Source organism: Pseudomonas hefeiensis (assembly GCF_030687835.1).
GTDB classification, from domain to species: domain Bacteria; phylum Pseudomonadota; class Gammaproteobacteria; order Pseudomonadales; family Pseudomonadaceae; genus Aquipseudomonas; species Aquipseudomonas hefeiensis.
The window spans coordinates 2,816,314-2,872,421 of sequence record NZ_CP117449.1; the positions used below are offsets into that span (position 1 = coordinate 2,816,314).

The following is a 56,108-nucleotide window of genomic DNA, read 5'->3' on the forward strand; positions in this document are numbered from 1 at the left end:
GCAGAGCTGCTACCAGTATTTCAAAGAGGCCTTGATCGTCTGGAATTACCAGCAGGCCCAACCCTGGTTCTTGCAGACCTCTGTGCGGATGAACTGCGTGGCGCCAGGCCCGGTGTTCACACCCATCCTCGGTGACTTCGTCAGCATGCTCGGTCAAGAGCGCGTCGAGGCTGACGCTCATCGTATGAAACGCCCGGCCTACGCCGACGAAGTGGCGGCGGCCATTGCCTTTCTGTGTGCCGACGAATCGCGCTGGATCAATGGCGTCAACCTGCCGGTCGATGGCGGCCTGGCATCCACCTACATCTGAACGAGGAGCCTTGGGTGAGTTACCGCCGGTCGTCTCCGGGCGAACGGCCAGTTCATAAAACATGCTTCCAACAACAAGAACAATGAGGAACATCATGCACAACTCTCGATGCTATCCAGGCTTCAAGCGTTCGGCCCTGGCACTCTCGGTTTGCCTGGCCGGCTGGACCTCCCAGCCCCAGGCTGCGCAAATAGACTTGGGCGACAGTCAATGGCGCCTGCGCTGGGATAACACCCTCAAGTACAGCCAGGCCTGGCGTCTGCAAGGTGCCGATGACAATCTGGTCAACGCGCCGACGGCGGGCGGTCTGTATCCCTCGATCCAGAGTCAGGGCGACAAGAATTTCAGCAGCGGGCTGGTCTCCAACCGTCTGGACCTGTTCAGTGAGATGGACCTGAGCCGGGAAAACTATGGCCTGCGCCTCAGCGGGGCCGCCTGGTACGACGACATCTACAACAAGAACACCGACAGCAGCGAGCAACGGCACTTTCTCGACGATACCCGCGAACTGCACGGACGCGACGCCGAACTGCTCGATGCTTTCGTGTTTGTGCGGGGTGATGTCGGCGAGGCGAGCCAGGGCACCGTGCGGCTGGGCCGGCATAGCCTGATTTATGGCGAAAGTCTGTTCTACGGGGGCAACGGCATCGCCAATGCCCAGGGGCCGAGCGATATCGTCAAGCTGCTCAGCGTCCCCGGCACCCAGTTCAAGGAAATCCTGCGTCCGGTCAATCAAGTGTCCGGGCAGTTGCAGATCAACCCGCAGTTGTCTGTGGGTGCCTACTATCAGTTCGAATGGGAGCGTTCCAATCTGCCGGGGGCGGGCAGCTACCTGAGTGACAACGATGGCATCGGCGAAGGTTCCGGCGACTGGACCCAGGTGTTTGGCAACACCACCGTGCATGCCTCCGATATCGAGGCCAGGAATTCCGGCCAAGGCGGTATGCAACTGCGCTACAAGCCCGAAGGCACTGAACTGGAGCTCGGCTTCTACGCCGCCAAGTATCACGACAAGGCGCCGAGCGCGCTCTATGCCTACCTGGACGGTGCAGCGGCTGCCGCCACCGGGCTGCCGATTCTGGGTTCCTACCGCCAGGTCTACGCCGAGGACATCAAAACCCTGGGCGCCAGCTTCTCCACCGCCTATGGCCCGTTCAATTTCGCCGGCGAAACCTCGGTGCGTTGGGATGCGCCGCTGGTGAGCAACCTGCAGGTGGTGACACCGGCCATGGCGGCGGATAACAACGGCGACGCGCTCTACGCCAAGGGCAAGACCGCCCACGTCAACCTCTCGACCATCTATCTGCTGTCGCCGGGCCCACTGTGGGATGGTGGTTCGGTGCTCGCCGAACTGGCCTGGAACCGCACCCTCAGCGTCACCGACAACCGCGCCGCATTGGACGCCAATACCACCCGGGACGCCACGGCGCTGCGGGTGCTGGCCGAACCGGCTTATTTCCAGGTGGCCGACGGCGTTGACCTGAGCGTACCGGTGGGTTTTGGCGTGGTCCTCGATGGGCGCTCCTCAGCGGTCAGCAAGGCCGGGTTCGGCAATACCCACGCCGGCGACTGGAGCGTCGGAGTCAAAGCCACTTACCTGCAGCGCTGGGACTTCGGCATCAACTACGTGAACTTCTTTGGCAAGAAGGAGGCGGGGCTGCGCGAGGACGGCAACTTCAGCTACGGGCAATCGCTGGCCGACCGTGACTTCGTCGCCATGTACGTGAAAACCACATTCTAATAAGAGGTTTCATTCGCTATGCACAGCAACCTTTCCTTGCGTATTTCGGCCTTGGCCATTGCCTTGCTCAGTGCCGGCCTGGTGCACGCGGCCGTTTCCCCGGAGCAGGCCGCACGGCTGAACTCGGACCTCACCCCCCTTGGCGCCGAGCGCGCCGGCAACAAAGACGGCAGCATTCCTGAATGGACAGGTGGCTACACCACGGCACCGGCTGGCTACAAGAACGGCGATAAACGCGCTGATCCGTTCGCCGCCGACAAGCCGCTGTACTCGGTCAATGCGTCCAACATGGCGCAGTACGCCGACCAACTGGCCGAGGGCACCAAAGCCCTGCTGCAGAAATATCCCGCGTACCGTCTGGACGTCTATCCCACCCGGCGCAGTGCCGCAGCGCCCCAGTGGGTGTACGACAACACCCTGAAAAACGCTACTCGAGCGAACCTTGAGGTAGCGACCGAAAAGGTCAGTGGCGCCTATGGCGGGATTCCTTTTCCATTGCCGCAGAACGGGGCCGAGGTGCTGTGGAACTACCGCCTGTCCTGGCAGGGGGGCGACACCTTCTATTCGCCTTTTGATACCTGGCTGATGACCGCAGGCGGCAAGAAAATCCAGGCCACCCGTGCGCGTTTTTGGTACCAGCAACCCTACTACTTCAAAGAGGGCAGCCTGGAGACCTTCGCAGGCAAATTTCTGATCGGCAAACTGGCCACGGAACAACCGTCCTCCAAGGCCGGCGAGGGCCTGATGACCCACTGGGACATGGACCCCGGCAAACGTGCCGCCTGGCAATACCTGGTCGGCCAGCGTCGGGTGCGTCGTGCGCCGAACGTCGCTTACGACACGCCGGACTTCGTCACCTCGGGCGTCGGGTTCTTCGACGAGGCCTTCATGATCTTCGGTCCGACCGACCGCCACGACCTCAAGCTGGTTGGCAAGAAAGAGTTGCTGGTGCCCTACAACAACAACCGCGCGGCAGCGGCGAGCAGCGACGAGTTGCTCAAGCCAGGTTTCCTCAACCCGGACCTGGTGCGGTGGGAGAAGCATCGGGTGTGGGTGGTGAGCGCCACACTCAAGGATGGCAAACGTCATGTGGTGCCCAAGCGCACCTATTACGTGGACGAAGACTCTTGGCAAGTGCTGCTGCTCGACGGCTATGACGCGCAAGGCAAGTTGGGGCGGCATAACTATTCGCTGACGCTGCTGGCGCCTGAAATGCCCGCGCTGACCGCGCAGATGATGTGGGGCAGCTACAACCTGGAGACCGGCGCCTACTTCCTGAACTCCTCGGCCAACGACCTGGATGTGCAGTACCAGAGCTATCCGCGTCCACCGTCCGCGTTCTTCACCCCTGACGCCATGGCCAGCGACAGCATGCGCTAAGCGATTGCGCAAGGCGCCGGGGCCCAGGCATCGGCGCGTTGTGCGATCAGCGTTTGAATAACTTTTATGCGGTGATTGGAGCGGACATGATCGGTCATTTTTCACTCATGCGGGCGCTGTCGATGTCACTGCTGCTGGCTGCGTTATCAGTGTCAGGCTGGGCGACGGCCAGCCCGGGGATTGCACTACTCAACCAGCCGGCCTTGCAGAGTGCCAAGGCACCGCGTGCGGTGCTGCTGGCGGTAACCCGGGCCGGTGAACGGCTGGTGGCGGTCGGTGAACGCGGCATCGTTCTGCTCTCTGACGACTCTGGCCAGAGCTGGCGTCAGGCCCGTGTGCCGGTCAGCGTCAGCCTGACGGCGGTGCAGTTCGTGGATACCGAGCAGGGCTGGGCTGTCGGTCATATGGGGGTGATTCTTCATAGCACCGACGGTGGCGAAACCTGGGCCAAGCAACTCGATGGCGTCGCAGCGGCGCACCTGGCGCTGGTTTCAGCTCAACAAGGCAACGACGCCAAGCGGCTCAAGGAGGCCGAGTGGCTGGTTGCCGATGGCCCGGACAAGCCCTTTCTCGATCTGTATTTCAGCGACCGTCGCAACGGCTATGTGGTCGGCGCCTATGGCCTGATTCTGCGCACCGCCGACGGTGGCGATAGCTGGCAGCCGTGGATGCAGCAGGTGGATAACCCCGAGGGCCTCAACCTGTACGGCATTCGCCCGGCGGGCGGCGCGCTGTTCATCGTTGGCGAACGCGGTCTGCTGCTGCGTTCGGCTGACAACGGGAGCACTTTCCAGGCGCTCGATTCACCCTATGACGGCAGTTTTTTCGGTGTGCAGGGCAGTGCCGCCGGAGAGCTGGTGGTCTTCGGTCTGCGCGGCAACGCTTATTGGTCCGGTGACCAGGGCGTCAACTGGCGGCGCATCGAAACCGGTCTGGAGGTGGCTTTGTCCGCCGGCACCCGTTCGCCCGATGGCGCGTTGATCCTGGCCAGCCAGGCCGGCGATCTGTTGCTCAGCCTCGATCACGGACGCAGCTTGCGGCATTTGAAAGGCCCGAGCGGCACCTCGATCGCCGGCCTGGTGGCCGCCCCAGATGGCAGCTTGATTGGTGTCGGCCTCAGTGGCGTGACCCGCCTCAAGCATGACCTTTACTCGGCGCAACGTTGAAACAACTTGCCAGAGCCCTATGCGGCCGTATTCGGAGTCCGATGTGAACGACCATAATCCCGCCCTCGAACAGCAAGTGGTAATCGCCCGACTGGAGGATTTCGATCCGCGTTCCGGAAACATGGGCGAGCGGGCGATCTTCAACCATCGCCCCTGGGTGATTCTGCTCTGCCTGCTGGCCACCCTGGTGCTCGGTTACCAGGCCAGCAAGATCGGCCTCAATGCCAGTTTCGAAAAGACCATTCCGACGTCGCACCCGTACGTCGCCAATTTTCTCGAGCGACGCAGCGAATTGAGCGGCCTGGGTAACTCAGTGCGCATTGCCGTGGCGGTCAAGGACGGCAGCATTTTCGACAAGGACTACCTCGACGTTCTCGCCAGGCTCAACGACGAGATCTATTTGCTGCCGGGCGTCGACAAGCCCTATATGAAGTCGCTCTGGACGCCGACCACGCGCTGGACCGCGGTGACGGAGGAGGGCCTTGATGGCGGCACGGTGATCCCGGACACCTATGACGGTTCTGCGGCCAGTCTGGAGCAGGTGCGCACCAACGTTGCCCGCTCCGGCGAGATCGGCCAACTGGTGGCGGGCAACTTCCAGTCCAGCGTGATATTCGTGCCGCTGCTGGAAATCAATCCGGTGACTGGCAAGGCGCTGGATGCCGGCGAGTTCTCCCGGCAACTGGAAGCGTTGCGCGACAAATACCAGAGCGATCGAATCCAGATTCACATCACCGGGTTCACCAAGATCATCGGCGATCTGATTGCCGGGCTGGTGCAGGTCATGCTGTTTTTCGTGGTGGCCGTGCTGGTGACGGTCGTGGTGCTCTACTGGTACACCCGTTGCGCCCGCAGCACCGCACTGGTGGTGCTCTGCTCGCTGGTGGCGGTGCTCTGGCAGGTCGGCCTGCTCGCCAGCCTCGGTTACGACCTGGATCCTTATTCGGCGCTGGTGCCTTTCCTGGTGTTCGCCATCGGCATGAGCCATGGCGCGCAGAAGATGAACGGCATCATGCAAGACATCGGCCGTGGTACGCACCGGGTCGTCGCCGCGCGCTATACCTTCCGCCGCTTGTTTGCCGCCGGCATGACCGCGTTGCTCTGTGATGCGGTGGGTTTCGCGGTGCTGATGGTGATCAAGATCCGCGTGATCCAGGACCTGGCGATTACCGCCAGCATCGGCGTGGCGGTGCTGATTTTCACCAACCTGATCCTGCTGCCGATTCTGCTCAGTTATATCGGTGTCGGCGCCAAGGCGGCCGAGCGCAGTTTGCGGGCCGAAACCGCCGAGTTGAAAGCAAACGTCAAGCATCCGCTCTGGCGTTTCCTCGACCTCTTCACACGGCGCTCCTGGGCTTATGGGGCCTGCCTGGTAGGCTTGGCTCTGGCGGTCGGCGGTTTCGCCGTCAGCCTGCACTTGAAAATCGGTGACCTGGACCCCGGCGCCCCGGAGCTGCGTCCAGACTCGCGCTACAACCGCGATGCGGCCTTCATGACGCAAAACTACGCGGCCAGTTCAGACATTTTTGTGGTCATGATCAAAACCCCGGAGGACCAGTGCACCCGTTATCCGACCCTGGCCGCGGTGGATGCCTTGGCCTGGCAACTGGAGCAGTTGCCAGGTGTCGAGTCGACCAACTCCATGGCCGCCCTGAGCAAGATCGCCGCCGCCGGGTATAACGAGGGCAACTTCAAGTGGTACGAGTTGATCCCCAATGACGGTGCCCTCGGCGCGGTACAGACTCGTGCGCCGCGTGAGCTGTTCAACCAGGGGTGCTCACTGCTCTCGCTTTACGTCTATCTGGCCGACCACAAGGCCGACACCCTGGAGCGGGTTGTGCAGACCAGCGAAGCCTTTATCGCCCAGCAGCAACTGCCGGACGTAAAATTCATGCTCGCCGCAGGGAGCGCCGGGATCGAGGCGGCCACCAACATTGTGGTGAAGAAGGCCATGCGCGAGATGCTGTTCTGGGTCTACGGCGCGGTGATCCTGCTCTGCTGGGTGACCTTCCGTTCCTGGCGTGCGGTGCTCGCCGCGGTGCTGCCGCTGATGCTCACCTCGATCCTCTGCGAAGCGTTGATGGTGGGCCTGGGCATGGGCGTGAAAGTGGCCACCTTGCCGGTGATCGCCCTCGGGGTGGGCATCGGTGTCGATTACGCGCTTTACGTGCTGAGTGTGATCCTGACCCACATGCGCGCCGGCACCTCGCTGTCCGAGGCCTATTACCGTGCGCTGCTGTTCACCGGCAAGGTGGTTCTGCTGACCGGCATCACCCTGGCTATCGCCGTGGCGACCTGGGCTTTCTCGCCGATCAAGTTCCAGGCCGACATGGGCATCCTGCTGGCCTTCATGTTCCTGGTGAATATGCTCGGTGCGTTGATTCTGCTGCCTGCACTGGCGTACTTCCTGTTGCCGCAACGGCTGTTCGCAAAAAAGCCTGAGGCTGCCGGCGTGTTGCAGCCGGTCGGGGAGGGCTGACTGACGGCGCGCTGGCGACCGAGCGGCCTGACCAGGTAAGCCAGTGCGGCTCCTGGTGTTTTTCGATGACGGACGAATAGTCGAAACCGGGCCGCCGTCACAGATATTTACCACGCCCAAAGAAGCCCGGAGACAACAGTTTTTACAGGCGGTTCTTCAATAGAGAGAACGGAGTCTTCTGCATGGGAGTTTGTCGGCCCTTCCGGTTCGACAATCCGCAGAACGACCGCACCAAGCTGTTCCTGAGCCAGATTCTGCATTGATCGGATCAAGGCAGATTCAGCAATATCAACGCGAAATATCGGGAACTAACGCTTTAACGGCACGATCCCTTTCCCTGAGCGTAGTCAATACGACCCTGATCGGCCGATCTATCCGTCATGAACATCGGTCCCGGGTCGCTGAACCATAAGGAGGCCCCATGACCGTTACTGCTCATCCCTACTACAGAGCCACGCCAGGCCCGCTTCACGCGATCTTGCTGGGCGGCGCCGTTGCGCTGTTTCTCGCAGCGTTACTGAGTGACATTGCCTACTACAAGACCTACCAGATCCAGTGGAGCAACTTCGCCTCCTGGTTGATTGCCGGTGGGCTGGTTTTCGGCGGGTTGGCGTTGCTGTTCGCCCTTATCAATCTGGTTCGGGCGGACCACAAGGCAGGACGTCCCCTGATGTATCTGCTGTTATTGCTGGTCACTTGGGTGTTAGGGCTGGTCAACGCCTTCGAGCATGCAAAGGACGCCTGGGCTGTGATGCCAATGGGGTTGGTGCTGTCTGTCATCGTGACCCTGCTGGCCAGTGCCACGGCGTGGACAGGGCTCACCCGTTTGCGTTCGGGAGGTGTGCAATGAGGCATTCAATCGCACTGACTGCCTTGAGCATGGCGCTGTTGCTCAGTGCCTGCGGAGGGGAGGGCGACGCCACTCAAGCACGCGGCCCGGACCCCAAACTGCCAGAGCCACAACGCGGGCTGTTGCCCAGCATGAAAATTGCCGAACCGGCACAGTGGGGCGAGCAGAAACCAACGGTGCCCCAGGGATACACCGTGACAGCGATCGCGACCGACTTGAAAATTCCGCGCCAGACCCTCGTTCTGCCCAACGGAGACATTCTTGTGGCCGAAGGCCGTGGGGGGAACGCAGCAAAGCTCAAGCCGAAGGACGTGATCGCCAGCATGATCAAGGCGCAGGGCAACACCCAGGTCAAGGGCGGGAATCGTCTGACCCTGCTGCGTGATGCCGATGGGGACGGCACCTACGAACTCAAGACCGTATTCGCCGAAAATCTCAATGCACCGTACGGCCTGGCTTTTGCCGATGGCACGCTATACGTGGCCAATCAGGATGCCTTGGTCCGCTTCGATTATGAAGAAGGCCAGACCAAGGCCGGTGGCCCGCCGACCAAGATCACCGACTTGCCTTCCGAGATCAACCACCATTGGACCAAGGCCCTGACGGTCAGTCCCGATGGGCGCTTCCTGTACGTCGGCATCGGTTCCAACAGCAACGTTACCGAGCGCGGCATGGAGGTCGAAATTGATCGGGCCATGGTGTGGCGGATCGACGCCGAAACGGGGGCCCACAAACCGTACGCAACCGGCCTGCGTAACCCGACGGCGTTAACGATTCAGCCTGAGACCGGGCAGCTGTGGGCGGTGGTGAACGAGCGTGATGAACTGGGGCCCGATTTGGTACCCGATTACCTCACTTCGGTGCGCGAGGGCGCGTTCTACGGCTGGCCCTATAGCTATTGGGGCCAGAACGTCGATTCGCGCGCGCAGCCGCAGAACCCGGACAAGGTGGCCGCCGCGGTCAAACCGGATTACAGCCTGGGGTCGCATGTGGCCGCGCTGGGTGTCGATTTCTCCCTGCCAGCGATGGGCGAGCAATACGCCGAAGGCGTCTTCGTTGGCGAGCACGGCAGTTGGAACCGTGACAATCCGGTGGGCTACAAAGTTATCTTCGTACCCTTCAGCAACGGTCGCCCGGTGGGTGAACCGGTTGACTTCGCTACAGGTTTTCGTGATTCAGACGGGAAAACACGTGGACGGCCTGTCGGTGTCACGGTCGACCCGCGCGGAGCCCTGATCATTGCCGACGATCTTGCAAATACGGTGTGGAGGGTGACGCGTAATCAATGAGCCCGTGCTTAGGGGCGCACAGTCGCCGGCGCCAGGGATGTCGCTGAGGACTTCAAGCGGTTTCTTTGGCGTCAAAACATAATTATTCACGCCGCATTTAGCCTTAGGTTAACTCGCCGATACCCTCAATAAGATCCGATCGATTGATGGGTTCACCGAGGGTACGTCATGTTTAATTCAACGCTGAAAAGTGAACTGACAGCTAGGACAGCTGAATTGGCAACGTACAAAGGATTGATTGGCGCTCTGGAGCGGTCGATGGCTGTTGTTGAGTTCAGCCCTGATGGCAAGGTACTGCGCGCCAATGAGAATTTCTTGCATACGATGGGGCATCGGGCAGATCAACTGGCCGGTATGTCTCATCGGGATTTCTGCACGCCCGCCTTGGTCAGCAGTGCCGAGTATCGTCAGTTCTGGGACCGGCTGCGGGCCGGTCAATTCGTGTCCGGCACTTTTCAGCGAGTCAATGGCAAGGGTGGGAATGTCTGGCTGGAAGCCAGCTATAACCCTGTGGTGGACGAGCAAGGCCGCGTTGTAAAAGTGGTCAAGTATGCACTCGACGTCACCGCGCGGGTGGCAAACGAGGCGCAAACCCAAGGCAAGCTGGCAGCACTCGATCGCGCTATGGCGGTGATCGAATTCGATCTGAACGGCAACATCCTGACCGCTAACGACAACTTCCTCAGCGTCATGAATTACTCGCTGGCGGAACTCAAAGGCAAGCACCACCGGCTGTTCTGCGAGCAGGAACTGGTGAGCAGCTCCGAATACAGCGATTTCTGGCGTCGCCTCAATAGCGGTGAATTTTTCAGCGGTCAATTCAAACGTTTGGGCAAGCACGGCAAGGTTGTCTGGTTGGAGGCCAGTTACAACCCGGTCTACGATGCCGAAGGCAAGCTGAGCAAGATCATCAAGTTCGCCAGTGACATCAGCGAACGAGTCGAGAAATTCGAAGAGGATTCGCGCGGCGCTTCCCGTGCCTACCACATCTCTGCCGAGACCGAGAAAGTCGCTGAACAGGGCTCGCAAGTGATTCAGCAGACGGCCAAGGAAATGCGCCAGATCGCTGACAATATCGGAGCCTCTGCACGATTGGTCGGGCAGTTGGGCGCTCGTTCAGAAGAGATCACGGCGATCGTCAATACCATTCGCGGCATCGCCGACCAGACCAATCTGCTTGCCCTTAATGCGGCCATCGAAGCGGCGCGGGCCGGCGATCAAGGGAGGGGTTTTGCGGTTGTCGCCGACGAGGTCCGGCAACTGGCCGGGCGCACCAGCCGGTCGACGGCCGAGATTGCCGAGATGATCGGCCTGATTCTTTCTGAAACCCGTGACGCCGTCGCCAGCATGACGGTGACCCAGGAGGGCGCCCTGCGTGGCGTAACCCTGGCTGACCAGGCGGGATCGGTTATCTTGCAGATCAGAACCGGCACCAGTGACGCACTCGAAGCGGTGAGCATGTTTGCTTCCAAGCTCGATGAGTCTGAGGTCATCCCCAAAACGGCGATCGGCTGGGTAGGTTGATGCACATTGCAGGTTGCCTCGCCGTTGGCCAGTGAAGTCGACTACAGTTCCTTGCGCGTGCAGGGGACGCCCCGTTAAGCAACGGAATACTGATCATGACCCAAGACTCTTCCGATCCAGCCTTCAAATCCCTCGGTTGCGCCGAATGTCGCAACCACGAGGCGCTGGGATTCGATTTCACAATGGCCCTTCCAACCCATCTTCAATGTGCGAACGCGCACTGCGTTCGCCTATGAGGCTTTGGTGCGGGGTATCAATGGTGAATCGGCAGGCTACATTCTTGGGCTGGTCAATGACGGTAACCGCTACCGGTTCGACCAGGCGTGCCGTGTGAAGGCGATTGAGGAAGCCGCCAGGCTGGGCATTCTGGATATTGCCGATTGCTTGCTCAGCATCAATTTTCTGCCCAATGCCGTGTACAGGCCCGAGACCTGTATACGGGCAACCCCTGGAAGCCGCGCGTAATACGAACTTCCCGCCAAGCCGGCTTATGTTCGAAGTGACGGAAGGCGAGAAGGTGGTAGATCCAGACCACCTCAAGTCGATTTTCGTGGAATACGAGCGCCAGGGTTTCACCACCGCCATTGACGATTTCGGTTCCGGCTACTCGGGGCTCAATCTGCTGGCCATGTTTCAGCCGCACGTGCTGAAGATTGATATGGCGTTGACCCGCACCATTGATCAAGACACCGTCAAACAGGCGATTGTCGAGGGCATCGTCCTGGTCGCCAAGCGCTTGGGTATTACCGTCATAGCCGAGGGTATTGAGACGCGTGGGGAACGCGCCACGCTTCTGGACCTGGGTATCGATCTGATGCAGGGCTACCTGTTCGCAAGACCTGAGGTCGGTCGCCTCCCGTCTGGCAGTTTTGACTAGCGGTCCTGGGCCTGCCGGTTGTGCGAATCCGGCAGTCTGTGCGATCGCATGCCGAAGGCTCGCATTATGACGGTCGATTAATCCGATGCCGGCTCATGACAGCAGACACACAGCTTGTTGCCGTCGAGGTCTCGAAAATAGGCACCGTAGTAGTCAGGATGGTAATGGGGCCTCAATCCAGGCGCTCCCTCACACGTTCCACCCAGGGCCAGCGCCATTGCATGGCTGCGTGCGACGACCTCTCGGTTGGGGGCCAGCAGCGCCACCATCTGACCGTTACCGGGCGCGCTCGGGTTGCCGTCAAAAGGTTTTCCAATCACGAAGATCGGTCGAGGCGAGCCCTCGCAAACCCAGCCGGCCCAGCCTTTAGTGGCGTCGCAGAACTTCAGCGTGAGGCCTAGCCCGGCCATTATCTTTGAATAGAAAACGAACGCGCGGTCGAAATCGGCTATGCCTAAAAAAACGTGAGAGATCATGCGGGCTATCCTTGCGGTCAGGGAATCGAATGAGTCTGGCGCGAAACGATGATCAGTGAAAGATGCATCACCGGGTGCGCTTGGCGATGTGCTCATTGTGTCGGACGCGGGCGATCGATTCGCTGGGTGTCAGGATGATACGAACGGCCACAACTACGCCGATAAGAACACCGGCAAGGCCAGAGATTTCCCAAAGTGTGGGCAGCCGCTGATGAAACGCCAGGCCCAGTACCGTCGCGAAGAGCGACTCCAGGGATATCAGTTGCCCGCTAAGGATCATGGGCAGGCGACTTGACGCGGCATTCCACGCCCAGGCGCCGACGACAGACGACATCAGCGCGATAAAGAACCCCCAGGCATACACATGTCCAGCCAGAGAAATACTGAAGCCCAGACTTGGCAGTTTCAGAAGATCAAGCGCCAGTACGGCGGGTAAGGCGATCAAGGTGCCCAGCCCGGCGCCTGCCATCATCAGGCCGGTCCAGGCCCCTGATGCGTTGACGGCAAGTTTTGCCACGGCCCTTTGATTCAACGCGGCGAATGCGAGCCATAGAACAACAGCACTGATTGAGAAGAACGGCCCCTTACGCCAGGAACTGTCGCCAGTTAGGGGGTGATTGAGACTGCCGACGTTCAACAGCAACAGCCCGCCTGTCATCAGTGCCAGTGGTATCGCGAGCTTGCGCCATTCGATGGTTTTGCTCGTGGCGTTGCCGAGCACGGCCTGCAGAAGCGGCACCATACCAATGAGCGCCGGGGTCAGTACCGGCCCCCCATAAATCACCCCGGCGGCAATGCAGGTGCTATATCCGAGGTATCCGATAACCCCCAGGCTTGCGCCAAGAAGCTGCTGCTCACGGCTTAGGCGTCGAAGCTCGGCTCGATAAAGCACCAAGACGCCCACACCCGCGGTGCCGGCGATCAGGAATCGGACGATCATCAGATCGTAGATCGAATAGGCACCGGTGACGTAGGGCGCAACGAAATTCAAGGCCCAACTCAGAGTGGCGACGACGGCAAGGGCCACGCCTGCGGTGGTGTTTGAGTCTCTCATGAGCATCGGTCTATTCGCGGGACATTCAGCTCATGTTGCACAGCGTCAGAGCTATGCTACAAACGAGTTCTCAGCCTCGGATGCATTACCGGTGATTATGAATACGCTTGGAAAGTCTCTACCACCACTTGCCAGTTTGTTGCCCTTTGAAGCGGCGGCCCGGCTGGAGAGTTTTTCCAGGGCCGCCGAGGAGCTGCACATTACCCAAGCGGCGGTCAGTCGGCAGATACGGGGACTGGAAGAGAGTCTTGGGCTCAAGCTCTTCAGTCGCCGCAACCGCGCAGTGTTTCTAACCCAGGAAGGACGCGAGCTCGGGCGAGTGGTGAGCACCGCCTTGCGAAGTATCAGTGATGTCGCCGACACCCTTCGTCAGACGCCTGGCAAGCACCGTGTCGTGCTCCTGTGCCAATTGTGCGAAGCGTTCTACTGGCTGATGCCGCGCCTTTCGTCATTCCATCAGCAACACCCTGAGATCGAAATCCAGGTGGCTACTTCAACCCGGCCGCTGACTGAGTTCAATGCGCATTTTGACGTGGCCTTACAGAGCACCGGGCGCGCCAGTGGTGCGCATGTTCTGGTTTTTACCGCGACCGATGAGGTGTTTCCGGTGTGCAGTCCTCACTACCTCAATGTCCGAGCGCCCATGCATGTCAGTGAGCTTGCCCGTCACACGCTTTTGCACCATCGCACCACGCCACCTCAATGGATGCAGTGGGAGAGTTGGCTAAAGGCGTTTGGACAGATACCGGAGGGTGATCTGCAAGGCACTGTATTTGACAGCTATCCCTTGATGCTTCAGGCCGCGGTAGAGGGGCACGGTATTGCACTGGGATGGCGCCGCACCGCCGCAAGGTTGATTGACCGTGGGGCTTTGGTGAGGCCTTGCGCGCAAAGTTTTCCCTTGCCTGAGGCGATCTCCGTTTTCAGAAGTTCGCAGGGTGGCGATCGGGTTGAGGTCAGAGCACTGATTGAGTGGCTTGAGGGTGAGTTGGAAAGTGAAGACTGACCGCTATAAAGCGCTATTGAGTCCCGCTGCAATGGAGTGACTACGGTTACGAGGCCCTGCCGTCCGCTGGCCGCCGCGCCTGCCGGGCTTCGGTGTGCACTACCATCCAGATACCGATTCCGGACACCGCCATGCCCGACACCATCAGCCACGAAAGTGGCTCGTTGAACATGGCCCAGGCCCACAGCATTGTAACGGGTGGGCTGAGGTACAGGACGCTGGCGACCCGGGTGGCTGTCGCGCGGCGCAGACACAGCCAGTAGAGCCCATATCCGCCAATCGTAGACAAGCCCGCGGTCCACAGGACACTCAGTGCAAAACCTGTGCTGGGTATCGGCGCAAGGCTGCCTTGTACGCCTTCGACGAAAGCGAAGGCAAAGCCCGAAACGCAGCATTGCAGCCATAGGTTGGGCAGTAGACCCAGGGACTGCGATGGCGGGAGATACTTTTGCCACAATGTCGCGACGGCGAGTGAAAGCATGCCAAGCAGCGGCAGGGCATAAGCCCACAAAGGTGCATCGCCCCAGGCTATCGCGCCATGTGTCACCAGCGCGGCCCCGGCCAGACCGATGATCAGACCTGCCCAAATCTGCCAGGCCAGTCGCTGGCCCAGGACGCCTGCGCCCAATAAAGCCAGCCCCATGGGCAGAAGGTCGGCGAACAGTGCAGCGAGCCCGGCCGGTACGCCCAAGGCAATACCTTGGGTGATACCCGCCAGATAACCGGCCATGGCCAGCAGGCCAATGCCGGCGTTTTTCAGAAGCACGGCGGGCGAGGTTCGCCTCAAGTTCCTGGCGACAAACGGGAGCAGAATGAGCGTGACCACCACGCAGCGCCAGAACACGACCAGTAACGGCGGTGCGTAATCAAGCGAGAAGCGCGCACCGATGAAGCCTGAACTCCAGGCCACTACCAGCGCTGCCTCGAGTAAGACAAGAGGTATCGCCTGGTGCCACGCAGGTTTGGATAGGGAAGGACATGAGATCGATCGGTACTGGTTCATGCCCCATAGGCTACGAAAGCAGGGTAATCTAATAAATCAAAATATAGTGCAGTAGTCGTTCACAAAGGTTGAATTATGCAGGCCATACTCGATATTGAACTGATACGGACTTTTCACGCGGTGGCGCGCATAGGGAAATTCAGTGCGGCGGCGGAGCAACTGCACAAAAGCCCGGCGGCGGTGAGCGTGCACATACAGCGGCTGGAAGCGGTCGCCGGCGGACGGTTGCTCAACCGTGACAATCAGGCGGTTTCCCTGACCGCACTGGGCAAGCGCTTGCTCCTGTCTACCACGGAGTTGCTGAGCACCCACGACCGGGTGCTGGCCGACCTGCATGGCACCCGCCTGGCAGGGCGCATCACCTTGGGGGTGCCGGATGAATATGCGGACCATGTCATCCGCGACATCCTCCCGACATTCGCCGCCGCCTGGCCGAACGTGGTACTGGAGCTCAGGACGGGGCCGAGCTATGCGCTACGTGACCAGGTTCAACGTGAAAAACTCCAGGCCGCGGTGATTGCCCGGCCGAAGGAGCAGCCTGGCACAGAGTCTCAGTTGTTAACCTCCACGACGCCTGTCTGGGTCGGCCCGATCAATAGCGTGATTGCTTCGACGCAACCGCTGCCGCTGGCCGTGCATGCAGCGCAGTGCCCTTACCGACAAGCCATGATGGACGCGCTGAAGCAATGCGCTCGCAAATCGCGCATTGTCCTGGAAAGCCCCTCCACTCAGGCCGTCAAGGCGTGTGTGGAGGCCGGCTTGGCGGTCAGTCTGATAGACCGCGCCCGAGTGACGGACAAGATGCAGATCCTTGACGATCTGCCCCGGGTGCCGGAGCACGAGGTGGTGTTCATCCGAGCGCAGGCGTCCCAGGCCAATGAGGCGGTGCGCCTGCTCTCCCAGGCCATGCAGCAATATTTCCGGCTTTGATGTAAGGGGGGGGCGCTCCCCGGGCCATGCTTGTTTTTACCGCCCGGCAACGGCGGCGTCCGCGCCGGGGTCAACCGTTTGGCCCCGTCAGTGCGTCTGAATTTGCGTTTGCAATTGTCCGCCGACAATCGAGATTTCTTTGAACTGGTCGGCGTCACGCAGGACGAACAAGGCGTCCATGCCGCGCTCCTGTGCCAGGCGAGGGCCCTCGGTTTCGCCCAATACCAGCAGCGCTGTGGCCCAGGCGTCGGCGAGCATGCAAGAACTGGCCACCACCGTGACGGCCACGAGCGAGTTGCACGCTGGAGCGCCGGTAGCGGGGTTCATAGTATGGGCGTAGGACTGCCCCTTCACATCGACCCAGTGTCGGTAATCCCCGGATGTGGCGATGGCAGCCTTACTGAGTTCCATGACGCCCATGACTTCGCGCACGCCCCGACAGGGTTTTTCGATGGCCACTTTCCAAGGTTGGGCGTCAGGTTTCAGGTCCCCGGCACGCATCTCGCCGTCAATACCAACCAGGTAGCACGTGATGCCAAAACCTTCCAGGCAGCGGGCCAGTTCATCGACGCCAAACCCCTTGGCGATCCCATTCAGGTTGAGATTCAGCGGTCCACGTTTACGCACTTGATTACGTTGCCGGTCCACCACCAGTCCTGCGCTGGCGGAGGGTCTGACATGGGGGGACAACGTACCGAGCGGCGGTTGCGTGACAGGTTTTTCGCCGCAACCAAATCCCCAAGCCTCTACCAGGTCACCGACGGCGATATCAAAAGCGCCGCCAGATTGCTCGCTGACACGCAGCGCAGCCGCTAGCACCGCAACCAGTTCTTTGGGCGCTGACACCCATTGGAGTTCGGGGGCGCTGTTGAGGCGGTTGAGATCGGAGTCGGGTTTCCAAATGGACATCTGCTGGTCCACCCGGGCGACAGCGCACGCCAGGCTGCGGCCAACCTCGTCGGTGTCCATCCCGGCTCCAGCATAGAACAGGGCCGTGTATCGGGTGCCCATGGTCTCGCCATTGAGGCTGTAGCGTTGCAGTTCAGTAGACATCTTCACGGTAGCGTCCTTGTACCTTGAGGGCCTGCACATTCAGGTTGAGCGGCGCGAGTATTTCATCCAATGCCTGCATCACGCCTTTGGCCATTTCACGGCCGCCACACACCAACACTTGAGCACCTTTCTCAATCAACTGGCGCAGGATTTGCGCATCGTTGATCAGCCGGTCTTGCACGTAACTGCGATCCATCACCTGGGAGAAGGCGGGGCGCAGGGCGGTGAGGCGGTGGTCGGCCAGGTAACCATTCAGCTCCGACTCGTAGAGGAAATCTGATGTCGGATTGCGCCCGCCCCAATACAGGTGCATGGGATGGTGGGCTGTGTTGTTACGGATAAAGCCGGCGAGGGGACCTATGCCAGTTCCGGCGCCGATCAGGATCACGGGGTGAGCGCCCGAGGCTGGACGAAATTGTGGGTTGGGCTGGATAAAGGCTTCGATCGACGCGCCAATGTCCAGGCCGTGAAGCATTTGCGAGCACTGGCCCCCTTTGTGTTTGCGTACACATATCTCCAACACGCCGTCCTGTGAACCACTGGCCAGCGAGTAGAAACGCGGGATCGCACTGCCCGGGGGCAGAATGCCGACCAGGTCACCGGCTTCAAAGTTTGGCAACCTTCCAGACGCCTTGAAACGCAGTACGTGGGTCGGTGCATCTACCTTTTCACCGTAGGCGATGCGCTCGGCCAGCACCAGTCTATGGGTAGGCGGTTGTTTTGCCGTGTGGACCAGCATCAGGTCGTCCCCCAACACCTCGCCCAATGCATGGCCCCAACGGGCAAACTCCTGAGGAGATTGGCGGTTGATGGTCTCCAGCCCCATCAGGGGTGAACCACCGGCCTGCACCAGGGCTTCCTGTACCTGCTGAGCGAACTGACAGAAACGTGGAAACTGCCGGTCACCAAAGCCCAGTACGGCAAATGGCTGACCAGGGCTTGAGACCGGCTTTGGCCAGCCGTGCCAGAAACTGCGCAGCCTGGACCGGTGCGTCGCCGTCGCCGTGGGTCGCCGTGAGGATGAACAGGCGTTGGGCATTGACGTAGTCATTGGAGTACTGATTCATCGCCGCGCTGTGGACGCGGTGGCCGGCCTTATGCAAAGCATCGTGCAAGGCGTTGGCGAACCCCCAGGTGGCGTTGTGTTCACTGCCCACCAGGATCACGCTGTCGGCGGTTTGCGCGGTGCTGTTATTGCGGATATTGGGTCCGGATCTGCGGCGGTCCCACCACATCAGGATGCCGGTGATGCTCATCAACGGCACGCAGAGCGCACCGAGGCCTAGCAACAGGCCGAGCCACCAGAGGCCCTCACCTGTGTGCAGTTGATAGATCATTTCGTAGGCGTTGTGCATGGCGTCGTGGGCTTGATAGGACAGCAGGGCGCCTGAGGCCTGGTCCACGTAGCCGTCACCCTGGGCGGTGCGTAAGGAGTACACGTCCTGCGGGTTACTGGGACTTGGATAGACCAGTTCGCGCAGGTCATTCAGGTCGGTGACCTGCAAGGCTGGCAGGTTCGCCACCGACAACGCCGGGCCGCTACTGACGTGGGTGGGGAAGGAGGGCTCACGCTGACTGCCGTCGGCAATCAAGTCGAAGGTCGTGGCGCACATATAAAGCCCGCTGAGTGCCGACAGGAGCAGCCCGGGCAAGACCAGGCGGCCGACTTCAGCGTGCCAGCGCTGGTTGAAATCGCCACGCAACGGCCGCAGAAGGTTGCGCCAGCCGCCCAACCGACGGACCAATAACAGCGCCCCGGAGACCGACAGTAGCAGCATGAACAGCGCGCCAACGCCCGCTATCCCATGACCTGGTGTGTCAAGGAACAGCGACCGGTGCAGCCCTTTCATCCAGCGCGAGAAGGCGGATGGTTCATAAGCTTCCAGGCCTCGCCCCGTCAGCGGGTCAACCTTTTCGGCTCCAGCCTGACCGTCCTGGTTGTAGTAGACGATGATCGTCCCTGACGCTGTGCGCTGGATCTGCTCCACGCCCGGAAAGTGCTTGGCTACGCGCCCGGCCAACTGACCGACGTTGACCTGCCCGATGGCGGTCGCCGTGGCGTGCAGGCGTTCCAGGGCCGGATTGACCGACAAAATCGCGCCGCTGATGGCCAACAACATGACCAACAGGGCGGCGATAAGGCCGGGCAGGGAATGAAACTGGCGAAGCATGTTCAGCCTCCGGAAATGGCAGGGGCTACAGATCGTAAGTAAAGGATTCGACGTAAGTACTGCCGGCTGCCGGCTTGCCTGCGCCCTCGGACGTCAGGGGCACACTGACATCGGCGCGGGCATCACGCTTGTCTTCAACGGCACTGTCGATCCGGATCTGATACCCGGCATCGATCAGGGTATCTGCAAGCTCGACGCTGACTTTGAGTGTGCGTCCACTGCCGACACTGGCGCCGCTGACCCCGTCGAACTCGCTGGGATTGAGCTTGCTTCCACGTGCCCAGTCGCCCAGGTGCTTGTAATATTTGGATTTTTTCCCCGCTACCCAGAGTGTCTTCTGGTATTGACCGTTGGCGTCAGTGAGATAAATAGCCAGATACGCCTCATTGCCGCTGTAGCGTTTGAGTTGGGTCGTCAGGGTGACTTCACGGGCCTGGGCCAGCCCCGGCAGGGCGATGCTGATGGCGCCGGCGATGCAGGTTGCAGCGATAAATTTTTTCATGGCCTTGTCCTTTCTTGAGCGTTGATGCAGAGCCTGGACCTGCTTGCTGACAGCAACCTGAAGGGCAGCAAAATCGTCATTTGATCAGCGGCTTTCCGAGGTATTCCCTGCCATCGCTGTCGGCCCGAAAGTGGATCTCCAGCTTGCGCAGGTGCAGCGATGCCGGTGAGTAGCGGGCTTCGACAACATTGCCTTGGCGGTCCAGTCCCTTGAGCTTGTAACAACCGTCGTCGACCTTGATGCGCTGCACACTCCAGCCGTATTGCCGCTCTACCTGCTGACGCAAGGTTTCGCGTGATTGCCAGTCGCTGACGGGGTCGCTGCAGTCTTCGTCGGCCACCGCGTATCCGTTGAACAGCACCACGCTCAATAACGCGGTACTGGCTATAAAAGCTGATTTCATGATCTATCTCCTGTCGAGGCGCCATCGTTGGCATACCCTACGGCGCAATCCTGACAATCACCTGAATCTTCAGATTGACCTCAGGTAAGGCGGTTAAGGTTCTGCACGACACCGAACACAGGAGCTGCCAGATGCGGGTTTTATTGGTTGAGGATGCGCCAGGTTTGGGGGAAGCGGTGCGCGAGCAGATAGCCGATGATGGCCATGCGGTCGATTGGGTCCAGTGCCTGGACCATGCGCGCAACAGCATGCGTACCACACCCTACGATCTGGTACTGCTTGACCTGATGCTTCCGGACGGTCGCGGACTTGATTTTTTGCGTCAGCAGCGTGGCGCCGGGGTCGCGACGCCGGTGATCATCCTGACCGCACAGGATCAGATATCCGACCGCATCGCGGGTCTTAATGCCGGGGCCGATGATTATCTGGTCAAACCTTTCGACCTGTTCGAGCTCTCGGCACGCGTGGCTGCAGTGGCGCGTCGTTACAGCGGTAACCCCAACCCGCAGATCAAAATTGGCGAACTGCAACTGGATATGAGTGCTCGTACGGTGCTGCGCGCAGGTGCCACAGTGGACCTCACGGCGCGGGAGTGGGCATTGTTCGAGGCCTTCGTGCAGCGCCCTGGTGCACTGTTGTCCAAGTCGCAGCTTGAAGAGCGCCTGTACGCCTTTGGCGCCGAAATCGAGAGCAACACTATCGAGGTGTACATCAGTCGGCTGCGCAAGAAGCTAGGTCGTGATTTCATTGAAACCGTGCGTGGCATGGGCTATCGGCTGATCTCTCCATGAGCGCTCCCGTCAGTTTGCAAAAACGTCTTGGCGTTGGATTGACGCTGGGCATGACCTTGCTTTGGCTGGCAGCGACCGTCGGCACATGGCGGGTGGTGCAACATGAGCTGGACGAAGTGTTCGACAGCGCCCTGGAGGAGACCGCGCAACGGATCCTGCCCCTGGCTGTTCTGGAGATCAGCAATCGCGAAGAGCCGCACAACGCGCAACTTGTAGCTACCTTGAAAATGCACAAGGAACATCTGACCTACCTGGTGCGCGATGCCAGGGGGCAAGATCCTGATGCAGTCTCACGACGCCAATCCGAAGATATTCCGCAAACAACCGGCTGAAGGTTTCTCCACAACTGAAAAATACCGCCTGTATGGCGCCAGTGCGCTACGCGAGTCGGTGTTCATTGAAGTCGCCGAGCCTCTTGACCATCGCCTTGAGGCCGCGCGGGAGGCCTTGCTGGCCTTGTTATTGCCTTTGTTGGCGCTGATTCCCATCAGCCTGGTGGGCACCTGGTTATTCGTACGTTTGAGTTTGCGCAGTGTCATGGCCTATCGGCGTGCCGTTGAGACCCGGGGAGTGGGTGACCTTTCGCCGATCAAGGTGTCGCGACTGCCGGCAGAGATCGATCCGCTGGCTGACGCGGTCAACCATCTGCTCAAGCGTTTGCGCAAAACCCTGGAGGCCGAGCGCAGCTTCACCGCCAACAGTGCCCATGAACTGCGTACACCACTGGCTGCGACGCTGGCGCAAGTCCAGCGACTGCGCCAAGAAGCGCCCGAAGGCCCCTTGCGGCTGCGTGCGGCAAAGATCGAAAAGTCGTTGCGCGAGCTGGCCCGGCTCTCGGAAAAGCTCATGCAGTTAGCCAAGGCAGAGGGCGGTGGGCTATTGGCGCAAATGCCTCAGGACCTCATTCCGTTGCTGGCCCATGTGGTCGATGAGTGGCGGCAGAGCAGCGGTCGCCAGATCGAACTCTTGCTTCCGGCTCAGGCCGGCGTCTACTCAACCATTGATCCAGACGCTTTTGGCATCCTTTTGCGTAACCTGATCGAAAATGCCTTGAAATACGGTGCGACGGAGCACCCCCTCGAAGTCAGCCTTTCTGACCAGGCGCAGTTGCGGGTGGTCAATGGCGGCCCGGTGGTGCCGCCGGCCAGATTGCAGGGACTGACTGAACGTTTTGTACGCGGTCAGAGCGACGCAAGGGGGTCAGGATTGGGGTTGGCGATCGCCAAAGCGATTGTGCTGGGGATCAACGGACAAATAACGCTGGCATCGCCGGCGACAGGCCGTCAGGACGGATTCGAAGTCAGCGTATGGTTACCGCTCGCCTCGGCGACCCAAGACTGAAAAGCATGTTTTGCATGCTCTGCAGCCTTGGGCCCGGTTTGGTTAGGGGAAGCAGGTGGGATAACCCCGCCACACTTATTGCTTGCGTCCGGACAACGGCGGCGTCCGGGGCGGGATCACTCGTTTGGAGCCCGTCGACTCAAACGCCGAAGCCAGGCGCAACAGGGTCGAATCGTCATAGGCCCGTCCGGCAAACGTCAGCCCCACGGGCATGCCGATGTCCGCCATCACGCCCATTGGTACAGTCACGGTGGGCACGCCCAGGTGCCGGATAGCAAGGTTGCCATTGGCGACCCAGACCCCGTTGCTCCAGGCGATATCGGCGGACGCCGGGTTTATATCAGCATCTGCGGGGCCAACGTCGGCGACTGTCGGGAATATCACCGCATCGAGCCCAAGCTGATCCATCCAGTCTTCAAGATCGATTCGACGTGTCTGTTCAAGACCCCGCAGTCCGTCCGCCAGGGTGGGGATCTGGTCCCACGGCGTAATGCCGCGCTCGGCCATCCTGACGTATTCATCCATGCCGGCGGCAAGGTCGTCCTCACGGTTGGGCAGGGTGCCCGGGTCGTGGGGGAATATTAGCGGCCCGTCGACATCGGCCAGGCGATTGAGTTTCGGATCGGCGTTGGCCCGCAGAAAATCATCGAACGCCCAGGCCGACAGGTCCCACAACTCATGGTGCAGGAACTCCTTGGACACCAGGCCCCGAGTAAACACGGTCGGCGCCCCCGGACGATCACCTTCACAATTGGACACCAACGGGAAATCGACCTCGATCACTTGCGCGCCACAGGCTTGGAGCGCCTTGCGGGCGTCTTCCCACAGGGCCATCACTGAGGCGCGGGTGTTGATTCGCTGCCCCGTCGGCCCGCCAATGCCGGGAGCCTCAGCCGTGCCCGCTTCGGGATCGGCGTTGATGTACATGCGCGGTACACCGAAGCGGATCCCCGCGAGTGCTTCCTTGTGGGCGGCAAGGCCTGGGTATGAGGCGGGGCGAACCGAGTCGACAGGCGCAAGGGGCACCCAGGGTTGCATGCGCCACAGGTCGCCCCGGGTGTCAGGATCATCCGCCACCACGACGTCGAGTACTTCGAGAAGATCCGCCATCGTCCTGGCGTAGGGCACGACAACGTCCATCGTTGGCGTCAACGGCCAATTGCCGCGTACCGAAATCACCCCGCGTGAAGGTGTATAGGCGCACAACCCGTTGTTCGAGGCCGGGCCTCGGCCGCTCGACCAGGTTTCTTCGGCAAGGCCGAACGCGGCGAAACTGGCTGCCGTTGCAGTGCCAGCACCGTTTGAGGAGCCCGATGCGAAAGGCGCGGTGAGGTAGTGCGCGTTATAGGGGCTTTCAGCCCGGCCATACACCCCGCGCTGCATGCCGCCGTTGGCCATCGGGGGCATATTGGTCTTGCCCAGGCAGATCGCCCCGGCGGCGCGAAGCCGTTCGATGGTGAACGCGTCGCGATAGGCGATCAGGTTCGCGAACGCCGGACTGCCAGACGCGGCTGTGAGCCCCTTCACCAGATAACTGTCCTTGGCGGTATAGGGAATGCCATCGAGCGGACCCAGGGTTTGCCCCTTGGCGCGACGGGCATCGGACGCCTGTGCTTCTTTCAGGGCATCGGGATTTCGCACGACCACAGCGTTGAGGGCGGTGGACGTGTCGGCGCCGTCGTAGGCATCGATCCTGGCAAGGTAAGCCTGGACGAGCTCGACCGCGGTCGTCTGACCGGCCTGGAGCGCTGCGCGCAGTTGTGCGATGGAGACTTCGGTGATTTCGATCATGCTGTTACCGTTGCGGCTGACGGGGGGCGTGACGCGCGGGGCCATTCAAACTGGATCTTGGACACTTCAGATATCTCAAAGTGGGTTCTCATGTCGGTGGCATGCACTTTACTACGGGATAACCGCCAGAGGGCCTAATTAGAAAACCGCCCACCCTCGGGCAGTACCTTTTGTATAGAATACGGCCCAAGGGTGTCACCGCAAACCGCGGCAGGGCAGGTTCAATCAAGCGCAGGTCGGGCCGCCAGCGCGGAGTCGCTGTGCCTATGAGCCCGGAACCGTTGCGCCTGAATAATAAAAGTGAGTCACCTTCCGCCATGGCTTTCCTCTCCCGTTTTTTCGCCGCTGAATCCGCCGGTGGCCTGATCCTGATGGCTTCCGCCCTGGCCGCGCTGATCGTGGCCAATTCACCCTGGTCAGAAGTGTACTTCTCCACGCTGCACATCAAAGCCCTGGGGCTTTCGGTGGGGCACTGGATCAATGATGGCCTGATGGCTCTGTTCTTTTTACTGGTCGGCCTTGAGATCAAGCGTGAAATGCTTGAAGGTCAATTGTCGAGCTGGGGTCAACGGGCCCTTCCTGGATTTGCGGCGCTGGGCGGCATGCTGCTGCCGGGCCTGATCTACGTGGCGATCAACTGGGGCAATGCGCAGACTTTGGGCGGCTGGGCGATTCCCACCGCGACTGACATCGCGTTTGCTTTGGGGGTCCTGTCGCTGCTCGGCAAGCGTGTGCCGATTTCCTTGAAAATCTTCCTCTCCGCGCTGGCGATTCTGGATGACCTTGGGGCCGTCCTCATCATCGCGATCTTCTACACCAGCGATTTGTCGGTGAATATGTTGCTGGCGTCCCTGGGCGTTACGGCACTGCTGGTGGTACTCAACCGTTGCGGCGTCAAACGGCTGTTTCCCTATGTGATAGCCGGTGCACTGCTCTGGTACTTCATGCTGCAATCGGGCATCCATGCGACGTTGGCCGGGGTCATTCTTGCCCTGTGTATTCCGCTTGGGGACTCCAACGAAGGAGGGTGGTCGCCGCTGCTCTACCTTGAAGAAAAAATGCATCCGTGGGTGGCTTATGCGGTCGTGCCGATCTTCGGCTTCGCCAACGCCGGCGTGTCCCTGGCCGGTATTTCGCTGAAGAACCTGATCGATCCGGTACCGATGGGCGTGGCGATGGGGCTGCTGTTGGGTAAACAGCTCGGGGTGTTCGGGCTGGCGGCGTTGGCCATTCGTTTCGGCCTGGCCAAACTGCCTGAAGGGGCCAGATGGTCGCAGATGTACGGCGTGGCGCTGTTGTGCGGGATCGGGTTCACCATGAGCCTGTTTATCGGTGCGCTGGCATTTCCCAATGCGCCGCACCTGGTCGATGAGGTCAAAGTCGGTGTGCTGCTGGGCTCGACCCTGTCAGCCATCATCGGGGTCATGTTGCTGATGAAGGTAGGCTCCAAGAAAAACTGATGTGAAACGCGGCAGGGGCATTTTCCATGCCGCGTTATCCGGATCATCTCGATTGGGTTAACCACAGTATTTCGCGTTGGCAGCGATGCTGTGGTTTATAGAGTGAGATCAACGGAGCAACAAGACCGGCACGGTGGCTGTTCGAAGCATTGTCGTGGTTGTGCTGCCTACCAGAAATTGCCTGATGCGTGAGTGTCCGTAGGCACCCATGACCAGCAGATCAATGCCGTGTTCCGCCTGATAAGCATGCAGGGCCGTCTCCACCTCGCCTTGGCGGATTTGCGCCTGGACGACGAAGCCTGAAGAAAGCAGCATGTCGTGTGCTTTCTCCAGCGCCTCTCGATTGCTTTCAGACTCCGCACCAACCATGACAAGGTGCAGCGGTAAACCTTCGCAAAGTGGGCTGGCTGCAAGCATTTGCACGGTTTTGTAGGCTGTGGGGCTGCCGTCAAAGGCAAGCATCACTTTTTCAGGTTCTTTATAGCCACTGGCGGTGATCAGGATGGGCCGGTGAAGGGTCCGTACTACCGCCTCGATTTGGCTGCCCAGGCTGTGTGCGTTGCGCGTGCTGTCTTCACCCACTTTGCCGATGACCAACAGCCGAATCTCGTCCTGAAGGTCGTTCAGACTTTCGACCAAATGTCCGTGACGCTGTTTCAGCTCAGGAATGGCGGCGCCGCCAATGACCGTTCGCTCCCTGGCCTTTTCAAGCATGTCCTGTCCCTGTTCCAGGGCCAGCCTGGCGCGCCGGGCATCCAGCGTAGCCAGTTCCTCCAGCAGGTGTTCTCGGCTGCCCAGGCCAATACTTCCACTCAGGTCTGCGCCTGCCGGGTACTTCTCTTCATCCAGTACATGCAGCAAGGTGAGAGGCGCATCAAGTCGTTGCGAGGCCCAAGCTGCGTAATCGCAGACCGCCACAGAGGATTGTGAGTTATCAATGCATGCCATTACGTGGGTCATTGTCGATCTCCTTAGTGGCTCATGAGTTTGTCGATGGCGTCAGGTTTGTCATGCACGCCAAAGCGGTCAACGATGGTGGCGCTGGCTTCATTCATACCCAGCACCTCGACCTCGGCCCCTTCACGACGGAACTTGATAACCACCTTGTCCAGGGCTGCAACGGCAGTGATGTCCCAGAAATGCGCCCGGGTCAGATCGATGGTGACTTTCCTGAGTGCTTCCTTGAAGTCGAAGACATCGGTGAATTTGTCCGCAGAGCTGAAGAACACCTGACCCACAACCCGGTAGGTGCGGTGCGAGTCTTGCTCTTCAAGACTGCTTTTGATGTCCAGGTAATGTCCGACTTTGTTGGCAAAAAACAGTGATGCCAGCAACACGCCTACCAGTACGCCGTAGGCCAGGTTATGCGTTGCCACGACCACCACGACAGTCGCAACCATGACGATGTTGGTCGACAAGGGATGTTCTTTGAGATTGCGCAGGGAGTCCCAGCTGAAGGTGCCGATGGACACCATGATCATCACCGCAACCAATGCCGCCATTGGGATTCTGGAAAGCGATTCCCCCAGGAACACCACCATCAGTAACAGGAAAATACCCGCACATAAGGTGGACAGACGGGTACGGCCACCGGACTTCACGTTGATGATCGACTGGCCAATCATGGCGCAGCCCGCCATGCCACCCAACATCCCGGCGGCGATGTTGGCAACACCTTGCCCCTTGCATTCGCGGTTTTTGTTGCTGCTGGTATCGGTCAAGTCATCCACGATGGTTGCGGTCATCATCGACTCGAGCAGGCCCACGACGGCAAGGGCAGCCGAGTACGGAAAGATGATGCGCAGGGTTTCCAGGTTCAGCGGCACCTCAGGCCACAGGAAAACCGGCAGTGTGTCCGGCAGTTGCCCCATATCCCCCACGGTGCGGATATCCAGCCCCAGGTAGATGGCAATGGCGGTCAGGGTCAGGATGCACACCAGCGGCGAGGGAATCAGCTTGCCGATTTTCGGTACATACGGAAACAGGTAGATAATTCCCAGACCGGCAGCGGTCATCGCGTAGACGTGCCAGGTGACGTTGGTGAGTTCAGGCAATTGCGCCATGAAAATCAGGATCGCCAACGCATTCACAAAACCGGTGACGACCGAGCGCGAAACAAAACGCATCAGTGAGCCGAGCTTAAGATAACCCGCGAGGATTTGCAGCACCCCGCAGAGGAGGGTGGCTGCCAGCAGGTATTGAAGTCCGTGTTCTTTAACCAGGGTGACCATCAGTAGCGCCATGGCACCGGTCGCCGCCGAGATCATGCCGGGGCGGCCACCCACGAAGGCAATGACGGCACAGATACAAAAGGAAGCATAGAGGCCGACCTTGGGGTCGACGCCGGCAATGATAGAAAAGGCAATGGCTTCCGGGACCAGCGCCAAAGCGACCACGAGACCTGCCAGCATGTCTGCACGGACGTTGGAAAACCATGTTTGTTTGAGTGATTGCAGCATCAGGATATCCAGGGCAATGCACCGCACGCACACCCATTGAAGGGCGAGCACGTCGATACGAATTCAAGTTGTATGGATTATTTTGCTGTGTGCTTAAGGTGTAGGAACCGGGCATGCAGCAGTGCGTATCCGCGAGCGAAACCGGCGGAAGCAAGGTGTTGCGAGGGGGCGTAGCGCTAAGGCGGCGTAGGCAGCCAGTTGGAGCGGGACAAGGTATTTCCTTCGATGGATCTTGAATTGAGGCCGTGATCATACCCGCCGGCGTCGCTCATGCACAACCGGCAGGGGGGCAGTATCCCTAGCATATGGAGCCGCTGCGCAGGAGGTTCAGTTTTGCGCTAAGAGTGGGCGAGCGGCATCCGGGTTGCGAAGATGGTCAAGCAAATGTGGCAGCAGGTGCCCGGCATCTGGCCCGACGCCTCTTAAGGTTGCAGAGGCAAAATTGCGTTGCTTGGGCAGGCCTACGAAGTACAAGCCGGGAATATGCATGGCGCGTCCGTTGCGCTGCGCCACATGACCTTTTTCGTCCAGCACTGGCAGACCTTCGAGAAACGGCAGGTTTGGACGAAATCCTGTGGCAAACACCAGGGTATCAACGGCTTCGTGCTGTCCATCGCTCCAGATAATGCCGGTTGGGGTGACCTGGGTGAACATGGCGGCCTGATTGAAATACCCGGCTTTCAACGCCTTGCGGTAAGTGCCGTCATCCAGTACCGGTGTACTTTGGTCGTTCAGCCAGCGGGTTTTTCCCAGACCTGTCCATTTCAACCAGGTATGAAAATCCGCCCCCAATATCCGTTGGGGCGCGAACCGAATGGCTTCGCGTGTAGCCAGCGTAACGCTGGCCACCTTGGCCAAATCGTAAGCGATCTGCACCGCGGAGTTCGCCGCGCCCACCACGACGACGCGGTTTGCCCTGAAGGGCTCCGAATGTCGATATTCAGCACTGTGAAGCTGAGTGCCATTGAAGCTCTCGAGTCCCGGAATATCAGGTGTGTAGGGGCGGCTGAAGGCGCCGGATGCCACGACCAGCGCCCTTGTCAGAAAGTGTTGTCCGGTGGCCGCAGTTATTCTGAACCCTTCATTGACCTGATCTACCCGCGTGGCTTGAACCCCTTGGCGGATCGGTAGCTGAAAGAATTCGGCATATTCCTTGAGGTAGCGCACCACTTCATCACGAGTAGGGTAGTGACCTGGAGCTGCGGGAAATGGCATTCCCGGTAGAGAGGAGTAGGCAGCAGGCGAGAACAGTTCGAGGCTGTCATAGTAGTTACGCCAGTTTCCGCCCGGTTGCCGTTGCTCGTCGAGGATAAGGAAACTCAGCCCTTGGCGTTTCAGGTGCCAACCGCTAGCCAGTCCTGCCTGGCCAGCGCCGATGACAACCACATCGAATGGCTGATCTGTTTGGTTCATGTGTGCGCACCTATACACGGATGTGGATAAAAAAATCAGCTCGATCTGTCAGGGCAGCATAAGGCGATGATGCGTTTGCACATGTAAAGCGTCGATAAACACCCTCTTAAACAAGAGGGTGCTCTTCTGAAACAGGGGCTGGTGAGGTGGCTGGCGTCATTTCTACGTTTTCTTTCGGGAACCAGGCCTGGGTCCGGTTGGCAAAGGCCACCAGTGACAACATCACCGGTACTTCTACCAGCACCCCGACCACGGTGACCAGGGCCGCCCCGGAGTTAAGGCCGAACAAACCAATCGCCACCGCCACCGCCAGCTCGAAGAAATTCGAGGTGCCGATCAGGGCGCAGGGGGCTGCCACATTGAAGGGGACTTTCCATAGCCGCGCCGCCGCGTAAGCAATCGCGAAAATGCCGTAGGACTGGATCAGCAAGGGCACGGCAATCAAGGCAATCAGCAGCGGTTTATCCAGAATGATCTGTCCCTGAAATCCGAACAGCAGCACCACGGTGCCCAGCAGGCCGAGGATCGACAGGGGCTTGACCCGGGCGTTGAAACGCTTGACCGCATACTCGGCCTCGCCGGTGTTTTGCGCCGAAGCGCTGAGCTTCAGGCGGGTGAGCACCCCGGCAATCAGAGGGATCAACACATAGAGTCCGACCGATAGGATCAAGGTTGCCCAAGGCACCTCGATATCGGTCACTCCGAGCAACAACGCCACCAGCGGCGCGAAGGCGAAGATCATGATCACGTCATTCAACGCCACCTGGGCCAGGGTGTAGGTGGCATCACCGCGAGTCAGCTGTGACCAGACGAACACCATCGCGGTACACGGTGCGGCACCGAGCAGGATCAAGCCGGCGATGTACTGGCCGGCATCATGGGGGTCGATCAGGTCGATAAAAAAATAATGGAAGAACAACACCCCCAGCCCCGCCATGGTGAACGGTTTGATCAACCAGTTGACCGCCAGGGTGATGACCAGCCCCTTGGGCCGTTCGTGAATGCGCTTGAGGCTGGAGAAGTCTACCGACACCATCATCGGGTAGACCATCAGCCAGATCAGCCCCGCGACAATGAAATTGACCGAGCCGTATTCATAACCGGCCATGGTCTGGAACAGCTGTGGGAACAGACTGCCCAACCCGATGCCCGCCGCGATACACAGTGCGACCCAAACCGACAGGTAGCGCTCGAAAAAGCCGATTGGCTGGGTGGTGCTCATGCTCAAACCTCTTCTCTGTGGGTCAGCGCGCGCAGGTTGTGAATGCCCACTGGCTCCTGCTTGAGCAGCGGCACCAAGGCATAACGGCGGGCGTGCACATTGGCTACGGCTGCAATCTCGTGGCGTTCATTGGCAGCGCGTTGCAGCAACAGTGGGGAGTGGGTAGTTGCAGCGGCGATGCTGTTGTTGATGATCCAGGCCCAGGGTTCGATACCGGCACGGCGCAGATCGTCCTGCAGGCCCGCAGCTTCCAGCACTGGTGTGGTTTCGGCCAGGGTCACCAGCAGCACTTTGGTCTGTTTGGGATCCTGCAACTGCATCATCGGGGTGGTAAAGTGCACGCCTTTGTCGACCATCTGCCGAGCGATATCCCGATGATAGGCGCCGGTGGCGTCGAGCAACAACAGGGTGTGACCCGTCGGCGCGGTATCCATTACCACGAATTGCTTGCCGCCCTCGCGGATGATCCGCGAGAAAGCCTGGAAAACGGCGATTTCTTCGGTGCAGGGCGAGCGTAGGTCTTCTTCGAGCATGGCGCGTCCCTGGGCATCGAGGTGGGCTCCTTTGCTCTGCAGCACCTGCTGCCGGTAGCGCTCGGTCTCGGCCTGGGGGTCGATGCAGCTTACCCGCAGGTGGTCCAGTGTTTCGCTCAGTGTTTCGCTCAGATGCGCCGCGGGGTCCGAAGTGGTCAGGTGCACCGGCAGCCCACGTTGTGCTAATTCGACCGCCACGGCGGCGGCCAGGGTGGTCTTGCCCACGCCGCCTTTGCCCATCACCATGATCAGGCCATGGCCATCGGCGGCAATTTCATCGACCATCGCCGCGAGCGTTGGCGCCTCCAGTGCTTGCGGTCGTTCCTGGGTAACTACTGCGGACCGTGGCTCGTCGACGTCGAGCAGGTGCTGCAGCGCGTCGAGCCCCACCAGATTGAATGCCTTGAGTGCGATCTGGTCGCGGGGCAGCGCCATCAGCGCAACAGGAAGCGCGGCTACGGCAGCCTGCTCTCGGGCGAAAATCGCCGCGGCCAGTTCATCCTCTGCCGCTTCGGCGGCGGGCAACACGCCATTGATCACCAGATACTGCTGACGCAAGCCAATCGCAGCCAGTTCCTCATGGGTACGCGCGGCCTCGCGCAGGGTCGAGGCTTGTGCGCGGGCAACCAGCACCAGACGGGTACGCAGCGGGTCGGCCAAAGCATCGACCGCAGCCTGGTACTGGCTGCGCTGCTTTTCCAGGCCCGCCAGCGGGCCAAGGCAGGAGGCATCGCCCTTGCCGTCTTCGAGGAAACCACTCCATGCGCCAGGCAGTTGCAGCAGGCGAATGGTGTGTCCGGTGGGTGCGGTGTCGAAAATAATGTGTTGGTAGTCGCGGGTAAGTGCCGAATCGGTCAGTAGTGCGGTGAACTCATCGAATGCAGCGATTTCCGTGGTGCAGGCACCGGAAAGCTGCTCCTCGATGCTCTTTACGACGGCCTCGGGCAATACGCCCCGAACCGGGCCAACGATGCGGTCGCGATACAACTGAGCGGCTGCCTGCGGGTCGATTTCCAGTGCCGACAAGTTCGCCACCGCAGCAATCCGGGTGATCTGATTGCCAATGCTGACACCGAATACCTGGCCGACATTGGAGGCCGGATCGGTACTGACCAGCAGCACGGACTTACCCTCGGCGGCGAGTCGCACGGCAGTGGCGCAAGCAATCGAGGTTTTGCCCACACCGCCTTTGCCAGTAAAGAATAGAAAGCGTGGCGCGTGATCAAGAAATTTCATGGGGGGGCTCCTGAATTCAGCGGCTGCGCGGCAAAATGGAAATATTCGACCGTAGTACCGCACAACATGCGTGCGCCGCAGTTGACTCAGGTCAGCGGGGCCGGCATGGCGAGTACGACGGTGGGGGAGCACAGGTCGCTGCGTCGTCCGGGGTTACCGACACAACACTCTTCGGTGACAAAGGTGATCAAGTCAGCATAGGTGTGATATTGGCGCGGCGGCATTCGAAGCAGCCCGCCGGGGCAGTATTTTGCGGTGAAACGGGGGAGTGTCGAGGGCACGTCTGAGGGCGTGCCGCTCCACCTGCGATAAGGGCGGTGCAGCGGCTTTCCCGCCTAATGGACCCGCCCCACGGTAGGGGCGGGACAGATCTGACAGATTTACTTCTTAAGCGTGCTCAGATAGTCCTTCAATGCCTTCTCATCATCCGACTTGACGGTCATCCCCTCTGGGCCGTTGCCGATTTCCGTGAATTGCTTGGCCGATTCGCCGTGAGCCTGGAAGTCTTTCAGTTCTTCAGAGTCTTCGCGAAAAACCCAAAGGCGACCGTCTTCTACTTTGGTCACAAAACCCGGCTTATCGTACTGGCTCGCGAAGCTGACGCTTGCAAACAGGCTGGTCAGCAGGGCGGCGGTGATCGTTAGTTTTTTTCTGGCTCCTGATTGGCTGGGTCGGAGCAGAGGCTATCCCTGGATAGGTGAAGAATTTATGACAGGAGCCGTATATGCTTTTTTCTAAATGTTTTTTTGCGCTTTCCTACCTTGGTCTCCAGGTTTTCATTTGATTACACGGAGGATAATCGTATCGGATGTCAACAAATCAGGGTGTTTGCCGTTGATAATCGGATTTTAGGGTTTACCTCGTATGTGAAAAAACATATATTCGATTTACCGTATATTGGATGAGGCATCATCATGACTGGCAAATCCCGGATACTCTTCGTTTGCACGGCTAATGCTGCACGTTCACAGTTGGCGCAGGCCTTGCTCAGGCACACGGATTCGGAGCATTTCGAGGCATTCAGCGCCGGTACTGCACCCACTGAGGTCGACCCGCGCACCTTCGAGGCCTTGTCGCACCTTGGGATCAGTACTGACGGGTTACGCAGCAAGTCGATCGATGAGTTTCAGGGTGAGCGTTTCGATTACGTCATCACCTTGTGTGATAAAGCCGCTTCGGAATGCCAGTCGCTCCCCGGCGCAGGCGAGGCCATGGCCTGGAGCTTCGAGGATCCGGTCACCAGCACCAAGCCCGATGCGTTCCGTCACACGCTTCACGAGATTCATGATCGCATCAAGATGTTTGTCTTGGTGAAAACCAAACACTGAGAACTGAAATGGCTGACCATCTGACCCCAACCACTGTTTTCAAATGCCTGGCGGACGACAACCGTGTACGCATGATGCTGCTCATCACCCGAGAGGGGGAGTTGTGCGTCTGTGAGCTGACGTGCGCTTTGAACGAGAGTCAGCCGAAAGTCTCCAGGCACTTGGCGCAGTTACGCACGTGCGGGTTGCTGTCGGACCGTCGGCAGGGGCAATGGGTCTATTACCGACTGCACCCCAACCTGCCTGACTGGGTGCTTCAGGTATTGACCGTGGTACTTGAAACCAACAAGCACTGGTTAAGCCCTGATGCCAAGCGACTGGATGACATGGGTGACCGTCCTGAGCGGGCAATCGCTTGTTGTGAAAGCACAATCGCCTGATCCCGCCTTTTCGACTACGAGACGACCCGATGAAAATCCTGTTTCTCTGCACTGCCAATAGCTGTCGCAGTATCCTCTGTGAAGCGCTTTTCAATCATTTGGCCCCCCAAGGGATGAAAGCCTACAGCGCCGGAAGTCAGCCGAAGGGAGAAGTGCATCCGCTCAGCCTCAGAACGTTGGAACAAGCAGGCATTAGCACCGGTGGCCTGTTCAGTAAGTCCAGTGATGTTCATGCAGAACTGGCGCCTGATTTCGTGATCACGGTGTGTGATAAAGCCGCCGGTGAAGCCTGTCCGGTGTTCTTCGGTCCGGCGATAAAAGCCCATTGGGGGCTGGCTGATCCTTCGGAGTACCGCGGTACTCAAGAAGAGATCGAGGCGGCTTTCGAAGCCACCCTGGAGCAAATCAAAACCCGTATTGAAGCCTTTCTGGCACTGCCGCTTCCCCAACTGGGTGCTGAACAGCTCAGGGCAGAGCTGGCCCTGATCGGCACGCTGTAACCCGGGAGCGATGATCATGCACCGCGGGTTTGATGACTCTACGAGCGCCGTTGCGCAGGACAAAGACTATGTTTGATGAGCCAATCCCCCAACTGAATACCGAGCTGGCTGATCTCCCATCGGCCGACAAGCTGGGTATTGAGAAAACCTCCCTCCACAAACCGCGCATTTTGCTGCTGTACGGATCGACGCGCGAGCGCTCCTTCAGTCGTCTGTTGGTAGAGGAGGCCGCTCGGCTGTTGGAGCACTTTGGCGCCGAAGCGCGAATTTTCAATCCGTCAGGTCTGCCGCTGCCGGATGACGCGCCGGTCGATCATCCCCGGGTCCAGGAGCTGCGTGAGCTGATGCAGTGGTCCGAAGGCCAGGTCTGGTGCTCGCCGGAACGCCACGGGTCCATGAGCGCGGTGTTCAAGGCGCAGATTGATTGGGTGCCGCTGGCCATGGGCGCGGTACGCCCGACTCAGGGCAAAACCCTCGCTGTGATGCAGGTGTGCGGTGGTTCGCAGTCGTTCAACGTGGTCAATCAACTGCGGGTGCTGGGACGCTGGATGCGCATGTTCACCATTCCCAACCAATCCTCCGTGCCGAAGGCCTATATGGAGTTCGACGACAGCGGCCGGATGAAGCCTTCGCCGTTCTATGACCGCGTAGTGGATGTGATGGAGGAGCTGGTGAAGTTCACGCTGTTGCTTCGCGACCGCCAGGATTACCTGGTCGACCGCTATTCCGAACGCAAGGAGTCGGCGCAAGAATTGATGAAGCGGGTCAATCAGCGCTCCATCTGAGTCAAGCCCATCGCCTGGTTCGACCGGCAGTCGAACTCCACAGACACCCGCCACAGAGCACAACAACATGACTATCAAAGTAGGCATCAACGGTTTTGGACGCATCGGTCGCCTGGCATTGCGGGCCGCCTGGCACTGGCCAGAGTTCGAATTCGTGCAGATCAACGACCCGGCGGGTGACGCCGCGACCCATGCGCATCTGTTGAACTTCGATTCGGTGCATGGTCGCTGGAATGCAGAGGCTGGCTCCGAGGGCGACAACATCGTCATCGACGGCAAGCGGATCAAGGTCACGGCCAATAAAGCAATTGCCGATACAGACTGGTCGAGCTGCGATCTGGTGATCGAAGCCAGCGGAAAAATGAAGACGGTTGCCGTGCTTCAGGGCTATCTCGAGCAGGGCGTGAAGCGTGTGGTGGTCAGCGCCCCGGTGAAGGAGAAGGGCGCATTGAACGTCGTCATGGGCGTCAATCATCAGCTGTTCAAGCCCGACGACCATCCGATCGTCACCGCCGCTTCGTGCACCACCAATTGCCTGGCGCCGGTGGTGAAAGTCATCCACGAGAGGCTCGGCATTCGCCACGGTTCGATCACGACCATTCACGACCTGACCAACACCCAGAGCATCCTCGATCAACCCCACAAGGACCTGCGCCGTGCGCGGGCTTCGGGCATGAGCCTGATTCCCACCAGCACCGGCTCGGCCACGGCCATCGCGGAAATTTTCCCGGAGCTGCGCGGTCGCCTGAATGGTCACGCCGTGCGCGTGCCACTGGCCAACGCTTCGCTGACCGATTGCGTCTTCGAAGTCGAGCGAGCCACTACCGTCGAAGAGGTGAATCAGTTCCTCAAGGACGCTTCCGAGAATGAACTCAAAGACATCCTCGGTTTTGAGGAGCGCCCATTGGTGTCCATCGATTACCGAACCGACCCGCGCTCGTCGATCATTGATGCGCTGTCGACCATGGTCATCAATGGGACCCAGGTCAAACTTTACGCCTGGTACGACAATGAATGGGGCTATGCCAACCGTACCGTGGAGCTTGCCCGGATGGTCGGTGGGGCAGTCTGAGGAGCGGTCATGAAAGCGTTGTCAGCCCTCGCTCCGCCAGTGCGGCAGTACCTGCTCGTCACCGGCAATTACTGGGCCTTTACCCTCACCGATGGCGCCTTGCGGATGTTGGTGGTGCTGCATTTTCATGCGTTGGGCTACAGCCCGCTGCAAATCGCCGCGTTGTTTTTGTTCTACGAAATCTTTGGCGTGATCACCAACCTGGTGGGCGGCTACCTCGGTGCCCGGCTAGGTCTGAACCGAACGATGAATATCGGCCTGGGGATGCAGGTCGTGGCGCTGTTGATGCTCACAGTTCCTTTGGCCTGGCTGACCATCCCCTGGGTGATGGGCGCTCAGGCGCTGTCCGGAATCGCCAAGGACCTGAACAAGATGAGCGCGAAAAGCTCCATCAAACTGCTGGTTCCCGACGGTCAGCAGGGTCAGCTTTACAAGTGGGTGGCGATCCTCACTGGCTCCAAGAATGCCCTCAAGGGCGTTGGCTTCTTCCTGGGTGGCGCCTTGCTGGCCCTCATCGGCTTCAAAGGTGCGCTGCTGGCGATGGCCGGCGTACTGGCGCTGATCTGGATCGGCAGCCTGATCCTGTTGAAAAAGGACTTGGGTAAAGCGAAAGCCAAACCCAGGTTCCGTGACATCCTGTCCAAGAGCCGCGCGATCAACATTTTGTCGGCGGCACGGATGTTCCTGTTCGGTGCCCGCGACGTCTGGTTCGTAGTGGCCCTGCCGGTTTATCTGAGCAGTGTTTTTGGCTGGGACTTCTGGAAAGTCGGCGGTTTCCTGGCGGCCTGGGTGATCGGCTACGGCATCGTGCAGTCTTTCGCGCCCAACATCACTGGCAAGAAACGTGGGCACGTGCCGGATGGCCGTGCGGCGTTTCTGTGGGCAATAGCATTGGCAGGCCTGCCTGCGGCCATTGCGCTAGGGCTCGACAGCGGGTTGGCACCCCAGACGGTGCTGCTGGGTGGGCTCATGGTCTTTGGTGCGCTGTTCGCGGTGAACTCTTCGTTGCACAGCTACCTGATCGTCTCCTACGCCAAGGAAGACGGCGTGTCGCTGGACGTGGGGTTCTACTACATGTCCAACGCCATGGGGCGGCTGATCGGAACGGTGCTTTCTGGCTGGGTTTATCAAGTGTACGGGCTGCAGGCGTGCCTATGGATATCCAGCGCATTCGTGCTGCTCGCCGCTTTGATTTCCATTGGATTGCCTCGTCACGCCAGTCCGGCGGTCGATCTTTAACCACCTTCAGACTTCGTTAAGAAACGGCCTCGATACTTTCTCCCAATACCCAAGGGAGAACGTTGACCCATGCCCGATTCTGACTGGAACATCCATCTACCGCTGGCTTTCGGCAATGCCGGCCAGCCGGCTCGCCACTTGCACCGGACTCTGCCGGGAGAGCCCCGCCGGGATGAGTTTGAAGCCTTCATCCACCGGCGTTTTCACCAGGCCCATGGCGCCGAGATTCGTCACTTCATGCCTGAACTGTTCGGGCTCGATGATGCCGACGGTAAGCTTTGCGCCGTGGCAGGCGTGCGTCTGGCGGCCCAGGGGCCGCTGTTTCTCGAGCGTTACCTGGACGATCCCATCGAGCCTTTGATCAAGGCCGACGCAGACTGCGCAGTGGATCGCGCCGGCATTGTCGAAGTTGGCAATCTGGCCGCCAGCGACACCGGCAGCGCTCGCCTGAGCATCATCGCGATCACCTATCTGTTGGCGATGGGCGGTCTGGAATGGGTGGCGTTCACCGGCAATATCGGCCTGGTCAACAGTTTCCATCGCCTTGGCCTCAAGCCCGTGACCCTGTGTCCCGCCGACCCGCAGCGCCTGGGGGAAGACCGTCACCTCTGGGGCCGCTACTACGAGAGTCAGCCATGGGTTCATGTCGGCAACATCCGCGCCGGCTTCGTTCACCTGCGCGATGCCGGTCTGTTCGACCGCCTGGGGTTCTCACAGACCTATGGGGAGGCGTGCCATGTTGCCTGAAGTGGAGCGCTTCAAACTGACCCTGCGTGAGCATGCCCAACGCAAGGGTTACGCCGTGGCGCTGTGGGGCGATAACTTGCGGCTGGACTACGCCACGCTTTATTCCGAAGTGGTGTACCGCCAGCAACGCCTGCGCGATGAACAGATAAAAGTTGTGGCTCTGGCCCTGGATAACGGTGTCGAAGCCATGCTTTGGGATCTGGCGGCTTTGTTCGAAGGTTTGAGCTGCGTCATCCTGCCGGGCTTTTTCAGTCCGGCTCAACGCTTGCACTGTCTGGAGCAGAGCCAGGCGCAGCGGGTGATTGCCGAACCGGGACTGGCAGCCGAACTCCAGGCCGCCGGTTACCGCTACAGCGGCGAGTTCTGGCACAAAGATTACGCCGGGCCGAGCCGCTTGCCGGCGGGCACCGCGAAGCTGACGTTTACCTCTGGCACCACCGGCACGCCAAAAGGTGTCTGCCTGAGTGCCGACAGTCTGCTGCGGGTCGCCCGTGAGCTGGAACAGGCCAGTCGGCCGGTCAACGCAAGGCATCACCTGGCGTTGCTGCCCCTGGCGGTCCTTCTGGAAAACCTCGGGTGCTACGCGGCGCTGTATGCCGGTGCGATGCTCAGCCTGCCTGGCCCGAAGACCCTCGGCATCCAGGGCGCCAGTGGCGCTGACCCGGCGCGCCTGTTGGCGTGCCTGACCGAGCGCCGGGCGCAGAGTCTGATCCTGGTTCCACAATTGCTGGTGATGCTGGTCACGGCCGTTGAGCAGAAGGTGTTCTACCCGCACGCTCTGCGGTTCGCCGCGGTGGGCGGTGCGCGGGTATCCGACGATCTTTTGCAACGAGCCCAGCGTGTTGGCGTGCCGGTATTTGAAGGCTACGGGCTGTCGGAATGCGCGTCGGTGGTGTGTCTCAACCGGCCACAGGCCAACCGTGCTGGCAGTGTCGGTCAGCCGTTGCCCCATGTGCAGGTTCGTCTGGCCGCAGACGGCGAAGTCATGATCAAGGGCTCGACCTTGCTCGGATACCTGGGGGAGCCCCCGCCTGCCAGCGACTGGTGGCCCAGCGGCGACCTGGGGGAATTCGACGCTGACGGGTTCCTGTACCTGCGCGGCCGCAAGAAGCACCAATTCGTCACCAGCTTTGGTCGCAACGTGAATCCCGAATGGGTCGAAGCCGAACTCACCCAGGGCGGCTCCATCGCCCAGGCCTTCGTTTATGGCGAAGCGTTGCCGCACAACCATGCATTGCTGTGGCCCACCCGCGCTGACTGCTCTGATCAAGCGCTGGAGCTGGCTGTGAGCAAGGCCAACGAGGCGCTGCCCGATTACGCTCGGGTCCATCACTGGACGCGACTGGCGCAACCCTTCACCGCAGCCAACGGCATGCTCACCGCCAACGGTCGACCGCGCCGCGAAGCGATTGTCGAGCGTTACCGCGGGTTGTTCACCGAATCCGTTCTGTCTGAGGAATATCCGTCATGAGTTTTTTCGACACTTTGCAAGAAGCCACCCATCAGCAACGCCAGACGCTGTTCAACCTGCCGATCATCCGTGACGCTCTCGATGGCCAGGTCAGCCTGGCCAGTTACCGGGCGTTTCTGATCCAGGCCTACTACCACGTGCGCCACACGGTGCCGTTGATGATGGCTTGCGGTGCACGCCTGCCAGCGCACCTGGAATGGCTGCGCAAGGCCGTGTGCGAGTACATCGACGAGGAATACGGTCACGAGCAATGGGTGCTGGATGACATCGCCGCGTGTGGAGGCGACAAGGATGCGGTGCGTGACGGTCAGCCGTCGTTGCCTATCGAGTTGATGGTCAGTTACCTGTATGACCTGATCGCCCGGGGCAACCCGGTGGGGCTGTTCGGCATGGTCAATGTGCTCGAGGGCACCAGCATCGCTCTGGCGACCCATGCCGCCGACGCCATTCGTGAACAGCTGGAGCTGCCGCCTACCGCTTTCAGCTACCTCAGCTCCCATGGCTCGCTGGATATCGAGCACATGCAGACCTATCGCAGCCTGATGAACAAGCTGGAGGATCCTGCCGACCAGGCGGCGGTGATCCACGCCTCCAAAGTGGTGTACACGCTCTACACCGAGATGTTCCGGGGCCTGCCCCGTGACGAGGGGCATCAACATGCGCCTGCGTGACGCCCGGATCGTCCTGACCGGTGCCAGTGGCGGAATTGGCCTGGCCATCGCCCAAGCCCTATGCGCCAGTGGCGCTCGGGTGCTGGCCGTGGCCAGGCATCGCGAAGCGCTGGAACCATTGATCGAGCGCTACCCGCAGCAGTTGTACTGGGTTGGCGCGGACCTGACTGTGCCAGGTGATCGGCGCAAAGTGCTGGCCGCAGCCGAGGCCTTGGGCGGCATCAACCTGCTGATCAATGCCGCCGGTGTTAACCACTTTGCCATGCTCGAACAACTCGATGACAGTGAGATCGATGCCATGCTGGCGCTGAACATCAGCGCGCCGATCTGTCTGAGCAAACTGTTGCTGCCACTGCTCAAACAGGCCGACAGCGCCATGGTGGTGAATGTCGGGTCGACCTACGGCTCGATCGGCTACCCAGGCTACGCCAGCTACTGCGCCAGCAAGTTCGCCCTGCGCGGGTTCTCCGAAGCACTGCGCCGGGAGTTGGCGGACACCCGTGTCGGCGTGCTCTATGTGGCGCCCCGGGCCACACGTACGTCGATGAACAGCCCGGCGGCCCAAGCCCTCAACCAGGCGCTCAAGGCCAACGTCGATGACCCGCACGCCGTGGCGTCGGCGGTCATGCATGCCATTTCCGGTGACCGTCGCGAGCTATATCTAGGCTGGCCCGAGCGTTTTTTTGTCGGCCTCAACAGCCTGCTGCCCAACCTGGTGGATCGTGGCCTGCGCAAGCAACTGCCACTGGTTCGCCGTCTGAGCCATAAACCCGAGAACGAGCACCTCAAACCATGAAAAAAATTCTGATCTGTTTGCTGTTCGGCGCCCTGGCTCAAAGCGCCTGGGCCTTGGATGACGCCGACCAGCAGCGTCTCACTGGCATCCAGCAAAGTTGGGCGCATATCCAATATGACTTGCCTGAGGGGCAGCGCGCCGATGCCTTTGAAAAGCTCGCCGCCCAGGCTTCAGCGTTCAAGCAGCAACGCCAATCAGTGGCGGAGGCCTGGATCTGGTCGGGCATTGTCAAAAGCAGTTGGGCAGGGGCCGCAGGCGGGCTCGGTGCGCTGGGCAAGGTCAAGGACGCCAAGGCCGACTTGGAACAGGCCCTGGCTCTGGATCCCAAAGCCTTGCAAGGCTCGGCCTACACCAGCCTCGGCGCGCTCTATGACCGGGTTCCCGGCTGGCCCTTGGGGTTTGGCGACTCGGACAAGGCCGAGCAATTACTCCAGCAGGCGTTGCAACTGAACCCGAACGGCATTGACAGTCTGTACTTCTGGGGCGATCACCTCTACCGTCAGAAGCGCTACGCTGAGGCCCGGGTTGCCCTGCAAAAAGCCTTGCAGGCAGCGCCACGGCCGGGCCGGGAAACCGCCGACGCCGGCCGCCGCAAAGAGATCGAAGCGTTGCTGGTGGATGTGAACAAAAAACTTGGCTGAGGGGAGTGTGCGTGCGCTTATTACTGATCGAGGATGACGTGGCCCTGGGCGAAGGCATCCATCAGGCCCTGAGCCGCGAAGGCTATACCGTTGACTGGTTGAAGGACGGGAGCAGCGCCTTGCACGCACTGCTCAGTGAAGCCTTTGACCTGGCCGTGCTTGACCTGGGCCTGCCACGGATGGATGGCCTGCAGGTGTTGCGTCGCTTGCGTGACAGCGGTTCCAACCTGCCGGTGCTGATCCTCACCGCCCGGGACGCCACCGAAGATCGCATTGCCGGGCTCGATGCGGGGGCCGATGACTACCTGATCAAACCCTTCGATCTGGCGGAACTCAAGGCCCGGTTGCGGGCCTTGTTGCGCCGCAGCGCCGGTCGCGCCCAGGCGCTGATCGAGCATGCCGGCATCAGCCTCAATCCGGGCACCCAGCAGGTCAGCTATCAGGGCAACCCGGTGGCGTTGACGCCCAAGGAGTACCAGTTGCTCCATGAGTTGCTGTCGCCGCCGGGCCGGGTCATGACACGCGATCACTTGATGCAATTGCTTTACGGCTGGAACGAGGAGGCCGAGAGCAACACCCTGGAAGTGCATATTCACCACCTGCGCAAGAAATTTTCCACCGACCTGATCCGTACCATTCGTGGCGTCGGGTATCTGGTGGAGGAGCGCCGATGACTTCAATCCGGCGGCGCACCCTCACGCTGATCCTGGGGCTTTTGTTCGTTGGCCTGTTGATCATCACCGTATTCAATCTGCATGACAGCAACCACGAAATCGCTGAAGTCTACGATGCTCAATTGGCCCAGAACGCCCGGCTGTTGCAGGGTGTCATGCGCATGCCCATGGCCAGCAAGGAACATGCGCAGTTGTATCAGGCATTCAATTCGGCATTGGCGTCGGCGGTTCCCAAAGTCGATGGTCATCCCTATGAAAGCAAAATTGCCTTTCAGGTCTGGGATTCAAACGATGCGTTGCTGGTTCACACCTCCAGCGCACCGACATTCACCGCACCGCCGATTGCTCCTGGTTTCAGCGACGTGATAGACCAAAAGGACCGTATATGGCGGGCGTTCGTACTGGATGACACACAGTACGGCCTGAAAATCTGGGTAGGGGAGCGTGATGATGTGCGAACCGATCTGGTCGATCGTATTGTCCGTCACACAGTGGTGCCCAATCTGATCGGCAGCCTGATACTTGCCGTTGTGATCTGGTTGGCCATCGGCTGGGGGCTCAAGCCTCTGGTCGACATGGCCGCCAAGTTGCGCGCGCGGCATCCGGGCTCACTGGAGCCTCTGCAATTGGTGCCGCTGCCCAGCGAACTTGAGCCGATGCAAGCGGCGCTCAATCGGGTATTGGCGCAGATTCAGGAGTTGATGGGCCGTGAACGGCGTTTTATTGCCGACGCAGCCCATGAAATGCGAACCCCTCTGGCGGTGCTCAGGGTTCATGCACAGAACCTGATGGAGGCCGGGAATGAGCAGAGCCGTCGTGAGTCCCTGCAACACCTGATCGTTGGAGTGGATCGCACCACGCGCCTGGTCAATCAATTGCTCACCATGGCACGTCTTGAACCGCAAGCTGGCGTGCCTGCACCCGCTGTTATCGATCTGCCCGCCACGGTGCGTGAAAGTCTGGTTCAGATGACCCCTTGGTTGCTCAGCAAAGGGCTGGAGCTGGTTCTGGACGTCAGTGATGACATCGGCCCGGTGAGGATTGATCCGGTGTCCATCGATATTGCCTTGAACAACCTGGTGACCAATGCGGCCAGCTTTTCTCCCCCCAATGGTTTGATCACGGTGCGGCTGGCCCGACAGGGCGATCATTACGAGCTGGCGGTCGAGGATCAGGGGCCAGGCATAGACGAGGCCGAACGGGACCGGCTTTTTGAACGCTTCTACAGCCGCGGGAACGACCAGGGCGCCGGGTTGGGCTTGACGATCGTGCGGACCATCGCCAATCGGCTTGGCGGGCAGGTCCGGTTGGAGAATCGCCCCGAGGGAGGCTTGCGCGCCACGTTGCAGATGGGCCGCCTTTAACCTTGCTCGTCGCGTGCGAGTGGTGCTTGGGCAGCGGATGGATCGGCGAGAAAAGCTGCGATTTCACCGACCGTGCTGCGGGCCGTGCGTGTTACGCCGATCAGCGTAGCGGAGGCCGCACCGGTCCATTCACCATAGCCGACCAGCCATAGCCTGGGCTCTTGAATCGAATGAGTCCCGTCAACGTCCACGCGCCCTTCAGCGTTGAGCACACCCAGCGTCTCCAGATGCTGCAGGGCGGGTCGGAAGCCGGTGCACCAGATCACCACGTCTACCGCAGACTCGCTCCCGTCCGCCCAGATCACGCCGTTGCGGGTGAAGTGTTCGAAAGGCCGGACTGATTTGAGCGCGTCGCGCGACCGGGCCTCGACAACGGGCGGTACCATGACAATGTCACCCAGCCCACCCACGGGCTGCTCGATGACGCGACCTTCCTGTTGCGCTTTCCAGCGCTGCGTGGCGCGCTCGAACAACACCTGCCCATCCACTTCATCAGGCAGGAACAGCGGTTCAACAGGTGTTACCCATGTGGTTTCGGCAACCCTGGAAACCTCGGCCAGAATCTGAGCCCCTGAATTGCCGCCACCTATGACCAGGACTTTTTTTCCGGTGAACGGCTGCGCTTGGAGGTAGTTTGCCGAGTGCAACTGTTGACCGGCGAATAATCCGGCGCCGGGGTAGTGGGGGATGAACGGGGTACTCCAGGTGCCGGTGGCGCTGACCACAACCTTGGCGTCCCAATGTCTATCGTGCGCCTTAACCCGTAACCCGGTTTCTGTACGCTCTACAGAAGTGACGCGCACGGGACGCACGATGGGAAATTGATAGCGCTGTTCGTACTGCGTGAGGTAGTCGATCACATGGGTGCGTGATGGGTAGCCATCCTGCGTGGGCGGCATCATCCAGCCAGGGATCGAGCTCCAGGTGGCGGGGGAGAATAGACGCAACGAATTCCAGCCATGACGCCAGGCACCTCCTGGCGCTTGTTCCGCATCGAGAATGACGAACGAAAGCCGGGTGCGCCGCAGGAAGTACGCCACCGCCAGGGCTGATTGGCCTCCACCGACAATGACCACGTCATATTGACTGGCAGGCGAATGAGTCATGACGGTGGTCTCCTATTAAGGTTGTTGCTGTCATTGGCATTGATGCTATAGGATTTGATCAGGAGATGGCATTCCTCCTCAAACCGCCTTGTGCTGATGATGCCTACGTGAACCCTGGACAGGGTACGTAGGCTCGTCTGTACCCTGTCCCCACTTTAGGACAGGTTATGATCTTACTCCCCGAATTCTCCCCGTTTAGTTGCGCTTGCCGTCTGGCTGCTTGGCCATTCAGATTTTTTGAGGTGGGCGCTCCATGCTGAAATCGTTCCTTGTCATTGCTATTGGCGCCTCACTGGGTGCCTGGTTGCGCTGGCTTTTGGGCATGAACCTGAACGCGCTGTTTCCCACGCTTCCTCCAGGCACCGTAGTTGCAAATATGGTGGGGGGATACATCATTGGCCTGGCCATTGCCTTCCTGGCTGCATCTCCCACCGTAAGCCCTGAGTGGCGTCTCCTGATCATCACGGGTTTCTGTGGCGGTCTGACCACGTTTTCTACATTTTCTGCCGAAACGGTTGCCTTGATTCAGGAAGGCAGATTGCTCTGGGCGCTCGGCTCGATTTCGTTGCATGTCGTAGGTTCGTTGGCGATGACCGCTGCCGGGCTTCTGTCCTACCAAATGATTGGTACTCGCTGAGGTGATAAAAATGAAAGGTTTTATGGTCGTTTTCTTTACTCAACAAAACCGTCGCTATCAGGGAAAGATGCTAGGTGAATGGATCGTCGACGTGGCTAAAGAAATGGGCTTGCGCGGCGCCACGCTCTGCACTGGCATCGAAGGGTTCGGGCATACCGGCCAACTGCACTCGTCGCACTTTTTTGAGTTGGCGGATCAGCCTACGGAGATTCGCCTGGCAATCACCGAGGATGAGGCAGAACGATTGTTCAAACGGCTGGATGCCGAGGAGATATCAGTGTTCTTCACTAAGACGCCGATCGAAATGGGCACCCTTGGGCAAAAACCCTCCAGCGCAGTCACTTCCACACCTTCGGAGCTATGAACATGAGTTACGCGGATATCCCGGCAGGCAACCAGATCCCTGATGACTTTTTTACAGTCATCGAAATTCCCGCGAACCACTCTCCGATCAAATACGAGGTGGACAAGCCGAGTGGACAATTATTCGTCGACCGTTTCCTCAGTACGCCGATGTTCTATCCGGCCAATTATGGATTTATCCCGAACACTTTGAGTGACGATGGGGATCCGCTGGACGTACTGGTGATTTGCCCTTACCCCGTAACGCCTGGTGTTGTCATTCGCTGCCGCCCAGTCGGCGTGATGTACATGACAGACGAAGCGGGTGCCGACGCCAAAGTGATCGCGGTTCCTCATGAAAAACTCAGCTCGATGTACAGCGAGGTCAAGGAATGCAAAGACCTGCCGGCACTGTTGCTTGCCCAGATCCAGCATTTCTTCGAAAATTACAAGGCATTGGAGCCGGGTAAGTGGGTGAAGATGGGACGCTGGGGTAACGCCGATGAAGCCAGGGACGAGATCCGGAAGTCGGTAGCTGCTTTCGTTCCTAAAAAGCCGGTTACTCCCTAGAAATTTCAGGAGTGGTCTTTTTGTGACATGGGCGTGCGCTTGGCAAGGCTCGAGAGGATGCCCGCCAAGTGGACACCCTCGCCTCAAGTGATGCTCTCAGCAAAGGTTTGTTGACCGCGAGCGCCTGTACCGTCATTTACAGGCGCGGCGCGGCAGTATCCGCCTCAGCAGCGGTTGCAGGTCCTGATGCCCAGTAATGTATAGACCGGGCAGAAACGGAAGATCCCCGTGGCCAGCGGCACCAGGCCGATCCAGCCCCACAAGCCGATCACTCCACTCAGACTGAGGGCAATGAGGACAAGTCCTGCGGCAATACGCAAGCTACGGTCTATGGTTCCGATGTTGGCTTTCATGACGATCTCCCGATCAGTGAGCGCCGGTTCTCCAGCGCAGTGAACAACAACATGCCAGCCAGCATGGCCGCCATGAATACGATGATTTGCCAGTGCCCTGTGAGCAGGATCGCCACGGCGGGCCCTGGGCAGATACCGGCTATCCCCCAACCGATGCCAAACAGCAGGCTGCCGCCGATCAGGCGAGGGTCCAGCTCACGCTTGACCGGTAATTGCATCGGGTTTCCCAGCACCGAACGGGCCTGGCGGCGAGCCCAGGTCAGCGGGCCGATCGCGACAGCAATCGCGGCGAGCATTACCAGCGCCAGGGAGGGGTCCCAAGTACCAGTCACATCCAGGAACGCCAAGACTTTGCTCGGATTGGCCATGCCCGCCAGGAGCAAACCGAAGCCGAACACCAGACCGGCCATGAATGCAGTCAGTTTGAGCATGTTCAACCTCCCAGCACATGACGCAGGACAAAGACCGTGGCGAAACCGCTGAGCATGAAACATGCCGTGGCGATCATCGAACGCGGTGAAAGGCGCGACAGGCCACATACGCCATGGCCGCTCGTACAGCCCGACCCGTAGCGGGTGCCGATGCCCACCAACAGACCGGCGACGGTGAGGCCGAGCCAGCCGCTCTGAAACTCAATCTGCGGCAACGCGGTGAACAAGCCCCATACCAGCGGCGCAACGAGCAGCCCCAATAGAAACAGGGCTTTCTCACTCACCCCCTCGCTACCTCGCTGCAGCAGGCTGCCGAGCAAACCGCTGATGCCGGCGATACGTCCATTGGCGACAACGAAAAGGCTGGCAGCCACACCAATCAACGCACCGCCGGCAAGAGATGACCAGGGCGTAAAGTTGAGCCAGTCAATGTTCATGAGATTTCTCCGCTACAAATCACGTTGAGACTCCACCAGGCGATTAAACAAAGGCCTTTACAACCAATGCCAGAGCCACCAAAGCAGCCAGAATGGCAAAGCCTTTTTGCAGATACGGCTCTGGCAGCCTGGCGGCGAGCAAGCGCCCGCCGGTCATTCCCACCAGTGCGCCAAGGGTAAAGGGCACGGCAATCGCCCATTGCAAGTGACCTGCTGCCGAGCTCGCCACCACACCGGAAATTGAAACCAGGGCAATGACCGTCAGCGACGTGGCAAGCACCGACTGGGTGGTCAGATTGGTGTAGCGCTGGAGCGCCGGGACCATGACAAAACCGCCGCCCACACCCAGCAAACCGGAAAGCGCGCCGGCGACCATGCCGGAGACCGCCAGCGCCCATGCGCAGGGTGCGGTCCAATGGAGCTTGCCCCGTTTTTCGTCCAGTACACAGGGCGGGGGTTTGCGCATCGACGTGGCTTTGGAATCGGCGCGCGCGGGCAATGATTTTTGAAAGGCCCGGAAGGCCACGTACATCAATAGAACGGCAAACAGGACCGCCAAGGGACGGTTGGGCGTGCGCTGAGCCAGCCAGATCCCCAATGGAGAGCAGATGATCCCCGCGCCTGCGGTCAGCAGTGCCGCCTTATAGCGTACGGTGCCGTTTCTAAGGCCCATCACCGCACCCAGGGACGCGGCCAAACCCACCGCCAGCAGGCCGATGGGCCCGGCTTCGGCCATGCTCAGGCCCGCGCCGAAGACGAGCAGGGGAACCGCCAGTATTCCCCCGCCCGCGCCGGTCAGCGCCAGAATCACACCCACGGTCAGGCCGAGCAGCAAGATGATGATCATCCCTCTCTCCTTGCCTTGAGGTCTGCTTTCATAGATCCGCCAACTCCGGTTTTGCCAGCCACTCATGTCCTTTGAGCATTCCCTTCCAATACAACGGCGGGAGAATCCGCTCCTTGAGCAGCCAGGCCAGCCGCGATGGCCGGGTACCGTCAATCAGCCAGGACGGGAAGCTGGGGGCGACGGTGCCGCCATAGGTGAACTCCGCCAGGACGATCTTGCCCCGTTCGACCGTCAGCGGGCAGGAGCCGTAGCCGTCGTAATGAGCGTTGCCCTTGGCTTTGCCCATGGCCGCCAGCACGTTATGGGCGACCACGGGCGCCTGCTTGCGAGCGGCCGCGGCGGTCTTGGCGTTGCTGGAGTTGGTGGCGTCGCCCAGTGCGTGAATATTCGCCCAGGTTTTATGGCGCAGCGTGTCGGGGTCGACATCAATCCAGCCAGCCGCATCGGCGAGGGGGCTGATGCGGATAAAGTCCGGTGCAATCTGTGGGGGGACCACATGCAGCAGGTTGAAGTCGCGAGTGACAAGCTGGCGCGTGCCATCGGGCTTGACGCAACTGAAGGTGGCGGTTTTGGCGGGCCCGTCAACGGCGGTCAGTGTGCTGCCGAAGTTCAGGTCGATGCCATAGGCGCGGATGTACTCCATCAGGGCCGGCACGTAATCGGGCACCCCGAACAACACTGCTCCGGCACTGCAGAAATCGATCTTGATATTGCCGAGTACCCCTTCACGCCGCCAGTGGTCGGCAGAGAGATACATGGCTTTTTGCGGCGCCCCGGCACATTTGATCGGCATGGGCGGTTGCGTGAAGATGGCCCGGCCACCGCGCAGTTTTTGCACGCACTCCCAGGTATAGGGGGCGAGGTGATACAGGTAGTTTGATGTGACACCATTGCGACCCAATGTCTGCGGCAGACCTTCAATGGCATTCCAGTTGAGTTTGAGGCCAGGGCATACGATCAGTTGTTGATACTTGACGACTCTGCAGCCATCGAGAATGAGCGCATTTCTCTCGGGTTCAAAAGCGGCCACGGCGGCTTTGATCCAGTGCACGCCGCGAGGAATGGTCGAACCCATCGTGTGGGCGGTCCGGGGTGCATCGAAGACACCGCAACCGACCAACGTCCAGCCTGGCTGGTAATAATGCACATCTGCCGGGTCAATGATGGCGATGTCGAGCCCCGGTTCCCTGGCCAATAAACTGGATGCCGCCGCAATACCCGCTGCGCCGCCGCCGATAATGACCACCGCATGTTCGGCCTCGGCCACTTCGACCGGGGTCAGCCCCTTGTTCGCAATCCGGCGGATAACGCCTTTCATGTCAAACCCGGCATCTTTGGCTGTTTCGACGATCTGCGGCAGAGGCAGCAGGCTCGCTTGTGACAGCGCCCACATGGTTGTCGAACGCATGCCGGAGCGGCAATACGCCAACACCGGTTTTGGCAGTGTTTCAAATAGCTGGCCGAAGGCAACGCCTTGTTCGTCGGTAACCTTGCCCGATTCCGCGGGCAGATAGTGAGCTTCAATGCCCACGGCCTCAGCCGCGCGTTTGATTTCGGCAAACAAGGGTTGATCGCTGCCTTCGCCATCCGGGCGATTACACACAATGGCGCGAAAGCCGGTGTTTTTCAGTTCCGTCAATTGATGGGGAAAAATCTGCTCTGATACCGCTAAGCCTGGCGCAAGGTGGCGGATGTCCATGGTGGTCTCCGTGATGAGGTTTTCTTATAGGGGAGGGGACGTCAGAGCGCGTTGAGCGGAATCTTCAAATAGCGTGTTCCGTTCGATTCAGGCTCGGGGAGGTGCCCGGCGCGCATGTTGACCTGAACCGATGGCAGGATCAGCGTCGGCATTTCCAACGTGCTGTCACGCTTGGTGCGCATGGCCACGAACTCTTCTTCACTGATGCCATTACGCACATGGATATTGTCGGCGCGCTGCTCGGCAACGGTACTGGCGAACAGTACCTCACGGCCTTCGGGCTGGTAGTCGTGGCACATGTACAGCACCGTATCGGCCGGCAGGCTCAGCACCTTGTTGATGGACCGGAACAAGGTGCGGGCATCACCGCCTGGAAAATCACAGCGCGCAGTACCGTAGTCGGGCATGAACAGGGTGTCGCCGACAAATGCCACCGTTTGCCTGGCGTCGCTGACGACGTACGTCATGCAGGCGGGTGTATGGCCCGGCGTATGCAGCGCGCGGCAGTGCAGCGAACCGATGGAGAACGTGTACTCATTGACGAACAGATGATCGAACTGACTTCCATCCTGGGCCATGTCTTCACCGGTATTGAACAGCGTGCCAAAGGTTTGCTGCACGGTGGTGATCCGACTGCCGATGCCGATCTTGCCTCCAAGCTTTTCTTTCAGGTAAGGCGCTGCCGTGAGGTGGTCGGCGTGGACATGGGTTTCAAGAATCCATTGAACCTTGGCGTCCAGCTCGGCCACCCTGGCGATCAACGCGTCGGCAGACGTCGTCGTGGTATGGCCGGACTTGGGATCGTAATCCAGTACGCTGTCCACGAGTGCGCAGTGGCGGGTCGCCTGATCAAGCACGATATAACTGACGGTATGAGTATCGGGATCGAAAAATCCTTCGACGTGCAGTGTAGCGGTCATGATCGGTCTCCTTGGTCTTGTTGCCGACTGGTTTAACCTGACATAGCAATAAGTCTGCCATGGACCGATTGAGCGAAAATTAAACGGTATCCTGTTGAATTTAATGTGTTTATTTTTTTGAGTCGGATGCGGCATTTTCACGCACATGAATAAACAACTGCCATTGGCAGTATTTGTTGGCATAGTGGCAGTGTCACTTGCGTCCGATTGAATCCACAGGAATTTCGATGACCACTATCCTGCCGCCCCCGAACAATTTGATCCCCCCGCCGGATCAGGTGCAGTCACTGGTTTCGTTTCTCGAGCACGAGCCGCATCCGATGATCGTGCTGGATCCGGACTACAACATCCTGGCGGCGAACACCGCCTATCGGCGCCAGTTCGGCAGTGCCGACAAGCCGTTTATTGGTCATAAGTGCTATCGGGTTTCCCATCATTACGATGTTCCTTGCGATCAGGCGGGAGAGAACTGCCCGATGAAGAAGGCCCGGGAAATGCGCGGCCCGGATCGGGTCTTGCACATTCACCACACCCCCCGCGGGCCTGAGCATGTCGACGTGGAACTGCGTCCGATCCTCAATGACCATGGCGACATCACCGCTTATGTGGAGCGCCTTACCCTGGTACGCAGCGCCTCAGCGCGGCCCAGCAACGAGGGCCTGGTGGGCAGCTCTCCCGCGTTCAACCGCGCGCTGTCGGAGCTGCAACGGGTCGCGCCGTCGATGTTGCCGGTGCTGCTGTTGGGGGAGTCCGGTACGGGTAAGGAACTGTTTGCGCGCGCGGTCCATGAAACCAGTGAGCGGGCCAACGGGCCCTTTGTGGTGGTGGACTGTTCCGGGTTGACTGAAACGCTGTTTGAGAGCGAACTGTTCGGCCACGAGAAAGGCGCGTTTACCGGTGCCACCCTGCGCAAGCAGGGTCTGGTCGAAACGGCCCAGGGCGGTACGCTGTTTCTTGATGAAATCGGCGACGTTCCCCTGGCCATGCAGGTGAAACTGCTCAGACTGATTGAGTCGGGAACCTATCGCCGTGTGGGCGGCGTGGAAACCTTGCATGCAAACTTCCGGTTGGTTGCCGCCACCCATAAACCCTTGGAACAGATGATGGACAAGGGTGAGTTCAGGCAAGACCTGTACTACCGCATCAGCGTATTTCCCATTCATTTACCGCCGCTGCGTAATCGTAAGGAGGACATCGCGCTGCTGGTCAATTCGTTATTGCAACGTTCCGGTACCGGCAAACGCCGGCTGACCATCGACGCCGATGCCTTGATGCAACTGCAGCAATATGCCTGGCCGGGCAATATCCGCGAGCTTCGTAATGTGCTGGAAAGAGCCAGCCTGTTTGCCGATGACGGGGTCATTCACTCCGTGAATTTGCCTCATGCCCCTGATGCGATGGTCCCGCGACTGGCTGCCCCGGCTGTTTCTGACGGCCTCTCGCTGGCCCAGATCCTGTCTGCGTTCAAAGGGACCCGCAGTGAGCTGGCCCGGCATTTGGGTATCAGCGAGCGTACTTTGTACCGGCGATTGAAAGAGCAGGGTTTGGCCTGATCACCCGCTATGACACCTGACTGCCAATCACTGCCGTCATGGCAGATTGGCAGCGCCTGAGTCAGCCACAGCTATCCCTTCCCACCGGAGTTCGTTCATAACCTGCTGTTATAGAACGATAAAAATCTTCTCCTGGCCTTTGGCATGGCGCGTGCTAACTGCACCGACATGACTATTTCCGACAAACGACTGCGCCGTCATCTGCTCACAGCAGTGCTTATCAAGCTGCTTGTGCTGGCAGTGCTGTGGTGGCTATTCATCCAGGATTTCCACGTCAGCGTCGATTCCAACGCAGTCGGCAACCGTTTCGGTGTACCCACCTCGGCTCAAGGGGCAAGCAAGTGATCTCAGAACAACTGGTGGATTTGTCGCGGCTGCAATTTGCGGCCACGGCGCTTTATCACTTCCTTTTCGTACCGCTCACCGTTGGCATGGTGTGGCTGCTGGTCATCATGGAAAGCGTCTATGTGATGACCGGTAATGTCATCTGGAAAGACATGACGCGTTTCTGGGGCAAGCTATTCGGCATCAACTTCGCACTGGGCGTGACCACGGGGATTACCCTGGAATTTCAGTTCGGCACCAATTGGGCCTACTACTCGCACTATGTCGGTGACATCTTCGGTGCCCCGCTGGCAATCGAAGGCTTGATGGCGTTCTTCCTCGAATCGACCATGATCGGGTTGTTCTTTTTTGGTTGGGACCGTCTCAAGAGGCAGCATCACTTGCTGGTCACGCTGCTGATGGCAATCGGCACAAACCTGTCGGCGCTGTGGATCCTGATCGCCAATGGCTGGATGCAGAACCCGGTGGGCTCAGAGTTCAGCTACATCACCATGCGCATGGAAATGGTCGATTTCTGGACGGTGGTGTTCAATCCGGTGGCGCAGGCCAAGTTTGTCCATACGGTTTCGGCCGGCTATGTCACCGGTTCGATGTTTGTGCTGTCGATCTCCAGTTGGTATTTGCTCAAAAATCGTGATGTCGAATTTGCCAAACGTAGCTTTCGGGTCGCCGCGGCGTTCGGCCTGGCGTCTGTGCTGAGCGTCATCGTACTGGGCGATGAGTCCGGTTACACGGTGGGGGAAGCGCAGCAGACCAAGCTGGCGGCCATGGAAGCCATGTGGGAAACAAAACCCGCACCGGCTGGCCTGACGTTGATCGCGAGCATCGATGAGGCTCAATCGCGAAATAATTGGGAGATCGAGGTGCCTTGGTTGATGGGCCTGATCGGGACCCGCTCGGTCAGCAAGCAGATCCCCGGCATTCATGAGATCAAGGAAAAAAACCGCGCCCGCATCATCCGCGGTATTACCGCAGTCAATGCGCTTGAAGCACTGAGAGCCAATCGTAGCGATCCGGCGGCGTTCAAGACGTTCGAAGAATACAAAGCTGATCTGGGCTTCGGGCTGCTGCTCAAGCGCTATGTCGAGGATGTCAACCAGGCCACGCCGGCCATGATCGAAACCGCGGTGAACGATACCGTTCCGCGCGTGACGCCTATGTTTTGGGCGTTCCGGATCATGGTCGGCCTGGGTTTTGCGATGTTGATGCTCTTTGCGCTGGCCTTCTGGAGCACGCTGAAGTCGGGCCGCACTCACCATCGCGGGTTGCTGCGCTGGGCACTTTACATGCTGCCGGCGCCGTGGATCGCCTGTGAACTGGGTTGGTTCGTTGCTGAATATGGCCGCCAGCCCTGGACTATCTACGGCGTACTGCCGACCCACATGAGCGTGTCCACGCTCAGCGTGAATAACCTGTATGGCTCTCTAGCCGGGTTCATCGTGTTCTACACCGTGTTGCTGGTGGTGGAGATGTTCCTGATGATCAAGTTCGCCCGCCAGGGGCCTGGCAGCCTCGGTACAGGCCGTTATGTTCACGACGCCCATCTGAAGGAGCTTCACCATGCTTGATTACTTCACCTTGAAAATAATCTGGTGGGCGTTGGTCGGCGTCCTGCTGATCGGCTTTGCGATCATGGATGGTCATGACATGGGCGTCGGCACGTTGCTGCCATTCGTTGGCCGCAATGACCTGGAGCGGCGCGTTGTCATCAATACCGTCGGGCCGCACTGGGATGGCAATCAGGTCTGGTTCATCACCGCCGGCGGCGCTTTGTTCGCGGCGTGGCCTGTGGTCTACGCCACTGCCTTCAGTGGTTTCTACTGGGCAATGATTCTGGTGCTCTGGGCGTTGTTCTTCCGCCCGGTGGGGTTTGACTACCGTAGCAAGATCCACAACGCCACCTGGCGCAGCACCTGGGATTGGGGCCTCTTTGTCGGAGGGGCGGTGCCTCCGCTGGTGTTCGGGATCGCGTTTGGCAACTTGCTGCTGGGCGTGCCGTTTCACTTCAATGACTATCTGGTGTCCACCTACACCGGCAGCTTCTGGCAACTGCTCAATCCTTTCGCGCTGCTGTCCGGTGTTGTGAGCAGTGCAATGATCACCCTGCAGGGCGGCACTTATCTGGCCCATCGCACTGAGGGGGTTATCCAGTCCCGGGCCGTAAAAGGTGCGGTGGCGGCGGCGATCGTGCTGGTGTGCTCATTCATCGTGGCCGGCATCTGGCTGCAATGGATTGACGGCTATCGCATTACTTCGCTCGTTGATACCGCGGCGCTGCCGGACATCCTCAGCAAGACCGTGGTACGTGAACCTGGCGCCTGGATGGCCAACTACGAACGCTATCCATTGCTTTGGCTGCTGCCCGCGCTTGGATTGGCCGGGGCCGCAGGAGCCGCCATGCTGTTGATGATGCGCCGCACACTGTCGGCGTTTGTCGCCTCATCGCTTGCGGTGATTGGCGTGATCAGCACGGCAGGCGTCTCAATGTTCCCGTTCATCATGCCTTCATCAACGATGCCCGCGGCAAGCCTGACTGTGTGGGACAGCGTCTCCAGCCACCTGAGCCTGGCCATCATGTTCTGGGCCACGTTGATCTTCATGCCCCTGATCGTGATTTATACCTCCTGGGCATATCGCGTCATGAGCGGCAAAGTCACCGTCGCCCAGATCAAAGCCAACGAACATTCGGCCTACTAGTGCCGGCAAAGGAGCAAAGAACATGTGGTATTTCGCCTGGATG

At 59.7% G+C, this 56,108-nt stretch carries 53 protein-coding genes, 5 pseudogenes and 1 riboswitch (2 of these 59 only partly in view); of the genes and pseudogenes, 36 read left to right on the plus strand and 22 right to left on the minus strand.

All coding sequences use genetic code 11. The annotated features are described in order from the left end of the window. The 10 genes and pseudogenes from PSH57_RS12410 to PSH57_RS12450 form a co-directional block, all read left to right on the plus strand. Positions 1-310, plus strand: partial view of a coniferyl-alcohol dehydrogenase gene (locus PSH57_RS12410; RefSeq protein WP_305389790.1) — the 3' portion only. Its footprint begins 458 nt before the window's first position; the window shows 310 of its 768 coding nt (coding positions 459-768); the start codon falls outside the window, past its left edge; it ends in the stop codon at positions 308-310. 94 nt (positions 311-404) lie between these two features. Continuing rightward, on the plus strand, positions 405-2,051 hold the full coding sequence (locus tag PSH57_RS12415) for a DUF1302 domain-containing protein (RefSeq protein WP_305389791.1): 1,647 nt from the start codon (positions 405-407) through the stop codon (positions 2,049-2,051). Between the two features lie 18 nt (positions 2,052-2,069). Continuing rightward, a complete protein-coding gene (locus tag PSH57_RS12420) occupies positions 2,070-3,431 on the plus strand; it encodes a DUF1329 domain-containing protein (protein WP_305389792.1) in 1,362 nt (453 codons plus the stop codon). Between the two features lie 86 nt (positions 3,432-3,517). Continuing rightward, a complete protein-coding gene (locus tag PSH57_RS12425; protein ID WP_422766080.1) occupies positions 3,518-4,597 on the plus strand; it encodes a WD40/YVTN/BNR-like repeat-containing protein in 1,080 nt (359 codons plus the stop codon). A 121-nt stretch (positions 4,598-4,718) separates the two neighbouring features. Beyond that, positions 4,719-7,076 carry an efflux RND transporter permease subunit gene (locus tag PSH57_RS12430; protein ID WP_305416686.1) on the plus strand — a complete coding sequence of 786 codons (2,358 nt, stop codon included), beginning with the start codon at positions 4,719-4,721 and terminating at the stop codon, positions 7,074-7,076. A 421-nt stretch (positions 7,077-7,497) separates the two neighbouring features. Continuing rightward, positions 7,498-7,926, plus strand: coding sequence for a DUF2231 domain-containing protein (locus tag PSH57_RS12435; protein WP_305389793.1), 429 nt, complete (start codon positions 7,498-7,500; stop codon positions 7,924-7,926). After that, positions 7,923-9,215, plus strand: a complete 1,293-nt coding sequence (locus PSH57_RS12440; RefSeq protein ID WP_305389794.1) for a PQQ-dependent sugar dehydrogenase — start codon at positions 7,923-7,925, stop codon at positions 9,213-9,215. Before PSH57_RS12435 ends, PSH57_RS12440 begins: the two co-directional genes overlap by 4 nt. 258 nt (positions 9,216-9,473) lie before the next feature. Further along, positions 9,474-10,103 (plus strand): annotated as a pseudogene (locus tag PSH57_RS29300) (PAS domain-containing protein); the annotation flags it as partial. 159 nt (positions 10,104-10,262) lie between these two features. Further along, positions 10,263-10,739, plus strand: a pseudogene (locus PSH57_RS29305) (methyl-accepting chemotaxis protein); the annotation flags it as partial. 95 nt (positions 10,740-10,834) lie between these two features. Beyond that, positions 10,835-11,616: pseudogene (locus PSH57_RS12450) on the plus strand (EAL domain-containing protein). A 77-nt stretch (positions 11,617-11,693) separates the two neighbouring features. Here the strand turns inward: PSH57_RS12450 and PSH57_RS12455 are convergent. Both PSH57_RS12455 and PSH57_RS12460 read right to left on the minus strand, forming a co-directional pair. Beyond that, positions 11,694-12,092, minus strand: a complete 399-nt coding sequence (locus tag PSH57_RS12455) for a VOC family protein (RefSeq protein ID WP_305389797.1) — start codon at positions 12,090-12,092, stop codon at positions 11,694-11,696. Positions 12,093-12,159: 67 nt separating this feature from the next. Continuing rightward, positions 12,160-13,152 (minus strand): DMT family transporter, encoded by a 993-nt coding sequence (locus PSH57_RS12460; RefSeq protein WP_422766081.1) that lies wholly within the window; start codon positions 13,150-13,152, stop codon positions 12,160-12,162. 91 nt (positions 13,153-13,243) lie between these two features. Here PSH57_RS12460 and PSH57_RS12465 point away from each other — a divergent pair, with 91 nt between their 5' ends. Next, positions 13,244-14,152: a LysR substrate-binding domain-containing protein gene (locus tag PSH57_RS12465; RefSeq protein WP_305390367.1), complete on the plus strand. Its 909-nt coding sequence runs from the start codon at positions 13,244-13,246 to the stop codon at positions 14,150-14,152. Positions 14,153-14,198: 46 nt separating this feature from the next. Here the strand turns inward: PSH57_RS12465 and PSH57_RS12470 are convergent, their stop codons facing one another. Continuing rightward, positions 14,199-15,155 (minus strand): DMT family transporter, encoded by a 957-nt coding sequence (locus PSH57_RS12470; RefSeq protein WP_305389799.1) that lies wholly within the window; start codon positions 15,153-15,155, stop codon positions 14,199-14,201. Between the two features lie 75 nt (positions 15,156-15,230). Between PSH57_RS12470 and PSH57_RS12475 the strand changes: the two genes are divergently transcribed. After that, positions 15,231-16,085 (plus strand): LysR family transcriptional regulator, encoded by an 855-nt coding sequence (locus PSH57_RS12475; RefSeq protein ID WP_305389800.1) that lies wholly within the window; start codon positions 15,231-15,233, stop codon positions 16,083-16,085. An 87-nt stretch (positions 16,086-16,172) separates the two neighbouring features. Here PSH57_RS12475 and PSH57_RS12480 read toward each other — a convergent pair whose 3' ends face one another. The 4 genes and pseudogenes from PSH57_RS12480 to PSH57_RS12495 all read right to left on the minus strand — a co-directional run bounded on the left by PSH57_RS12480 (position 16,173) and on the right by PSH57_RS12495 (position 20,214). Next, entirely contained in the window at positions 16,173-17,138 is a 966-nt protein-coding gene (locus tag PSH57_RS12480) for an FAD:protein FMN transferase (RefSeq protein ID WP_305390368.1), read from the minus strand. After that, a pseudogene (locus PSH57_RS12485) lies at positions 17,128-19,309 on the minus strand (PepSY domain-containing protein). The gene PSH57_RS12480 and the pseudogene PSH57_RS12485 overlap by 11 nt, the downstream one beginning before the upstream one ends. A 25-nt stretch (positions 19,310-19,334) precedes the next feature. Continuing rightward, positions 19,335-19,811 (minus strand): DUF2271 domain-containing protein, encoded by a 477-nt coding sequence (locus PSH57_RS12490; RefSeq protein WP_305389802.1) that lies wholly within the window; start codon positions 19,809-19,811, stop codon positions 19,335-19,337. A gap of 76 nt (positions 19,812-19,887) precedes the next feature. Beyond that, entirely contained in the window at positions 19,888-20,214 is a 327-nt protein-coding gene (locus tag PSH57_RS12495) for a PepSY domain-containing protein (RefSeq protein ID WP_305389803.1), read from the minus strand. Between the two features lie 131 nt (positions 20,215-20,345). On the opposite strand from PSH57_RS12495, the gene PSH57_RS12500 reads away from it, so the two are divergent. Continuing rightward, a complete protein-coding gene (locus PSH57_RS12500) occupies positions 20,346-21,005 on the plus strand; it encodes a response regulator transcription factor (RefSeq protein ID WP_305389805.1) in 660 nt (219 codons plus the stop codon). Then, positions 21,002-22,346: pseudogene (locus tag PSH57_RS12505) on the plus strand (sensor histidine kinase). The gene PSH57_RS12500 and the pseudogene PSH57_RS12505 overlap by 4 nt, the downstream one beginning before the upstream one ends. A 75-nt stretch (positions 22,347-22,421) precedes the next feature. Here PSH57_RS12505 and PSH57_RS12510 read toward each other — a convergent pair. After that, positions 22,422-24,137, minus strand: coding sequence for an amidase (locus PSH57_RS12510; protein ID WP_305390370.1), 1,716 nt, complete (start codon positions 24,135-24,137; stop codon positions 22,422-22,424). Between the two features lie 266 nt (positions 24,138-24,403). On the opposite strand from PSH57_RS12510, the gene nhaA reads away from it, so the two are divergent. Further along, complete coding sequence (gene nhaA, locus PSH57_RS12515; RefSeq protein WP_305389808.1) at positions 24,404-25,597, plus strand: Na+/H+ antiporter NhaA; 1,194 nt, start codon at positions 24,404-24,406, stop codon at positions 25,595-25,597. 108 nt (positions 25,598-25,705) lie between these two features. On the opposite strand, the gene PSH57_RS12520 is transcribed toward nhaA, so the two are convergent. The 7 genes from PSH57_RS12520 to PSH57_RS12550 form a co-directional block, all read right to left on the minus strand. Further along, complete coding sequence (locus PSH57_RS12520; protein WP_305389810.1) at positions 25,706-26,557, minus strand: universal stress protein; 852 nt, start codon at positions 26,555-26,557, stop codon at positions 25,706-25,708. A gap of 11 nt (positions 26,558-26,568) precedes the next feature. After that, positions 26,569-28,056, minus strand: coding sequence for a SulP family inorganic anion transporter (locus PSH57_RS12525; protein WP_305389812.1), 1,488 nt, complete (start codon positions 28,054-28,056; stop codon positions 26,569-26,571). Between the two features lie 327 nt (positions 28,057-28,383). Further along, positions 28,384-29,469 (minus strand): flavin-containing monooxygenase, encoded by a 1,086-nt coding sequence (locus PSH57_RS12530; protein WP_305416625.1) that lies wholly within the window; start codon positions 29,467-29,469, stop codon positions 28,384-28,386. Positions 29,470-29,575: 106 nt separating this feature from the next. Next, on the minus strand, positions 29,576-30,691 hold the full coding sequence (arsB, locus tag PSH57_RS12535; protein WP_305389814.1) for an ACR3 family arsenite efflux transporter: 1,116 nt from the start codon (positions 30,689-30,691) through the stop codon (positions 29,576-29,578). A gap of 2 nt (positions 30,692-30,693) precedes the next feature. Further along, complete coding sequence (arsA, locus tag PSH57_RS12540; RefSeq protein ID WP_305416627.1) at positions 30,694-32,460, minus strand: arsenical pump-driving ATPase; 1,767 nt, start codon at positions 32,458-32,460, stop codon at positions 30,694-30,696. 86 nt (positions 32,461-32,546) lie between these two features. Then, complete coding sequence (locus PSH57_RS12545) at positions 32,547-32,684, minus strand: hypothetical protein (protein ID WP_305389816.1); 138 nt, start codon at positions 32,682-32,684, stop codon at positions 32,547-32,549. A gap of 156 nt (positions 32,685-32,840) precedes the next feature. Beyond that, entirely contained in the window at positions 32,841-33,026 is a 186-nt protein-coding gene (locus tag PSH57_RS12550; RefSeq protein WP_305389819.1) for a hypothetical protein, read from the minus strand. A 348-nt stretch (positions 33,027-33,374) separates the two neighbouring features. Here PSH57_RS12550 and PSH57_RS12555 point away from each other — a divergent pair, with 348 nt between their 5' ends. From PSH57_RS12555 to PSH57_RS12615, 13 genes are all read left to right on the plus strand, one after another. Further along, positions 33,375-33,788 carry an arsenate reductase ArsC gene (locus tag PSH57_RS12555; protein WP_305389820.1) on the plus strand — a complete coding sequence of 138 codons (414 nt, stop codon included), beginning with the start codon at positions 33,375-33,377 and terminating at the stop codon, positions 33,786-33,788. Positions 33,789-33,796: 8 nt separating this feature from the next. Continuing rightward, positions 33,797-34,168: a metalloregulator ArsR/SmtB family transcription factor gene (locus PSH57_RS12560; protein WP_214912061.1), complete on the plus strand. Its 372-nt coding sequence runs from the start codon at positions 33,797-33,799 to the stop codon at positions 34,166-34,168. Between the two features lie 29 nt (positions 34,169-34,197). Next, a complete protein-coding gene (locus tag PSH57_RS12565; RefSeq protein WP_305389822.1) occupies positions 34,198-34,668 on the plus strand; it encodes an arsenate reductase ArsC in 471 nt (156 codons plus the stop codon). A gap of 68 nt (positions 34,669-34,736) precedes the next feature. Then, positions 34,737-35,453, plus strand: a complete 717-nt coding sequence (gene arsH / locus PSH57_RS12570) for an arsenical resistance protein ArsH (RefSeq protein WP_305389823.1) — start codon at positions 34,737-34,739, stop codon at positions 35,451-35,453. Between the two features lie 67 nt (positions 35,454-35,520). Beyond that, the gene (locus tag PSH57_RS12575; protein WP_305389824.1) at positions 35,521-36,525 is read left to right on the plus strand and encodes an ArsJ-associated glyceraldehyde-3-phosphate dehydrogenase; all 1,005 of its coding nucleotides are present in this window, start codon (positions 35,521-35,523) and stop codon (positions 36,523-36,525) included. A gap of 9 nt (positions 36,526-36,534) precedes the next feature. Further along, positions 36,535-37,764 (plus strand): organoarsenical effux MFS transporter ArsJ, encoded by a 1,230-nt coding sequence (arsJ, locus tag PSH57_RS12580; protein ID WP_305389825.1) that lies wholly within the window; start codon positions 36,535-36,537, stop codon positions 37,762-37,764. A gap of 69 nt (positions 37,765-37,833) precedes the next feature. Beyond that, entirely contained in the window at positions 37,834-38,511 is a 678-nt protein-coding gene (locus tag PSH57_RS12585; protein ID WP_305389826.1) for a thermostable hemolysin, read from the plus strand. Next, on the plus strand, positions 38,501-39,982 hold the full coding sequence (locus PSH57_RS12590; protein WP_305389828.1) for an AMP-binding protein: 1,482 nt from the start codon (positions 38,501-38,503) through the stop codon (positions 39,980-39,982). Before PSH57_RS12585 ends, PSH57_RS12590 begins: the two co-directional genes overlap by 11 nt. After that, the gene (locus PSH57_RS12595) at positions 39,979-40,653 is read left to right on the plus strand and encodes an iron-containing redox enzyme family protein (RefSeq protein WP_305389829.1); all 675 of its coding nucleotides are present in this window, start codon (positions 39,979-39,981) and stop codon (positions 40,651-40,653) included. The genes PSH57_RS12590 and PSH57_RS12595 overlap by 4 nt, the downstream gene beginning before the upstream one ends. After that, complete coding sequence (locus PSH57_RS12600; protein ID WP_305389831.1) at positions 40,640-41,449, plus strand: SDR family oxidoreductase; 810 nt, start codon at positions 40,640-40,642, stop codon at positions 41,447-41,449. The genes PSH57_RS12595 and PSH57_RS12600 overlap by 14 nt, the downstream gene beginning before the upstream one ends. Next, positions 41,446-42,090: a tetratricopeptide repeat protein gene (locus PSH57_RS12605; protein ID WP_305389832.1), complete on the plus strand. Its 645-nt coding sequence runs from the start codon at positions 41,446-41,448 to the stop codon at positions 42,088-42,090. The genes PSH57_RS12600 and PSH57_RS12605 overlap by 4 nt, the downstream gene beginning before the upstream one ends. 11 nt (positions 42,091-42,101) lie before the next feature. Next, entirely contained in the window at positions 42,102-42,764 is a 663-nt protein-coding gene (locus PSH57_RS12610; RefSeq protein ID WP_305389833.1) for a response regulator, read from the plus strand. Continuing rightward, positions 42,761-44,128: a sensor histidine kinase gene (locus PSH57_RS12615; RefSeq protein ID WP_305389834.1), complete on the plus strand. Its 1,368-nt coding sequence runs from the start codon at positions 42,761-42,763 to the stop codon at positions 44,126-44,128. The genes PSH57_RS12610 and PSH57_RS12615 overlap by 4 nt, the downstream gene beginning before the upstream one ends. Here PSH57_RS12615 and PSH57_RS12620 read toward each other — a convergent pair. Next, positions 44,125-45,234, minus strand: coding sequence for an ArsO family NAD(P)H-dependent flavin-containing monooxygenase (locus PSH57_RS12620; RefSeq protein ID WP_305389835.1), 1,110 nt, complete (start codon positions 45,232-45,234; stop codon positions 44,125-44,127). The two genes, PSH57_RS12615 and PSH57_RS12620, sit on opposite strands and share 4 nt — an antisense overlap. Positions 45,235-45,286: 52 nt before the next feature. Then, a riboswitch (Fluoride riboswitch) is annotated at positions 45,287-45,347 on the plus strand. Between the two features lie 140 nt (positions 45,348-45,487). Between PSH57_RS12620 and crcB the strand changes: the two genes are divergently transcribed. From crcB to ppa, 3 genes are read left to right on the plus strand one after another with little or no spacing between them, the layout of a single operon-like run. Beyond that, positions 45,488-45,871, plus strand: a complete 384-nt coding sequence (crcB, locus tag PSH57_RS12625; protein WP_305389836.1) for a fluoride efflux transporter CrcB — start codon at positions 45,488-45,490, stop codon at positions 45,869-45,871. 10 nt (positions 45,872-45,881) lie between these two features. Then, entirely contained in the window at positions 45,882-46,235 is a 354-nt protein-coding gene (locus PSH57_RS12630; protein ID WP_305389837.1) for a DUF190 domain-containing protein, read from the plus strand. A 2-nt stretch (positions 46,236-46,237) separates the two neighbouring features. Next, complete coding sequence (gene ppa / locus PSH57_RS12635; protein ID WP_305389838.1) at positions 46,238-46,783, plus strand: inorganic diphosphatase; 546 nt, start codon at positions 46,238-46,240, stop codon at positions 46,781-46,783. 164 nt (positions 46,784-46,947) lie between these two features. Here the strand turns inward: ppa and PSH57_RS12640 are convergent, their stop codons facing one another. The 6 genes from PSH57_RS12640 to PSH57_RS12665 are packed head-to-tail and all read right to left on the minus strand — an operon-like array spanning position 46,948 to position 51,470. After that, complete coding sequence (locus tag PSH57_RS12640) at positions 46,948-47,136, minus strand: YgaP family membrane protein (RefSeq protein WP_305389840.1); 189 nt, start codon at positions 47,134-47,136, stop codon at positions 46,948-46,950. Beyond that, entirely contained in the window at positions 47,133-47,567 is a 435-nt protein-coding gene (locus tag PSH57_RS12645) for a DUF6691 family protein (RefSeq protein WP_305389841.1), read from the minus strand. Before PSH57_RS12645 ends, PSH57_RS12640 begins: the two co-directional genes overlap by 4 nt. Positions 47,568-47,569: 2 nt before the next feature. Beyond that, positions 47,570-48,004, minus strand: a complete 435-nt coding sequence (locus PSH57_RS12650) for a YeeE/YedE family protein (RefSeq protein WP_305389842.1) — start codon at positions 48,002-48,004, stop codon at positions 47,570-47,572. Between the two features lie 43 nt (positions 48,005-48,047). Continuing rightward, the gene (locus PSH57_RS12655; RefSeq protein WP_305389843.1) at positions 48,048-48,851 is read right to left on the minus strand and encodes a sulfite exporter TauE/SafE family protein; all 804 of its coding nucleotides are present in this window, start codon (positions 48,849-48,851) and stop codon (positions 48,048-48,050) included. A gap of 28 nt (positions 48,852-48,879) precedes the next feature. Continuing rightward, entirely contained in the window at positions 48,880-50,550 is a 1,671-nt protein-coding gene (locus tag PSH57_RS12660) for a bifunctional protein tyrosine phosphatase family protein/NAD(P)/FAD-dependent oxidoreductase (protein WP_305389844.1), read from the minus strand. Positions 50,551-50,591: 41 nt separating this feature from the next. Beyond that, on the minus strand, positions 50,592-51,470 hold the full coding sequence (locus tag PSH57_RS12665; protein ID WP_305389845.1) for an MBL fold metallo-hydrolase: 879 nt from the start codon (positions 51,468-51,470) through the stop codon (positions 50,592-50,594). A 227-nt stretch (positions 51,471-51,697) separates the two neighbouring features. Here PSH57_RS12665 and PSH57_RS12670 point away from each other — a divergent pair, with 227 nt between their 5' ends. The 5 genes from PSH57_RS12670 to cydX all read left to right on the plus strand — a co-directional run. After that, positions 51,698-53,023 (plus strand): sigma-54 interaction domain-containing protein, encoded by a 1,326-nt coding sequence (locus tag PSH57_RS12670; protein WP_305389846.1) that lies wholly within the window; start codon positions 51,698-51,700, stop codon positions 53,021-53,023. 144 nt (positions 53,024-53,167) lie between these two features. Beyond that, positions 53,168-53,368, plus strand: a complete 201-nt coding sequence (gene cydP / locus PSH57_RS12675) for a cytochrome oxidase putative small subunit CydP (RefSeq protein WP_052915280.1) — start codon at positions 53,168-53,170, stop codon at positions 53,366-53,368. Continuing rightward, positions 53,365-54,936, plus strand: a complete 1,572-nt coding sequence (locus tag PSH57_RS12680) for a cytochrome ubiquinol oxidase subunit I (RefSeq protein ID WP_305389848.1) — start codon at positions 53,365-53,367, stop codon at positions 54,934-54,936. Before cydP ends, PSH57_RS12680 begins: the two co-directional genes overlap by 4 nt. Further along, the gene (gene cydB / locus PSH57_RS12685; RefSeq protein WP_305389849.1) at positions 54,929-56,065 is read left to right on the plus strand and encodes a cytochrome d ubiquinol oxidase subunit II; all 1,137 of its coding nucleotides are present in this window, start codon (positions 54,929-54,931) and stop codon (positions 56,063-56,065) included. The genes PSH57_RS12680 and cydB overlap by 8 nt, the downstream gene beginning before the upstream one ends. A gap of 22 nt (positions 56,066-56,087) precedes the next feature. Next, a protein-coding gene (cydX, locus tag PSH57_RS12690; RefSeq protein WP_305389850.1) for a cytochrome bd-I oxidase subunit CydX crosses the window boundary here: on the plus strand, positions 56,088-56,108 show its 5' end (the start). The gene runs 102 nt beyond the window's last position; only the first 21 of its 123 coding nucleotides appear in the window; it begins with the start codon at positions 56,088-56,090; the stop codon falls past the right edge of the window.

Excerpts from the sequence above, each read along its gene's own strand:
- PSH57_RS12415 (WP_305389791.1), top strand. The coding sequence starts at position 405 with ATGCACAACTCTCGATGCTATCCAGGCTTCAAGCGTTCGGCCCTGGCA.
- PSH57_RS12420 (WP_305389792.1), top strand. The coding sequence starts at position 2,070 with ATGCACAGCAACCTTTCCTTGCGTATTTCGGCCTTGGCCATTGCCTTG.
- PSH57_RS12425 (WP_422766080.1), top strand. The coding sequence starts at position 3,518 with ATGATCGGTCATTTTTCACTCATGCGGGCGCTGTCGATGTCACTGCTG.
- PSH57_RS12430 (WP_305416686.1), top strand. The coding sequence starts at position 4,719 with ATGGGCGAGCGGGCGATCTTCAACCATCGCCCCTGGGTGATTCTGCTC.
- PSH57_RS12435 (WP_305389793.1), top strand. The coding sequence starts at position 7,498 with ATGACCGTTACTGCTCATCCCTACTACAGAGCCACGCCAGGCCCGCTT.
- PSH57_RS12440 (WP_305389794.1), top strand. The coding sequence starts at position 7,923 with ATGAGGCATTCAATCGCACTGACTGCCTTGAGCATGGCGCTGTTGCTC.
- PSH57_RS12455 (WP_305389797.1), bottom strand. The coding sequence starts at position 12,092 with ATGATCTCTCACGTTTTTTTAGGCATAGCCGATTTCGACCGCGCGTTC.
- PSH57_RS12460 (WP_422766081.1), bottom strand. The coding sequence starts at position 13,152 with ATGCTCATGAGAGACTCAAACACCACCGCAGGCGTGGCCCTTGCCGTC.
- PSH57_RS12465 (WP_305390367.1), top strand. The coding sequence starts at position 13,244 with ATGAATACGCTTGGAAAGTCTCTACCACCACTTGCCAGTTTGTTGCCC.
- PSH57_RS12470 (WP_305389799.1), bottom strand. The coding sequence starts at position 15,155 with ATGAACCAGTACCGATCGATCTCATGTCCTTCCCTATCCAAACCTGCG.
- PSH57_RS12475 (WP_305389800.1), top strand. The coding sequence starts at position 15,231 with ATGCAGGCCATACTCGATATTGAACTGATACGGACTTTTCACGCGGTG.
- PSH57_RS12480 (WP_305390368.1), bottom strand. The coding sequence starts at position 17,138 with ATGTCTACTGAACTGCAACGCTACAGCCTCAATGGCGAGACCATGGGC.
- PSH57_RS12490 (WP_305389802.1), bottom strand. The coding sequence starts at position 19,811 with ATGAAAAAATTTATCGCTGCAACCTGCATCGCCGGCGCCATCAGCATC.
- PSH57_RS12495 (WP_305389803.1), bottom strand. The coding sequence starts at position 20,214 with ATGAAATCAGCTTTTATAGCCAGTACCGCGTTATTGAGCGTGGTGCTG.
- PSH57_RS12500 (WP_305389805.1), top strand. The coding sequence starts at position 20,346 with ATGCGGGTTTTATTGGTTGAGGATGCGCCAGGTTTGGGGGAAGCGGTG.
- PSH57_RS12510 (WP_305390370.1), bottom strand. The coding sequence starts at position 24,137 with ATGATCGAAATCACCGAAGTCTCCATCGCACAACTGCGCGCAGCGCTC.
- nhaA (WP_305389808.1), top strand. The coding sequence starts at position 24,404 with ATGAGCCCGGAACCGTTGCGCCTGAATAATAAAAGTGAGTCACCTTCC.
- PSH57_RS12520 (WP_305389810.1), bottom strand. The coding sequence starts at position 26,557 with ATGACCCACGTAATGGCATGCATTGATAACTCACAATCCTCTGTGGCG.
- PSH57_RS12525 (WP_305389812.1), bottom strand. The coding sequence starts at position 28,056 with ATGCTGCAATCACTCAAACAAACATGGTTTTCCAACGTCCGTGCAGAC.
- PSH57_RS12530 (WP_305416625.1), bottom strand. The coding sequence starts at position 29,469 with ATGAACCAAACAGATCAGCCATTCGATGTGGTTGTCATCGGCGCTGGC.
- arsB (WP_305389814.1), bottom strand. The coding sequence starts at position 30,691 with ATGAGCACCACCCAGCCAATCGGCTTTTTCGAGCGCTACCTGTCGGTT.
- arsA (WP_305416627.1), bottom strand. The coding sequence starts at position 32,460 with ATGAAATTTCTTGATCACGCGCCACGCTTTCTATTCTTTACTGGCAAA.
- PSH57_RS12545 (WP_305389816.1), bottom strand. The coding sequence starts at position 32,684 with ATGCCGCCGCGCCAATATCACACCTATGCTGACTTGATCACCTTTGTC.
- PSH57_RS12555 (WP_305389820.1), top strand. The coding sequence starts at position 33,375 with ATGACTGGCAAATCCCGGATACTCTTCGTTTGCACGGCTAATGCTGCA.
- PSH57_RS12560 (WP_214912061.1), top strand. The coding sequence starts at position 33,797 with ATGGCTGACCATCTGACCCCAACCACTGTTTTCAAATGCCTGGCGGAC.
- PSH57_RS12565 (WP_305389822.1), top strand. The coding sequence starts at position 34,198 with ATGAAAATCCTGTTTCTCTGCACTGCCAATAGCTGTCGCAGTATCCTC.
- arsH (WP_305389823.1), top strand. The coding sequence starts at position 34,737 with ATGTTTGATGAGCCAATCCCCCAACTGAATACCGAGCTGGCTGATCTC.
- PSH57_RS12575 (WP_305389824.1), top strand. The coding sequence starts at position 35,521 with ATGACTATCAAAGTAGGCATCAACGGTTTTGGACGCATCGGTCGCCTG.
- arsJ (WP_305389825.1), top strand. The coding sequence starts at position 36,535 with ATGAAAGCGTTGTCAGCCCTCGCTCCGCCAGTGCGGCAGTACCTGCTC.
- PSH57_RS12585 (WP_305389826.1), top strand. The coding sequence starts at position 37,834 with ATGCCCGATTCTGACTGGAACATCCATCTACCGCTGGCTTTCGGCAAT.
- PSH57_RS12590 (WP_305389828.1), top strand. The coding sequence starts at position 38,501 with ATGTTGCCTGAAGTGGAGCGCTTCAAACTGACCCTGCGTGAGCATGCC.
- PSH57_RS12595 (WP_305389829.1), top strand. The coding sequence starts at position 39,979 with ATGAGTTTTTTCGACACTTTGCAAGAAGCCACCCATCAGCAACGCCAG.
- PSH57_RS12600 (WP_305389831.1), top strand. The coding sequence starts at position 40,640 with ATGCGCCTGCGTGACGCCCGGATCGTCCTGACCGGTGCCAGTGGCGGA.
- PSH57_RS12605 (WP_305389832.1), top strand. The coding sequence starts at position 41,446 with ATGAAAAAAATTCTGATCTGTTTGCTGTTCGGCGCCCTGGCTCAAAGC.
- PSH57_RS12615 (WP_305389834.1), top strand. The coding sequence starts at position 42,761 with ATGACTTCAATCCGGCGGCGCACCCTCACGCTGATCCTGGGGCTTTTG.
- PSH57_RS12620 (WP_305389835.1), bottom strand. The coding sequence starts at position 45,234 with ATGACTCATTCGCCTGCCAGTCAATATGACGTGGTCATTGTCGGTGGA.
- crcB (WP_305389836.1), top strand. The coding sequence starts at position 45,488 with ATGCTGAAATCGTTCCTTGTCATTGCTATTGGCGCCTCACTGGGTGCC.
- PSH57_RS12630 (WP_305389837.1), top strand. The coding sequence starts at position 45,882 with ATGAAAGGTTTTATGGTCGTTTTCTTTACTCAACAAAACCGTCGCTAT.
- ppa (WP_305389838.1), top strand. The coding sequence starts at position 46,238 with ATGAGTTACGCGGATATCCCGGCAGGCAACCAGATCCCTGATGACTTT.
- PSH57_RS12640 (WP_305389840.1), bottom strand. The coding sequence starts at position 47,136 with ATGAAAGCCAACATCGGAACCATAGACCGTAGCTTGCGTATTGCCGCA.
- PSH57_RS12645 (WP_305389841.1), bottom strand. The coding sequence starts at position 47,567 with ATGCTCAAACTGACTGCATTCATGGCCGGTCTGGTGTTCGGCTTCGGT.
- PSH57_RS12650 (WP_305389842.1), bottom strand. The coding sequence starts at position 48,004 with ATGAACATTGACTGGCTCAACTTTACGCCCTGGTCATCTCTTGCCGGC.
- PSH57_RS12655 (WP_305389843.1), bottom strand. The coding sequence starts at position 48,851 with ATGATCATCATCTTGCTGCTCGGCCTGACCGTGGGTGTGATTCTGGCG.
- PSH57_RS12660 (WP_305389844.1), bottom strand. The coding sequence starts at position 50,550 with ATGGACATCCGCCACCTTGCGCCAGGCTTAGCGGTATCAGAGCAGATT.
- PSH57_RS12665 (WP_305389845.1), bottom strand. The coding sequence starts at position 51,470 with ATGACCGCTACACTGCACGTCGAAGGATTTTTCGATCCCGATACTCAT.
- PSH57_RS12670 (WP_305389846.1), top strand. The coding sequence starts at position 51,698 with ATGACCACTATCCTGCCGCCCCCGAACAATTTGATCCCCCCGCCGGAT.
- cydP (WP_052915280.1), top strand. The coding sequence starts at position 53,168 with ATGGCGCGTGCTAACTGCACCGACATGACTATTTCCGACAAACGACTG.
- cydB (WP_305389849.1), top strand. The coding sequence starts at position 54,929 with ATGCTTGATTACTTCACCTTGAAAATAATCTGGTGGGCGTTGGTCGGC.